The 53,677-nt window shown below is 73.0% G+C and carries 54 protein-coding genes and 1 riboswitch (2 of these 55 only partly in view); of the genes, 23 read left to right on the top strand and 31 right to left on the bottom strand.

The genetic code is table 11. From position 1 onward, the window contains the following. From ACFYXV_RS26570 to ACFYXV_RS26555, 4 genes are all read right to left on the bottom strand, one after another. Positions 1-495: the 5' portion of a hypothetical protein gene (locus tag ACFYXV_RS26570; RefSeq protein ID WP_383495768.1), read on the bottom strand. The gene continues 9 nt to the left of window position 1, outside the view; only the first 495 of its 504 coding nucleotides appear in the window; its start codon is at positions 493-495; its stop codon lies beyond the left edge, outside the window. A 72-nt stretch (positions 496-567) separates the two neighbouring features. Then, on the bottom strand, positions 568-1,683 hold the full coding sequence (locus tag ACFYXV_RS26565; RefSeq protein WP_389384217.1) for a M4 family metallopeptidase: 1,116 nt from the start codon (positions 1,681-1,683) through the stop codon (positions 568-570). Between the two features lie 211 nt (positions 1,684-1,894). Next, positions 1,895-2,536, bottom strand: coding sequence for a response regulator (locus tag ACFYXV_RS26560; protein ID WP_383342759.1), 642 nt, complete (start codon positions 2,534-2,536; stop codon positions 1,895-1,897). Then, a complete protein-coding gene (locus ACFYXV_RS26555; RefSeq protein ID WP_385474954.1) occupies positions 2,533-3,660 on the bottom strand; it encodes a sensor histidine kinase in 1,128 nt (375 codons plus the stop codon). Before ACFYXV_RS26555 ends, ACFYXV_RS26560 begins: the two co-directional genes overlap by 4 nt. A 364-nt stretch (positions 3,661-4,024) precedes the next feature. Here ACFYXV_RS26555 and ACFYXV_RS26550 point away from each other — a divergent pair, with 364 nt between their 5' ends. Together ACFYXV_RS26550 and ACFYXV_RS26545 are read left to right on the top strand one after the other, a co-directional pair. Next, entirely contained in the window at positions 4,025-4,591 is a 567-nt protein-coding gene (locus tag ACFYXV_RS26550) for a heme-binding protein (RefSeq protein WP_385474931.1), read from the top strand. Positions 4,592-4,632: 41 nt separating this feature from the next. After that, positions 4,633-6,057: a M1 family metallopeptidase gene (locus ACFYXV_RS26545; RefSeq protein ID WP_385474929.1), complete on the top strand. Its 1,425-nt coding sequence runs from the start codon at positions 4,633-4,635 to the stop codon at positions 6,055-6,057. Positions 6,058-6,123: 66 nt separating this feature from the next. On the opposite strand, the gene ACFYXV_RS26540 is transcribed toward ACFYXV_RS26545, so the two are convergent. Both ACFYXV_RS26540 and ACFYXV_RS26535 read right to left on the bottom strand, forming a co-directional pair. Continuing rightward, positions 6,124-6,639 (bottom strand): GNAT family N-acetyltransferase, encoded by a 516-nt coding sequence (locus ACFYXV_RS26540; protein WP_389384216.1) that lies wholly within the window; start codon positions 6,637-6,639, stop codon positions 6,124-6,126. Positions 6,640-6,735: 96 nt separating this feature from the next. Beyond that, positions 6,736-7,311, bottom strand: coding sequence for a TerD family protein (locus tag ACFYXV_RS26535; RefSeq protein ID WP_030156998.1), 576 nt, complete (start codon positions 7,309-7,311; stop codon positions 6,736-6,738). A 168-nt stretch (positions 7,312-7,479) separates the two neighbouring features. Here ACFYXV_RS26535 and arfB point away from each other — a divergent pair, with 168 nt between their 5' ends. Next, positions 7,480-7,905, top strand: coding sequence for an alternative ribosome rescue aminoacyl-tRNA hydrolase ArfB (gene arfB / locus ACFYXV_RS26530; RefSeq protein ID WP_385474924.1), 426 nt, complete (start codon positions 7,480-7,482; stop codon positions 7,903-7,905). Positions 7,906-7,943: 38 nt separating this feature from the next. Here arfB and ACFYXV_RS26525 read toward each other — a convergent pair whose 3' ends face one another. Then, positions 7,944-8,489: a flavin reductase family protein gene (locus ACFYXV_RS26525; RefSeq protein ID WP_385474952.1), complete on the bottom strand. Its 546-nt coding sequence runs from the start codon at positions 8,487-8,489 to the stop codon at positions 7,944-7,946. A 326-nt stretch (positions 8,490-8,815) separates the two neighbouring features. On the opposite strand from ACFYXV_RS26525, the gene cdgB reads away from it, so the two are divergent. Continuing rightward, on the top strand, positions 8,816-10,603 hold the full coding sequence (cdgB, locus tag ACFYXV_RS26520; RefSeq protein ID WP_389384215.1) for a diguanylate cyclase CdgB: 1,788 nt from the start codon (positions 8,816-8,818) through the stop codon (positions 10,601-10,603). Between the two features lie 68 nt (positions 10,604-10,671). After that, a complete protein-coding gene (locus tag ACFYXV_RS26515) occupies positions 10,672-11,706 on the top strand; it encodes a CBM35 domain-containing protein (RefSeq protein WP_385474920.1) in 1,035 nt (344 codons plus the stop codon). An 80-nt stretch (positions 11,707-11,786) separates the two neighbouring features. Here the strand turns inward: ACFYXV_RS26515 and ACFYXV_RS26510 are convergent, their stop codons facing one another. From ACFYXV_RS26510 to ACFYXV_RS26495, 4 genes are all read right to left on the bottom strand, one after another. Continuing rightward, positions 11,787-12,245 carry a spore-associated protein A gene (locus ACFYXV_RS26510; RefSeq protein WP_385474918.1) on the bottom strand — a complete coding sequence of 153 codons (459 nt, stop codon included), beginning with the start codon at positions 12,243-12,245 and terminating at the stop codon, positions 11,787-11,789. 54 nt (positions 12,246-12,299) lie between these two features. After that, entirely contained in the window at positions 12,300-13,220 is a 921-nt protein-coding gene (locus ACFYXV_RS26505; protein ID WP_389384214.1) for a 1-phosphofructokinase family hexose kinase, read from the bottom strand. A gap of 92 nt (positions 13,221-13,312) precedes the next feature. Continuing rightward, complete coding sequence (gene nagA, locus ACFYXV_RS26500; protein WP_389384213.1) at positions 13,313-14,464, bottom strand: N-acetylglucosamine-6-phosphate deacetylase; 1,152 nt, start codon at positions 14,462-14,464, stop codon at positions 13,313-13,315. Continuing rightward, positions 14,464-15,396, bottom strand: coding sequence for an ROK family protein (locus ACFYXV_RS26495; protein WP_385474950.1), 933 nt, complete (start codon positions 15,394-15,396; stop codon positions 14,464-14,466). Before ACFYXV_RS26495 ends, nagA begins: the two co-directional genes overlap by 1 nt. Positions 15,397-15,607: 211 nt before the next feature. Between ACFYXV_RS26495 and ACFYXV_RS26490 the strand changes: the two genes are divergently transcribed. From ACFYXV_RS26490 to otsB, 3 genes are all read left to right on the top strand, one after another. Next, on the top strand, positions 15,608-16,909 hold the full coding sequence (locus tag ACFYXV_RS26490) for an extracellular solute-binding protein (protein ID WP_389384212.1): 1,302 nt from the start codon (positions 15,608-15,610) through the stop codon (positions 16,907-16,909). Positions 16,910-17,033: 124 nt separating this feature from the next. Next, entirely contained in the window at positions 17,034-17,270 is a 237-nt protein-coding gene (locus ACFYXV_RS26485; RefSeq protein ID WP_048475765.1) for a DUF3263 domain-containing protein, read from the top strand. 154 nt (positions 17,271-17,424) lie between these two features. Next, a complete protein-coding gene (gene otsB / locus ACFYXV_RS26480; protein ID WP_383342789.1) occupies positions 17,425-18,273 on the top strand; it encodes a trehalose-phosphatase in 849 nt (282 codons plus the stop codon). A 129-nt stretch (positions 18,274-18,402) separates the two neighbouring features. On the opposite strand, the gene ACFYXV_RS26475 is transcribed toward otsB, so the two are convergent. After that, on the bottom strand, positions 18,403-19,869 hold the full coding sequence (locus tag ACFYXV_RS26475) for a trehalose-6-phosphate synthase (RefSeq protein WP_389384211.1): 1,467 nt from the start codon (positions 19,867-19,869) through the stop codon (positions 18,403-18,405). Between the two features lie 45 nt (positions 19,870-19,914). Beyond that, entirely contained in the window at positions 19,915-20,865 is a 951-nt protein-coding gene (locus ACFYXV_RS26470; protein ID WP_385474907.1) for a glucosyl-3-phosphoglycerate synthase, read from the bottom strand. A 206-nt stretch (positions 20,866-21,071) separates the two neighbouring features. Next, a riboswitch (SAM riboswitch) is annotated at positions 21,072-21,221 on the top strand. A gap of 17 nt (positions 21,222-21,238) precedes the next feature. On the opposite strand from ACFYXV_RS26470, the gene thrC reads away from it, so the two are divergent. The 5 genes from thrC (at position 21,239) to ACFYXV_RS26445 (ending at position 26,281) form a co-directional block, all read left to right on the top strand. Next, the gene (gene thrC, locus ACFYXV_RS26465) at positions 21,239-22,513 is read left to right on the top strand and encodes a threonine synthase (RefSeq protein WP_351778154.1); all 1,275 of its coding nucleotides are present in this window, start codon (positions 21,239-21,241) and stop codon (positions 22,511-22,513) included. Positions 22,514-22,558: 45 nt separating this feature from the next. Further along, positions 22,559-22,837 carry a MoaD/ThiS family protein gene (locus ACFYXV_RS26460; protein ID WP_048475769.1) on the top strand — a complete coding sequence of 93 codons (279 nt, stop codon included), beginning with the start codon at positions 22,559-22,561 and terminating at the stop codon, positions 22,835-22,837. Between the two features lie 384 nt (positions 22,838-23,221). After that, positions 23,222-23,425 carry a cold-shock protein gene (locus tag ACFYXV_RS26455; RefSeq protein ID WP_005315736.1) on the top strand — a complete coding sequence of 68 codons (204 nt, stop codon included), beginning with the start codon at positions 23,222-23,224 and terminating at the stop codon, positions 23,423-23,425. Between the two features lie 355 nt (positions 23,426-23,780). Further along, entirely contained in the window at positions 23,781-25,403 is a 1,623-nt protein-coding gene (gene groL, locus ACFYXV_RS26450; protein WP_327132593.1) for a chaperonin GroEL, read from the top strand. Between the two features lie 278 nt (positions 25,404-25,681). Next, entirely contained in the window at positions 25,682-26,281 is a 600-nt protein-coding gene (locus ACFYXV_RS26445) for a phosphoribosylanthranilate isomerase (RefSeq protein WP_385474904.1), read from the top strand. A 36-nt stretch (positions 26,282-26,317) separates the two neighbouring features. Here the strand turns inward: ACFYXV_RS26445 and ACFYXV_RS26440 are convergent, their stop codons facing one another. Continuing rightward, the gene (locus tag ACFYXV_RS26440; protein ID WP_389384210.1) at positions 26,318-27,952 is read right to left on the bottom strand and encodes a serine/threonine-protein kinase; all 1,635 of its coding nucleotides are present in this window, start codon (positions 27,950-27,952) and stop codon (positions 26,318-26,320) included. 89 nt (positions 27,953-28,041) lie between these two features. After that, on the bottom strand, positions 28,042-28,368 hold the full coding sequence (locus tag ACFYXV_RS26435; RefSeq protein WP_389384209.1) for a protease inhibitor I9 family protein: 327 nt from the start codon (positions 28,366-28,368) through the stop codon (positions 28,042-28,044). Between the two features lie 371 nt (positions 28,369-28,739). Here ACFYXV_RS26435 and ACFYXV_RS26430 point away from each other — a divergent pair, with 371 nt between their 5' ends. Both ACFYXV_RS26430 and ACFYXV_RS26425 read left to right on the top strand, forming a co-directional pair. After that, on the top strand, positions 28,740-29,921 hold the full coding sequence (locus ACFYXV_RS26430) for a S8 family peptidase (RefSeq protein WP_385467069.1): 1,182 nt from the start codon (positions 28,740-28,742) through the stop codon (positions 29,919-29,921). Positions 29,922-29,989: 68 nt separating this feature from the next. After that, positions 29,990-31,390: a PQQ-binding-like beta-propeller repeat protein gene (locus tag ACFYXV_RS26425; protein WP_389384208.1), complete on the top strand. Its 1,401-nt coding sequence runs from the start codon at positions 29,990-29,992 to the stop codon at positions 31,388-31,390. A 101-nt stretch (positions 31,391-31,491) separates the two neighbouring features. On the opposite strand, the gene ACFYXV_RS26420 is transcribed toward ACFYXV_RS26425, so the two are convergent. Continuing rightward, the gene (locus ACFYXV_RS26420; RefSeq protein ID WP_389384207.1) at positions 31,492-31,749 is read right to left on the bottom strand and encodes a DUF397 domain-containing protein; all 258 of its coding nucleotides are present in this window, start codon (positions 31,747-31,749) and stop codon (positions 31,492-31,494) included. Further along, positions 31,733-32,566 carry a Scr1 family TA system antitoxin-like transcriptional regulator gene (locus tag ACFYXV_RS26415; protein ID WP_385467078.1) on the bottom strand — a complete coding sequence of 278 codons (834 nt, stop codon included), beginning with the start codon at positions 32,564-32,566 and terminating at the stop codon, positions 31,733-31,735. Before ACFYXV_RS26415 ends, ACFYXV_RS26420 begins: the two co-directional genes overlap by 17 nt. A gap of 115 nt (positions 32,567-32,681) precedes the next feature. Between ACFYXV_RS26415 and ACFYXV_RS26410 the strand changes: the two genes are divergently transcribed. Then, positions 32,682-32,903 carry a hypothetical protein gene (locus ACFYXV_RS26410; protein WP_030858527.1) on the top strand — a complete coding sequence of 74 codons (222 nt, stop codon included), beginning with the start codon at positions 32,682-32,684 and terminating at the stop codon, positions 32,901-32,903. After that, positions 32,900-33,082 (top strand): hypothetical protein, encoded by a 183-nt coding sequence (locus ACFYXV_RS26405; RefSeq protein WP_389384206.1) that lies wholly within the window; start codon positions 32,900-32,902, stop codon positions 33,080-33,082. Before ACFYXV_RS26410 ends, ACFYXV_RS26405 begins: the two co-directional genes overlap by 4 nt. On the opposite strand, the gene ACFYXV_RS26400 is transcribed toward ACFYXV_RS26405, so the two are convergent. The 4 genes from ACFYXV_RS26400 to ACFYXV_RS26385 all read right to left on the bottom strand — a co-directional run bounded on the left by ACFYXV_RS26400 (position 33,072) and on the right by ACFYXV_RS26385 (position 35,271). Beyond that, positions 33,072-33,485, bottom strand: a complete 414-nt coding sequence (locus ACFYXV_RS26400) for a PIN domain-containing protein (RefSeq protein ID WP_385467085.1) — start codon at positions 33,483-33,485, stop codon at positions 33,072-33,074. The genes ACFYXV_RS26405 and ACFYXV_RS26400 overlap by 11 nt on opposite strands. Continuing rightward, positions 33,482-33,754 carry a CopG family transcriptional regulator gene (locus tag ACFYXV_RS26395; RefSeq protein ID WP_385467088.1) on the bottom strand — a complete coding sequence of 91 codons (273 nt, stop codon included), beginning with the start codon at positions 33,752-33,754 and terminating at the stop codon, positions 33,482-33,484. The genes ACFYXV_RS26400 and ACFYXV_RS26395 overlap by 4 nt, the downstream gene beginning before the upstream one ends. Positions 33,755-33,910: 156 nt before the next feature. Further along, entirely contained in the window at positions 33,911-34,486 is a 576-nt protein-coding gene (locus tag ACFYXV_RS26390; protein WP_389384205.1) for a GNAT family N-acetyltransferase, read from the bottom strand. A 26-nt stretch (positions 34,487-34,512) separates the two neighbouring features. Then, positions 34,513-35,271 (bottom strand): DUF4232 domain-containing protein, encoded by a 759-nt coding sequence (locus ACFYXV_RS26385; RefSeq protein ID WP_389384204.1) that lies wholly within the window; start codon positions 35,269-35,271, stop codon positions 34,513-34,515. A 214-nt stretch (positions 35,272-35,485) separates the two neighbouring features. On the opposite strand from ACFYXV_RS26385, the gene ACFYXV_RS26380 reads away from it, so the two are divergent. Continuing rightward, positions 35,486-36,787, top strand: a complete 1,302-nt coding sequence (locus ACFYXV_RS26380) for a helix-turn-helix domain-containing protein (protein ID WP_389384203.1) — start codon at positions 35,486-35,488, stop codon at positions 36,785-36,787. Positions 36,788-36,838: 51 nt separating this feature from the next. Here the strand turns inward: ACFYXV_RS26380 and ACFYXV_RS26375 are convergent, their stop codons facing one another. Genes ACFYXV_RS26375 through ACFYXV_RS26365 form a run of 3 tightly spaced genes read right to left on the bottom strand, consistent with a single transcriptional unit; the run spans position 36,839 to position 40,325 of the window. Further along, positions 36,839-38,323: a PTS transporter subunit EIIC gene (locus ACFYXV_RS26375; protein ID WP_389384202.1), complete on the bottom strand. Its 1,485-nt coding sequence runs from the start codon at positions 38,321-38,323 to the stop codon at positions 36,839-36,841. Between the two features lie 41 nt (positions 38,324-38,364). Then, on the bottom strand, positions 38,365-39,408 hold the full coding sequence (murQ, locus tag ACFYXV_RS26370) for an N-acetylmuramic acid 6-phosphate etherase (protein ID WP_389384201.1): 1,044 nt from the start codon (positions 39,406-39,408) through the stop codon (positions 38,365-38,367). Further along, on the bottom strand, positions 39,405-40,325 hold the full coding sequence (locus tag ACFYXV_RS26365) for a MurR/RpiR family transcriptional regulator (protein ID WP_389384200.1): 921 nt from the start codon (positions 40,323-40,325) through the stop codon (positions 39,405-39,407). The genes murQ and ACFYXV_RS26365 overlap by 4 nt, the downstream gene beginning before the upstream one ends. 103 nt (positions 40,326-40,428) lie before the next feature. On the opposite strand from ACFYXV_RS26365, the gene ACFYXV_RS26360 reads away from it, so the two are divergent. Together ACFYXV_RS26360 and ACFYXV_RS26355 are read left to right on the top strand one after the other, a co-directional pair. After that, positions 40,429-40,806 carry a hypothetical protein gene (locus tag ACFYXV_RS26360; RefSeq protein WP_099891255.1) on the top strand — a complete coding sequence of 126 codons (378 nt, stop codon included), beginning with the start codon at positions 40,429-40,431 and terminating at the stop codon, positions 40,804-40,806. A 7-nt stretch (positions 40,807-40,813) separates the two neighbouring features. After that, positions 40,814-41,083 (top strand): DUF4031 domain-containing protein, encoded by a 270-nt coding sequence (locus tag ACFYXV_RS26355; protein ID WP_030858500.1) that lies wholly within the window; start codon positions 40,814-40,816, stop codon positions 41,081-41,083. A 17-nt stretch (positions 41,084-41,100) separates the two neighbouring features. Here the strand turns inward: ACFYXV_RS26355 and ACFYXV_RS26350 are convergent, their stop codons facing one another. Further along, a complete protein-coding gene (locus ACFYXV_RS26350) occupies positions 41,101-42,387 on the bottom strand; it encodes a Cmx/CmrA family chloramphenicol efflux MFS transporter (RefSeq protein WP_389384247.1) in 1,287 nt (428 codons plus the stop codon). Positions 42,388-42,443: 56 nt separating this feature from the next. After that, on the bottom strand, positions 42,444-43,100 hold the full coding sequence (locus ACFYXV_RS26345; RefSeq protein ID WP_385467110.1) for a hypothetical protein: 657 nt from the start codon (positions 43,098-43,100) through the stop codon (positions 42,444-42,446). Between the two features lie 117 nt (positions 43,101-43,217). Between ACFYXV_RS26345 and ACFYXV_RS26340 the strand changes: the two genes are divergently transcribed. Continuing rightward, on the top strand, positions 43,218-43,922 hold the full coding sequence (locus tag ACFYXV_RS26340) for a copper homeostasis protein CutC (RefSeq protein WP_385467113.1): 705 nt from the start codon (positions 43,218-43,220) through the stop codon (positions 43,920-43,922). Between the two features lie 133 nt (positions 43,923-44,055). Here the strand turns inward: ACFYXV_RS26340 and ACFYXV_RS26335 are convergent, their stop codons facing one another. Beyond that, on the bottom strand, positions 44,056-46,038 hold the full coding sequence (locus ACFYXV_RS26335; protein ID WP_385467277.1) for a HelD family protein: 1,983 nt from the start codon (positions 46,036-46,038) through the stop codon (positions 44,056-44,058). A gap of 485 nt (positions 46,039-46,523) precedes the next feature. Between ACFYXV_RS26335 and ACFYXV_RS26330 the strand changes: the two genes are divergently transcribed. Next, on the top strand, positions 46,524-46,709 hold the full coding sequence (locus ACFYXV_RS26330) for a hypothetical protein (protein WP_030858490.1): 186 nt from the start codon (positions 46,524-46,526) through the stop codon (positions 46,707-46,709). 68 nt (positions 46,710-46,777) lie between these two features. Next, positions 46,778-47,707 carry a glycosyltransferase family 87 protein gene (locus ACFYXV_RS26325; RefSeq protein WP_389384199.1) on the top strand — a complete coding sequence of 310 codons (930 nt, stop codon included), beginning with the start codon at positions 46,778-46,780 and terminating at the stop codon, positions 47,705-47,707. On the opposite strand, the gene ACFYXV_RS26320 is transcribed toward ACFYXV_RS26325, so the two are convergent. The 4 genes from ACFYXV_RS26320 to ACFYXV_RS26305 all read right to left on the bottom strand — a co-directional run. Continuing rightward, the gene (locus tag ACFYXV_RS26320) at positions 47,661-49,316 is read right to left on the bottom strand and encodes a DNA repair helicase XPB (RefSeq protein WP_385467119.1); all 1,656 of its coding nucleotides are present in this window, start codon (positions 49,314-49,316) and stop codon (positions 47,661-47,663) included. The genes ACFYXV_RS26325 and ACFYXV_RS26320 overlap by 47 nt on opposite strands. Positions 49,317-49,717: 401 nt before the next feature. Continuing rightward, positions 49,718-50,995 (bottom strand): LPXTG cell wall anchor domain-containing protein, encoded by a 1,278-nt coding sequence (locus ACFYXV_RS26315; protein ID WP_389384198.1) that lies wholly within the window; start codon positions 50,993-50,995, stop codon positions 49,718-49,720. Positions 50,996-51,311: 316 nt separating this feature from the next. Further along, positions 51,312-51,905, bottom strand: coding sequence for a DUF4291 domain-containing protein (locus ACFYXV_RS26310; RefSeq protein WP_385467125.1), 594 nt, complete (start codon positions 51,903-51,905; stop codon positions 51,312-51,314). Between the two features lie 45 nt (positions 51,906-51,950). Next, positions 51,951-53,677, bottom strand: partial view of a helicase-associated domain-containing protein gene (locus ACFYXV_RS26305; RefSeq protein WP_385467280.1) — the 3' portion only. It continues 745 nt past the right edge of the window; the window shows 1,727 of its 2,472 coding nt (coding positions 746-2,472); its start codon lies beyond the right edge, outside the window; it ends in the stop codon at positions 51,951-51,953.

Raw genomic sequence — 53,677 nt, 5'->3', positions numbered from 1 at the left:
GACTCGGGGGAAGCGGGACTGGAGGGTCCAGATGACGGGGTTGTCGGCCAGGGTGTCGTGCATGTCGGTCAGGTCCGCGATCAGGTCGTGCAGGAAGTCGCGGGCCTCGCGGCGCAGCAGGCGGTGGCTGAAGGTCAGCGGTTCCTCCTCCGCCGGCATCCAGTCGGCCTCGATGTCCACCCAGCCGAAGCGGCGCTCGAAGAGCATGCGGTCGCTGGACTCGGTGAAGTCGAGTTCGGCGTACTGCCGGTTGGCGGAGCGGCTGCCGCGCGGGTCCTGGTCGAGCTGCTCGACGATGTCGCACAGCGCCCAGGCGAAGTCCAGTACGGGCACCCATCCCCAGGCTGTGGACACTTCCCGGTCCTTGACGGTGTCCGCGAGGTAGACGTCCCCGCAGAACAGGTCGTGGCGCAGGGAGTGGACGTCCGCCGAGCGGTAGTCGGTCTGCGGGGGGTCCGGGAAACGCCGGGAGAGGGAGTAGCCGATGTCGAGCACGTACCCGATGGTGTCACGGGTGCGGCCCGGTGGTGGTACCGGTGTGCGGCCCTCCCCGTCCCGGCGGTGGCGTCAGCGGACGTTGACGGCCGTCCAGGCCGCGGCGACGCGGGCGTATTCGACGCTCGACGGGCCGTAGAGGTCGGCGGCGGCCATGAGGGTGGCGCTGCGGGCGCGGGCGTAGTTGGTGGTGGAGGTCATGTACGTGCTCAGGGCCCGGTACCAGATGCGGACGGCCTTGTCCTGGCCGATGCCGAGCAGCTTCGAGCCGTCGTAGGTGGGGGAGTCGTAGGCGATCTTGTTGATCACCTTGGGGCCGCTGCCCTCGGCGAGGAGGTAGAAGAAGTGCCGGGCCGGCCCGGAGGCGGCGTACGCGTCCAGCGTGCCGATGTCACGTGACCAGTAGTCGCGGGAGTGGCCGTCGAGGCTGGGGTGGTCCATGCGGCGCAGGGGGCCGTCGGTGAAGACGCGCTCACCGATGAAGTAGTCGCCGACGTCGGTGGCGTTGTCGGCGAAGAACTCGATCGCGGTGCCGAGGATGTCGGCGGTGCCCTCGCCCAGGCCGCCGGGTTCGCCCGCGGAGCCGAGGCCCGCGGTGGAGGCGATCACGCCGTGCGTGAGCTCGTGGCCGACGATGTCGAGGGTGGCGAGGGTCTTGCCGGTGACGGGGTCGTCGCCGTAGTTGGCGCAGAAGCAGCTCGGGTCGAAGAAGGCGTTGGGGTAGTTGCTGCCGTAGTGCACGCGGGAGGTGACGCCGGTTCCGTCGCCGCGGATGCCGTTGCGGCCGAGGACGCCCTTGTAGAAGTCCCAGGTGACGGCGGTGGCGTAGTGGGCGTCCACTCCGGCGGACTGGCGGTTGGCGGGGGTGCCGGTGCCGCCCCAGTCGTTGTCGGGGTCGGTGAAGAGGGTGCCGCCGCCGGTCTGGTTCATGGCGTCGAGGGTGCGCTGGTTGCCGCGGGTGGTGTCGCGGAGCTGGTAGGCGCTGCCGGTGGAGTAGGTGGTGAGGGGGACGGTGCCGGAGTGCTGGCTGTGGCCCGTGCCGGTGGCGGCGGCTCCGTACGGGGTCTCGGCCGCGGCCGTCGCCGGGGCCGTCACCGCCGTGGCCGTCAGGGCGGTTGCCGTCAGGGCGGCGGCCGTCCCGAGGAGGACGGCGAGGCGGGTGCGGCGAGAGGACGTGGGGTGGGTCACTCGGGCTCCTTCGCGGTGGCCGGGGTGGCGGCGCGAGAGAGCGTGACAGGGCGGAGCCCGGCTTTGGCAGGTCTACGACAAGGATTCCCGGGGATCCCGCGCCGGTTGTCCGAACACGCCCCGCCCGTTGTCCGGATCCGGCCGCCGGCGGACCGCCCCGCCCCGCCCCCGCCCCGCCCCGGGCCCGCGGCGGCCGCCGCCGCGACGGCGTTCACGGGAGCAGGCGCTGCTCCTTGGCCACCGCGACCGCCCCCGCGCGGGTGTCCACGCCGAGCTTGTCGTAGATGCGGCCCAGGTGGGTCTTGACCGTGGCCTCGCTGATGAACAGGGCCCGGGCGATGTCGCGGTTGCCCAGACCCCGCGCCAGCTGCCCCAGGATGTCCAGCTCGCGGTCCGTCAGCGTCGGGCGCGAGCCCCGCATGTGGGCCATCACCCGGCTCGCCACCGGCGGGGAGAGCGTGGTGCGGCCCGCCGCCGCCGAGTGGATCGCCGCGAACAGCTCCTCCGGGCGCTCCGCCTTCAGCAGGTAGCCCGTGGCGCCCGCCGCGATGGCCCGGGTGACGTCCGCGTCCGTGTCGTACGTCGTCAGGACCAGCACGTGCGGCGGGTCGGTCACCGCCGTGATGCGGCGCGTCGCCTCGACCCCGTCGATGCCCTCGCCCAGCTGGAGGTCCATCAGCACCACGTCCGGGCGCAGCTTCGCCGCCAGGGCCACCGCCTCCTCGCCGCTGCCCGCCTCACCGAGCACCTCGATGTCCGGCGCGCTGCCCAGCAGCGCCAGCAGCCCGGCGCGCACCACCGCGTGGTCGTCGCAGAGCAGGATCGTCGTCATCGGTCCGGTTCCGGTCGTCATGCGGGGGGCTCCAAGGGGATGGCCGCGGAGAGGACGGTGCCCTCGCCGGGGGTGGATTCGATGGTGAGGGTGCCGCCGAGCTGGCGGACGCGGGCGCGCATCGCGGGCAGCCCGTGCCCCCGGTCCCCGGTCGCGGCGCGCGTACCCGGCCGGGGCTCGGCGAAGCCCTCGCCGTCGTCGGCGACGTCCAGGACCACCTGGTCGCCGAGGAAGCTCAGGGTCAGGGCCGCGGTACGGGCGTGCGCGTGCTCCCGTACGTTGGCCAGCGCGCCCTGCGCGATCCGCAGCAGAGCCGACTGGACGCGGTCCGGCAGCGGGGCCGGGGCGCCCTCCAGGTGGAAGCGGACCTCGATGTCCGGGCCCGCGTCGAGCGCGCGCAGCGCGTCGGCGAGCCCGCCGCCCCCTTCGAGCTCGGGAGGGGCGAGGTCGTGGACGAGGCGCCGCGCCTCCGCCAGCCCGCGCGCCGTGATCGCGGTGGCGGTACGGACGTGCGCGCGGGCGGTGGCCGGGTCGCTGTCCCAGGTGCGGTCCGCGGCCTGGAGCAGCATCTGCTGGCTGGACAGGTGCTGGGCGAGCGTGTCGTGGATCTCCATCGACAGCCGCTGCCGCTCGGCGAGGGTGCCCTCGCGCCGCTCGGTGGCGGCGAGCTCGCGCCGGGTGCGGATCAGGTCGTCGATCAGGGCGCGCTGGGACTCTGCCTGGCGCTCCATGTGGACGAAGACGGCGGTGGCCAGGGCGGCGATGGCGGGCGGGGCCAGCAGGAGGTTCGGGTCGAACTCGCGCGAGAGCTTGAGCTGGGCCGCGACCACGAACACGGTCAGCAGGGCCACCAGCACGATGGCCGCGCGGGGCGGCAGGGTGCGCAGCGCGGTGAAGAAGAGGGGGACGGCGCACCAGGCGAAGCTGGGCGCGAGGACCACCAGCACCACCCAGACCGCCACCACCAGCCCCAGCCAGAGCAGCCGGCGCACGGTGGGCGCGGCCCCGAGTGCGGGGCCGAGTACGTACAGCAGGGCCAGCGTGATGCTGAGGGCGATGATCCACGGGGTGCTGGGCGAGCCCGGGTGGCGCAGCAGGAAGCGGGCCACCGAGGCGCCGAGGAGCAGGAAGAACGCCGTGTGCATGACCGCCGCCAGGGCCCGCGTGTCCGCCTTCCCGGGCGTACCCGCGGCGCCCGCGGTCCCCGGCGCCGGCGGTGGTACGCGGCTCACGTGGCTCACGGCGGGCTCCCGGGTCGGTGTCTGGCTCCTCCATCGTGCCTGGTCGTACGCGATGGCGCCGACCATCCCAGCCGCAGCCGCACCCCGCCCGCATCCACCGATCGGTTGACCCCGGCGTCAACCGGTGCGGCAGCCGTCGCGAGCCGGTACGGGGACGGGCCGGCGCCGGGTGCGGCCCCAGGCTTGGAGCAGCAGGACGAGCCGACGTACCCGACGGCCGCGACGTACTCAGCCGACGCACCCACCGACGTACCCAGGAGCAGCAGACATGAACATCCGCACCCGCGTTCTCACCGGTACCGCCCTCGCCGTCGCGCTCGGCGCCGGGACCTTCGGCGCGGTCAGCGCCAGCGCCGCGCAGGCCGAGACCGCCCCGGCCGCCGCTGCCGCCGCCACCGCGAAGAAGGACGGCGGGGCGGACGAGAAGAACTTCACCACCACGACCCACCTCACCGTCGACGCCGCCACCCGCGCCGCCCAGGCCGCGCTGGACGCCGCGCAGAAGGAGAACCAGAAGGTGACGGTCGCGGTCGTGGACCGCAACGGCAACACCATCGTCACCCTGCGCGGCGACGGCGCGGGCCCGCAGTCCTACGAGTCGGCGCAGCGCAAGGCCTACACCGCCGTGTCCTGGAACGCCCCGACCTCGGTGCTCGCGGGCCGTCTCGCCCAGACCCCGAACCTGAAGGACATCCCCGGCACCCTGTTCCTCGGCGGCGGCACCCCGGTGCAGGCCAAGGGCGCCCCGGTCGCTGGCATCGGCGTGGCCGGCGCCCCGAGCGGGGACCTGGACGAGAAGTTCGCCAAGGCCGGCGCCGACTCCCTGGCGAAGTAACGCCCGGGAACACGCCGTCGGGCCCGCATAGGATCGGGAGCGTGTACCACCGCCGCGCTCTCTCCCGCCTCACCGCCGCCGCCCCCGCAGCCGCCGCTGCCGCCCTGCTCGCCCTCACCACGGGGTGCACGGCCGGCACGGTGCAGGGGCGGCCGGGCGCGTCGGGGCTGCGCGACCCGTACTTCCCCAAGGCCGGCAACGGCGGCTACCAGATCGAGCACTACGGACTGGACCTCGACTACGACCCCGCCGGCGGGGAGTTGAAGGCGACCGCCGTCATCACGGCCCGCGCCGGACAGGGGCTCAGCTCCTTCAACCTCGACCTCGCCGGCCTGAAGGTCGAGAGCGTCACCGTGCAGGGCGAGGAAGCCCGGTTCAACCGGACCGGCCGGGAGCTGACGGTGCGTCCCGCGAAGGACCTCAAGAAGGGCGAGGTCTTCCGTACGGAGATCGACTACCGCGGCGAGCCCCGGCCCATCGTGGACGCGGACGGCTCCAAGGAGGGCTGGATCGCCACCGCCGACGGGGCCGTGGGGGTCGGCGAGCCGATCGGTTCGATGGCCTGGTTCCCCGGGAACCACCACCCCAGCGACAAGGCGACGTACGACATCACCCTGACCGTGCCCAAGGGGTACGAGGCGGTCTCGAACGGCGAGTTGGCCTCCCGTACCGACACCGGCGACGGGAAGACCGAGTTCGTGTGGCACAGCCCGGAGCCGATGGCCAGCTACCTGGCCACCGCGGCGATCGGGAAGTTCAAGGTGACCACCGGCCGGACCCCTTCGGGGGTCGCCCTGTACGAGGCCGTCGCGCCCGCCGAGGCGGCCGCCAGTGCCCCGGCGCTCGCGAAGCTGCCGGAGATCGTGGACTGGGGCAGCCGCCGGTTCGGCCCGTACCCCTTCGGGACCGCCGGGGCGATCGTGCTGCCGGCCGACTCCCTCACGTACGCGCTGGAGACGCAGACCAAACCCGTCTTCTCCGGCGCGCCCGACGAGGATCTCCTGCTGCACGAGACGGCCCACCAGTGGTTCGGCGACTCGGTGTCGCCGAAGTCCTGGAAGGACATGTGGCTCAACGAGGGCTTCGCGACCTACGCCGAATGGCTGTGGTCCGAGGACCACGGCGGGACCACCGCCCAGCAGCACTTCGACGCCTACCTCAAGGGCGACACCACCGTGGACGACGACGCGGACAAGGACTGGGCCGCCTTCCCGCCGGCCGACCCGCCCGGCGCCGCGGACATCTCCGGGATGCCGGTGTACGTCCGGGGCGCGATGGTCCTCCAGCGGATCCGGCAGGAGGTCGGCGACGAGAAGTTCTTCGCCCTGCTGCGCGGCTGGGCCACGGACCACAAGTACGGGAACGCGAGCACGGCCGACTTCACCGCGTACGCGGAGCGGTCGACGGGCCACGACCTGAAGAAGGTCTGGGACGTGTGGCTGTACGGGGAAGGCCGGCCGAAGTAGCCCGTACGGGCCTCATCCGTACGGCCCGCGTCCGTACGGGACCGCCCGCCGCGTCCCCCGCGCCCGCTACAGGGCCTTGCGCATCACGGTGCAGTCGCGGCCGTGCTCGCGGTCCCGGGCGCGGCGCAGCGGGGTGTAGCCCCGGGACCGCCAGAACGCCAGGCCGGCCGCATTGTCGTCGAGTACGGCGATCCGTACGCCGCTCCGCCCCGCGGCGCGGAAGCGCTCCTCGACGAGGCCGGCGACGGCGCTCCCGTACCCCGTGTGGTGCGCGGTGGCGTCGATGAGCAGCAGGCCGATCCACGGGTCGGGGTCACCGGCGGCCGGATCGGGGTGGTGCGCGAGGGTGGCGGCCAGGCCGACCAGCCGGCCGGCGGAGCGGGCCAGGAGCACCTCGGCGCCTTCGTGGGCGAGTTCGTCGGCGAGGGCCGCGGCGACTTGTTCCACGGTGATGCGGCGTGGGTCGGGGAAGTCCCCGCTGAGCTCGAAGAAGGCGTGGTTGGTCGCGTAGAGCGCGGCGATCTCGGTGAGGACCGGGCCCGGCAGGGCGCCGTCCACGGGAACGAGCGATTGCAGGATCACCTGGCGAACCGTAGCGAAGCCCCCTCCCCGGACGGCCGGGAGGGGGCTTCGGCCACTGCTGCCGTCAGCCGCTGAGGCTCAGGCTCTGCTTCGGACTCAGACGTTGACGCCGAAGTCCTGGGCGATGCCGGTCAGGCCGGAGGCGTAACCCTGGCCGACCGCGCGGAACTTCCACTCGGCGCCGTTGCGGTAGAGCTCGCCGAAGACCATGGCGGTCTCGGTGGCCGCGTCCTCGGAGAGGTCGTAGCGGGCGATCTCGGCGCCGCCTGCCTGGTTCACGACGCGGATGTACGCGTTGCGGACCTGGCCGAAGTTCTGGCTGCGGGCGTCGGCGTCGTAGATCGAGACCGGGAAGACGATCTTGTCCACGTCGGCCGCGAGGGTGGCGAGGTTGACGTTGATGGACTCGTCGTCGCCGGAGCCCTCGCCGGTGCGGTTGTCACCGGTGTGGACGATGCTCTGGTCCGGGGTGGACTTGTTGTTGAAGAAGACGAAGTGACCGTCGGAGACGACCTTGCCCATCGCGTTGACCGCGATGGCGGAGGCGTCCAGGTCGAAGTCGACACCGGTCGTCGTACGGACGTCCCAGCCGAGGCCGACCGTGACGGCGCTGAGGCCGGGGGCCTCCTTCGTGAGCGAGACGTTGCCGCCCTTGGACAGGCTTACTGCCATTTTGACTGGTGTCCCTTCGTCTTCAGATGGCCGCGAGATCGTGGCCAAGGTACCGCTGACCTTCATAACGCGGGGAGGGGGCCGCGAGGTTCCGCCCGGGGGAATCCGGAACGGAATACGCCGTGAAATACGGGTGACGGGCGCTTGGCGGGGCGCGATCATAGGGGCATGCCTGGTCCCTATGTCATCCGCGGTACGGTCGCGCTCCCCGAGGCGGAGCTCGCCTGGCGCTTTTCGCGGTCCTCGGGGCCGGGCGGGCAGCACGTGAACACCTCGGATTCGCGCGTGGAGCTCCTCTTCGACGTGGCGGCCACCAAGGCCCTGCCGGACGTGTGGAGGGAGCGCGCCCTGGAGCGGCTCGCCGGCCGGCTCGTGGACGGGGTGCTGACCGTGAGGGCCTCGGAGCACCGGTCGCAGTTCCGCAATCGGGAGATGGCGCTGGTCCGGATGGCGTCCCTGCTCGCGGAGGCCACCGCTCCGCCGCCCAAGGCGCGCCGCGCGACGAAGATCCCCCGGGGGATCAACGAGCGGCGGCTGCGCGAGAAGAAGGCCCGAGCCGAGACGAAGCGCGGCCGCACCGGCCGCGACTGGTAGCGGCCTCGGCCGGTGGTGGCCGGGGTGTTCCCGGGTCGTCAGAGCGCCAGGTGGCGGTAGCGGCCGCGGAAGTACGCCAGCGGCGGGGAGTCGGGGGAGGGGAGCGCCGCGGTCAGGACGCGGCCGATCACCAGGGTGTGGTCGCCCGCCTCGACGCGGTTCTCCGTACGGCATTCGAGGGTGGCCAGGGCGCCCGTCAGCAGAGGGGCCCCCGAGGCCTCGCCGCGTCCGTGGGGCAGGTCCGCGAAGAGCAGCCGGTCGCTGATGCGGTTCTTCATGGAGAAGCGGCTCGCCACCTGCACCTGGTGGTCCGCGAGGACCGAGACCGCCCACAGCGGCTGCTCCGCCAGCAGGTCGTCCATCCGGGAGCCCTCGCGCAGGCTGACCAGCACCAGCGGGGGGTCCAGGGACACGGACATGAAGGCGGTCGCCGTCATGCCCACGTCCTCGCCGTCCGGGCCGGCCGGGGTCAGGGGCGGTTCGTGCGCGGTGATCAGGCACACGCCCGCCGCCAGCCGGGACATGGCGGCGCGGAACTCGTCGTTGCTCACGCCCTCAGGATGAGGGGTGGCGGGGATCGGCATGGGTACGGGGGTCGTCTTCGGCACGTTCGAAACGCTAGTCTCGCCCTTCCGCGCCGCGCATCGGGCCCGAGTCCGAGCCGCGTCCCCGCCCCTTGGCCTAGGCCCGGGCGTATCGTTTGCTCCCGGGAAGGCGGGGGAGCGCTCCCAGGCGACAGGGCCCCGTCCTCCACCTTTATTCATCTCATGTGACTTGAGTCACAGAGGGCAAGATTTGTTGACCCTGTGTACCTGCCGCACAGCTCACTGTGATTCAGTGGACGGGACACCGCAACGAAACGCCGATGACAAACCTGGAGTTGCTGTCGAGGTCTCGGGGAGAGCGAGCAATGGAGACCGAGTCGGAGCCGTACGTCCGTCTTGCGACCCTGCGGCAGCTTCACCAGGTGGTGGCCGAACTCAACACGGCCAGGAGCCTGGCGGACACCCTGCAGACCGTCGTGGACGGCATCGTCGTGGGCCTCGGCTACGAACTCGCCTGTGTCAACCTCGTACGCCCTGACGGGGATCTCGTCGTCGCCGCCTTCGCCGGAGACCCCGCCGCGGAGGCCCTCATCACGGGCCGCGTGGGCTCCCGCGCCTCCTGGGAGCGCCGTCTGACGATGGGTGAGAGCTGGGACGGGCTCCGCTTCATCCCGCACACCGAGGGCTGGGTCCTCCTGGAGGACGACGTGCCCCAGTGGCACACGGACGGCCCCGATCCGCGCTTCGCGGACGAGTGGCACCCCGAGGACCGGCTCTACGCCCCCATGCATGCGTCCGGCGGGGAACTTCTGGGTGTCATTTCGGTGGACAGGCCGCGCAACGGGCGGCGCCCCGGCGCGTGGGGGCGCGAAGCGCTCCAGATGTACGCCTTCCAAGCGGCGATTGCGATCAGCAACGCGCGGCTGCGCGCGAACATGCAGCGGGCCCTGGTCCGGCTGGAGCGGGAACAGCAGGCGCTGCGCGCCAGCGAGGAGTCGTTCCGCCAGGCCTTCGAGTACGCGCCCAGCGGCATGGCGATCGCCGAGATGGGCGGGGACCAGCACGGGCGGCTGCTGCGCACCAACGACGCGCTGTGCCGGCTGCTGGGCCGGCCCGCCTCCGTGCTGCGCCGGTACTCCTTCTCCGACCTGGTCCACCCGGAGGACATCGGGACCCTGCTGCGGACCTCCGCCGAGGGCGGCCGGGCCGAGCTGAGGCTCGGGCGGCGCGACGGCACCTACGTATGGGTCTCGCTGCGCAACTCCGTCGTCGCGGACGCCGCCGACGGACCGCGCTTCCTGCTCACCCACGTCGAGGACATCGAGGAGCGCAAGCGCCACGAGCTCCAGCTCGCCCACCGGGCCAGCCACGACTCGCTGACCGGCCTGCCCAACAGCGCGGAGCTGCGCTCGCGCCTCGGGGCGCGGCTGTGCCGCAGGCCGCAGTCGGTCCGCGCCACCGCCGTGGAAGCGCTCGACGCGGCGTACGAGGGGCACGGGGCGCACGGCGGTCACGGGGCTCACGCGGCGCAGGCCGGCCACGCGGCCTACGCGGGCGGCGCGGTCGAGGCGGGTGGTGCCGTCGGGGAGCACGGCTTTCGGCCCGACGCCTACCCGGAGCCCTTCGAGTACCCCGGCGCCCCGGCGGTGCCCGCACCCGGGGCCCCGGGCGTGCCCGGCCCCGGCGGGCCCGGCGCGGGCCCGTACGAGCACCACGTGCACGCGGTGGCGCCCGCGAGCGACGTCGACGACGGGACGAAGGGGCTGGCGGTCCTCTTCTGCGACCTCGACGGATTCAAGTCGATCAACGACCGGTTCGGGCACCACACGGGTGACGCGGTCCTGATCGAGGTGGCCCGGCGGCTGACGACGGGCGTCAGGGACGGTGACACCGTCGCCCGGCTGGGTGGTGACGAATTCGTCGTCCTCGCGGACGGACTGGGCGCGGCCGACGCCGCGGACCTGGCCGTCCGGCTGCGCAACGCGATCATCCCGCCGATCCGGGTGGACGGCCGCGCGGTGCGCGTGGGCGCGAGTTTCGGCATCGGCTGGGCCAGCTGCGGCATGTCGGCGGACGAGGTGCTGCGCTCCGCCGACCAGCGGATGTACATCGAGAAAAGGTCCCGCTCCAAGGCGCACCGCAGGGCCGGCTGAGGCGATCGGCCGCCCGTGGGTGCACCTGTTCGGGGTAGGCTCCCGTGGGTCGAAAGGAGTGACCTGCGATGACGACGCCCGCGAACCACGGCCCGAACAGTGGGGCGAACAAGCCCGAGGACGACGATCCGTTCGGCTATCTCTACGCGGACGGCCAGGCCGCCGGAGCCACCCCGCCCCCGCCGGGCGGTGGATACGGCTACCCCGGCCCGACGGTCGGTGGGCAGCCCGGCGTGCAGCCCGGTGTCCCCCGTACCTCGTACAACCAGGTGCGCACGGTCGGTGAGCGGACGTACGGCGGCCAGCGCGCCGCCCAGGTTCCGCCACAGCAGCAGCAGCCGGCCTACCAGGCCCAGTACCAGGCCCCGGAAGCCCTCCAGGCGGGCGGCTACGGGGTTCCGCCGCAGCAGGGGCAGGCCACCTCGGCGATGCCCGCGCCGGGCGGACACGGCGGCGGCAGCGGAGGCGGCGGTTCCAGCCGCAAGGGCATGCTCATCGCGGCCGTCGCGGTGGTCGCCGCCGTCGCGATCGGCATCGGTGCGGCCGTGGCCTTCGGCGACAAGGACGGCGACAAGAAGGACAAGGGCAACACGGCGGGCGGGCAGCAGTCCGCGCAGCCGCAGAACTCCTCGTCGGCCGGTCCGAGCCCCTCGCAGTCCTCGGAGGCCCCGCTGCCCAAGGCGGACGCCTCGGGCGCGGGCATGTCCCTGACGGGCGGCGCGCACCTGGAGGCCACGATCCCCGGCGCGAAGAGCGCGGGCGGCCAGTACGTGGGCGGATTCAACGCCACCGGTGCGGCGCTGACCTGGACGGTGGACGTTCCGGCGGCCGGGGACTACACGCTCTTCGTGAACTACGGAGTGCCCGGCAAGGACGCGAAGGCGACCCTCACGGTCAACGGGCAGAACCCCAACCAGTCCCTGAACCTGGCGAACTTCGCCAAGGCCGATCCCGGAGCCTGGGACAAGGGCTGGCAGCGCACGTACGCGTGGATCACCCTCAAGAAGGGCACCAACACGATGAAGATCTCGTGCGAGCCCGGAAACCAGTGCGAGGCGGTCTTCGACCAGCTCGACCTGGGCCGGGGCCACATCAAGCGCTGACCTCCCGCCACGGTTTCGAAACGGGTCCGGCCTCACCGCACACGCGGTGGGGCCGGACCCGTCTCGTGTCTGCCGGCCCGTCAGCCGCAGTGGACCCAGCCGGTGTTCTCCGAGTGCGTCTTGGGCAGGTACGCGGAGTTCTTCCAGGCGCCCGTGATGTGGGCGGTCATCCGGACGCACGCGCCGCGCGCGGAGACGTACACCGGGCCGGCGTAGGTGGTGTACGCCCGCTGGCCGTCGACGTCGGTGCCGCCGCTGCTGGAGTCGATGCTGATGTCCATGCCGTCCGAGACGAGGAAGTTGGCGTCACGGCGCAGGATCGCGCAGTTCTTGCCGGTGGAGCTGTTGTAGTAGAGGAAGATGACGCCGGCGCCGGTCGCGCCCTGGCTGTCCCCGAGCGGGTAGGCGTCCTGCTGGTAGTAGCCGGCGCCGCAGGAGCCGCCCGAGACGGTCTGGGCCTCGGCGGGAACCGCGGCCAGCGCGGAGACGGCCACCACCCCGGTGATGGTGGCGAGCGTGTTGCGGACGATGCGCTTCATGTGGTTCGGCCTTACGTATTGCAAGATCAACTGGCTGTGTGATCTTAGGGCCCGTCAGGTGTCACCGGTGACACGGACGTTGTGGCGCAGCTCCTCGTAGGTGCCGGGGTCGAAGTCCCCCGCCGTCGGGGCGTGGACCGTGGCCGCCGAGAGGGCGACCGCACGGATCAGGCGGGCCGGCCAGTCCAGGCCTTCGGCGAGGGCCGACAGCAGGCCCGCCACGGCGGAGTCGCCGGCTCCGGTCGGGTTGCCCGTCAGGGTGCGCGGCGGGGCGGCCCGCCAGGTGCCCTGGGGGGTGGCGGCCAGGAGTCCGCCCGGGCCGAGCGAGGTCACCACGGCGTGCGCGCCGCGGCGGCGGGCGTCGCGGGTGGCCTGGAGCGGCTCGCGGGAGCCGGTCAGTTCGGCGAGCTCGGCGGCGTTCGGCTTGATCATCTCGGGCCGGGCGGCGACCCCGCGCCGCAGCGCCTCGCCGCTGGTGTCCAGGAGCACCGGGACCCCGGCCGCGCGGGCCGCCCGTACGAGCACCGCGTACGCGCCCACCGGCACGCCCGGCGGGAGACTGCCGCACAGGGCCACCGCGGCCGCCCCGGCCAGCAGCTCCTCGTAGCGGCCCAGGAAGGCGGCCCATTCCGCGGAACCGATCTGCGGGCCCGGCTCGTTGAACTGCGTGGTGTCGCCCGAGGCCCCGTCGACCACGGCCAGGGTGCGCCGGGTGGTGCCCGCGCAGGGGACCAGGGCGTCCGTCAGCCGCGGTGTGCCGGCGAGCAGTTCGCGTACGGCGGCGCCCGTGCGCCCGCCGGCGAAGCCGGTCGCGGTGACCTCGTGTCCGAGCGCGGCCAGGACGCGGGCGACGTTGAGGCCCTTGCCGCCGGGCCGCTCGCTCACGGCGGCGACCCGGTGCGAGGTGTGCGGAATCAGCTTCGGTACGCGGTGGGTGACGTCGAGTGCGGTGTTGAGCGTCACGGTGAGGATCATGGCAGGCCCCGGTCTCGGTGTGTGCCGGGATCATGCCAAACAGCAGTGCGGGCGGCCCAGTCCCCGGGCCGCCCGCCGCTTCCGATACCCGCTCAGACCAGCGGATTCACGATCCATTCGCCGCGCCGCATGACGCCCTTGACGTCGAACTTGGCGTCCAGGACGACCAGGTCGGCGTACTTGCCCGGCTCCAGCGAGCCGACCTCGTCGTACAGGCCGATCAGCTTGGCGGGATTGGCCGAGATCGCCTGCACCACGGACTCGACGGGCAGCTTGTCCAGGGTCACCGACCGCTTGAAGGCGGTGTCCAGGGTCAGCGTGGAGCCGGCGATCGAACCGCCTTCGACGAGGCGGGCCACGCCCTCCTTGACCTCGACCTCCAGCGGCCCGAGGTGGTAGATCCCGTCGCCGAAGCCGGCCGCGTCCATCGCGTCGGTGATCAGCGCCACGCGGTGCGCGCCCGCGTGGTGGAAGGCCAGCTCCAGCATCGCCGGGTGCAGGTGGGTGCCGTCGTTGATCAGCTCGACGGTGACCCGCTCGTCCTCCAGCAGGGCGGCGATCGGGCCGGGGGCGCGGTGCTCCATGCCCGGCATCGCGTTGTAGAGGTGGGTGGCCACGGTCGCGCCCGCGTCGATGGCCTGGCGGGTCTGCTCGTACGTGGAGTCGGTGTGGCCGATCGCGGCGATGACCCCGTGCTCGGCCAGCAGCCGTACGGAGTCCAGCCCGCCCGGGAGCTCGGTCGCGAGGGTGAACATGCGGGCGGCGCCGTGGGCGGCGTCGATCAGCTTGCGGACCTCGGCCGGGTCGGGGTCGCGGAGCAGGTCCTCCTTGTGGGCGCCCTTGCGGCAGGGGTTGATGAACGGGCCCTCGAAGTGGATGCCGGCGATCTCGCCCGCCTGCGTCAGCTCGGCCAGCAGCCCCGCGCGGCGGGCCAGTTCGTCCAGGTCGCCGGTGACGGTGGAGGCCACGAGCGTGGTGGTGCCGTGCTCGCGGTGGGTCCGTACGCCCTTGAGGACCTCCTCGGCGGTGCCGGAGGTGAAGGAGGCGCCGCCGCCGCCGTGGTTGTGCATGTCCACGAAGCCGGGGACGAGCCAGTGCCCGGACAGGTCGACGACCCGCGCGCCCTCGCCGGCGCTGCCTGCGATGCGCTCGCCGTCGACGATGACGCGGCCGCCCGCCACGGTCCCGGTGGGCAGGACCACCCTGGCGCCGGAGAGAACGGTGCTGTGTGCGCTTCCGGACATCAGGCAGGTACCTCCGTGGCGAGTAGGTCCCAGGCGAGCAGCCCTGCGCCCAGGCAACCGGCGGTGTCCCCGAGGGCCGCCGGAACGATGTCGGGCAGCCGCTGGAACGTCACGCGCTCCTCGACGGCCGTCCGTAGTGGTGTGAACAAGGTTTCCCCCGCCTCCGCGAGCCCGCCACCGATGATCAGCGTGCGCGGGTCCAGCAGGGTGATCGCCGTGACCAGGCCGTCGGCGAGGGCGCCGACCGCGGCCAGCCACACCTCCCGGGCGCGCGCGTCGCCGGACTCCACGGCCTTGGCGCAGTCGGCGGCGTCCGCGGCCGGGTCGCCGGAGGCGGCCGCCCAGGCACGGCTGACGGCGGAGGCGGAGGCGAGGGTCTCCAGGCAGCCGTACTGGCCGCAGCCGCAGGCGGGTCCGCCGGGGCGGACCACGATGTGGCCGATCTCGCCGGCGTAGCCGTGGGCGCCGGCCTCGATGCGGCCGGCGATGCCGATGGCGCCGGCGATGCCGGTGCCGAGGGGGACGAACAGGAAGCGGTCCGCGCCCCGGCCGGCGCCGATGCGGCCTTCGGCGAGTCCGCCCGTGCGGACGTCGTGGCCCAGGGCCACCGGGATGCCGCCGAGCCGTCTGCTGAGCAGCTCGCGCATGGGTACGTCGCGCCAGCCCAGGTTCGCCGCGTAGACGGCGATCCCGTTCTCGGCGTCGACGATGCCGGGGACCGCGACGCCGGCCGCGGCGGCGGGCACGCCGAAGCGCTCGCGGCCGAGGGCGGACAGCTCGGCGGCGAACTCCAGGATCGTCTCGACGACGGCGTCCGGGCCCCGGTCGCGGCCGGTGGCACGGCGTGCTTCGTGGAGCAGTGTGCCGTCGTCGGCGATGAGGGCGGCCTTCATCCCGGTGCCGCCCACATCGAGGGCGATGACGTGCTTCACGGCGTGTTTCACGGGTTTCACAGGTGACAGTCTCGCGTGCTCGACGGGGAAAGGTCTAGTCCATTGAAGGGGATTGTTGAGCGGCCATACAAAATCGAACGCCTCGGTCGGGCGGCGGAGCGCACACCGTGCGCTCCGGATGTGGACGAGCCGCCAAAGTGGTGTAGACCTTACGTGGATCGTACGTACAACAAGGGGTGGATCGAGAACTGTGAAGGGCCGTTACCTGCGCCTGGCCGCGACCGGCGCCGCGCTGAGCCTGACCGCCGCGGCACTGACCGGCTGCGGAACCGTGGCGAGTCTCACCGGGGACAACGAGGTGACCCTGCGGGTCGTGGCGGCCGACTACGGGGACAATCCGCAGAACTCCTCGGCGGGCTACTGGAAGGACCTCGCCGCGGGCTTCCAGAAGGACCACCCCGGCGTCAAGGTCGAGGTCAGCGTCTACTCCTGGTCCGAGGTCGACGCCAAGGTCGCGGAGATGGTCAAGGCCGGCAAGGCCCCCGACATCGCGCAGATCGGCGCGTACGCCGACTACGCGGCCGCCGGCAAGCTGTACACGGCGGAGGAGCTGCTCTCCGTCAGCACCGAGGCCGACTTCCTGGCGCCGCTCGCGGACGCCGGCAAGGTCCGGCGGGTCCAGTACGGGATGCCCTTCGTGGCCAGCACCCGCCTGCTCTTCTACAACGAGAAGCTGCTGACGGACGCCGGGGTCGTGCCGAAGGACGCCAAGGGCGGCTGGCAGCCGAAGAGCTGGGCCGACCTGGAGGCCGCCTCGAAGAAGCTCAAGGCCGCGGGCGTGGCGACGCCGTTCGCGCTGCCTCTGGGCCGCGAGGAGGCGCAGGCCGAGACGATGATGTGGATGCTCGCGGGCGGTGGCGGCTACACCGACAACGAAGAGGCGTACGCGATCGACTCCCCCGACAACGTCAAGACGTTCGAGTTCCTGCGCGACAAGATGGTCGGCCAGGGGCTGACCGGAGCGCTGGAACCGGCGAAGACGGACCGGCAGACCGCGTTCGACGCCTTCACGCGGGGCGAGGTCGGCATGCTCAACGGCCACCCCACGCTGCTGAAGCAGGCGGCCGAGAAGGGCGTGAAGTTCGGCATGGTGGCCATGCCGACCGAGGACGGCACCGAGCACCCGACGATGGGCGTCGCGGACTGGGTGATGGCCTTCAAGAACGGCCACCGCAAGGAGTCCGGGAAGTTCCTGGACTACCTGTACGAGGCCAAGAACGTGACGGCGTTCACCAATAAGTACGACCTGCTGCCGGTCACGACCACCGGCTACCGCGCCATGGACGCCAGCACGGGCGGCCCGGCCACGCAGCTCAAGACGTTCCTGCAGGCGCTGCCGAACGCGCGGCTCTACCCGGTCGGCAAGAAGTCCTGGGCCGGGGTCAGCGAGGACGTCAAGCAGAACATCGGCAAGACCGTGCAGCCGGGCGGGCAGCCCGCGAAGGTCCTGGAGGACATCGCGGACGCGGCGCGCAAGGCGGACGTGCGGTAGCGGCGGGCGCGGGCGCCGGGGCGCCGGGGCACGGGGCGCCGGGGCGCGGGCCGGGGGCGCGGGCCGGGCGGGCGCCGCAGGGCGCGGCCCGGCCGCTGTCACCGGGCGGCGTTAATCTGGCCGTATGACGGACGACGTGGGGCTGACGGCCACCGAGGCCGCGGTGCTCGCGTACGAGGGACGCACCTGGCCCGGGCCCGGAGCCAAGGAGCGGGCGATACGGGAAGGGCTGGGGATGACCCCGGTCCGCTACTACCAGCTGCTCAACGCGCTGATGGACGACCCGCGGGCGCTGGCCCACGCCCCCGGCACGGTCAACCGGCTCCGCCGCATCCGCGAGGCGCAGCGGGCCCGGCGCTGACGGTGCGGCGACGCTGTGACGACGGGCGGGGGCGGCGGAGGCACGCTGGCAGAGGCGGGCAGAGGCGGGCAGAGGCGGGCAGAGGCCCCGGGCGGGCGCCCGGGCGCGTCCCGCGCCGTAGCCGTGGCCCGGCGGGGCCGTTAGGGTCGTCCCCATGGGGAGCCATCCGCACAGCATGCCGATGCCCGTCACCGCCGCCGGACGGGAGGGACTCGAAGCCCTCCTCAGGGTGCCCCGCCGCAGCGTGGTCGCGCTCGACTTCGACGGCACCCTCGCCGAGATCGTCCCGGACCCGGACCAGGCGAGGGCCCACCCGGGAGCGGTCCCGGCTCTGTCGGCCCTGGCCCCGGAGGTAGCCTCGGTGGCCGTGATCACCGGCCGCCCGGCCGGGGTCGCGGTCCGCTACGGGGGCTTCGCGGGCGCCGAGGGCCTGGAGCACCTGGTGGTCCTGGGCCACTACGGGGCCGAGCGCTGGGACGCCGTGACCGGCATCGTGCACACTCCGGCCGAGCATCCGGGGGTCGCCGCCGTACGGGCGGAGCTGCCCGGGTTCCTGGACTCCATCGGCGCCTGGCGCGGTACCTGGATCGAGGAGAAGGGCCGGGCCCTGGCCGTGCACACCCGGCGGGCCGCGGACCCGGACGCGGCCTTCGCCGCGCTGCGCGAGCCGCTGGCCGAGCTGGCGGCGCGGCACGGGCTGATGGTCGAGCCGGGGCGGGCGGTGCTGGAACTGCGGCCGCCGGGGATGGACAAGGGCGTGGCCCTGACCGAGTACCTCGCGGAGACGGGCGCCGAGGCCGTCCTGTACGCGGGGGACGACCTGGGCGACCTCGCGGCGTACGCGGCCGTCGAGAAGCTGCGCACCGACGGCATGCCGGGACTCCTGGTGGCCAGCGGATCGGCGGAGGTACCCGAACTCGCCGCCCGCGCCGACCTGGTCCTGAACGGCCCGGCGGACGTGGTGTCCTTCCTGGCCGCGCTGGCCGGGGCCATCCGCGGCTGACGCGCGCGGTACCGGTACCCGGCCGGTCTTGACCGCCGAGGCCGCCGAGGCCGCCGAGGCCGCCGAGGCCGCCGAGGCCGCAGAGCCCGCCGAGGCCGCCGAGAGCGGCAAGACCACCCGCGAGCTCTCCTACCCCTCGCGCAGCGCGTCCAGCTGGGCCGTGAACCAGGCCGCCGGGGGGAGGGCCGTGGCGGCGGCGGCCAGGCGCTTCGTGCGCTCCAGCCGTTCGTCCGCCGGCATGGACAGCGCCTCGTGCAGGGCCTCGGCCGTCGCCGTCACGTCGTACGGGTTCACCGTCAGCGCGTCCTCGCGCAGCTCCTCGTACGCCCCCGCCCCGGTGGACAGCACGAGCGCGCACCCCGCCTCGGACACCACCGGGATCTCCTTCGCGACCAGGTTCATCCCGTCCCGGACCGGGTTGACCAGCGCCACGTCGGCCATCCGGTACGCCGCGAGCGAGCGCGCGAAGTCGTCCTCGACGGAGACCAGCACCGGCTGCCAGTCCGGCGTGCCGAACTCCTCGTTGATCTCCGTCGCCAGGTCCCGCACCGACTGGGTGTAGGCCCGGTAGACCGCGAGGTCCTGGCGCGAGGGGTAGGCCGAGGCCAGGTGGACCACCCGCTCCCGCCATTCGGGATGCGCGGTCAGCAGCTCCCGGTACGCCAGCAGCCCGCGCAGGATGTTCTTCGACAGCTCCGTGCGGTCCACGCGGACGATCGCCGCCCGGTCGCCGACCTCCGCCCGCAGCGCGGCCAGCTTGTCGTCGACGACCGGCCGGTGGGCGAGCGCGCGCAGGTCGTCGGCGTCGACGCCCAACGGGTACTGCCGGACCTCCGTGAAGCGCCGCGGCCCGTACCCGGATCCGTCGGCGGCCGTCGTGCGGTGCCACACCCCGCGCTCCGCCGTGCCGGCGGGCAGGTGCGGCCAGGTCGCGCCGGTCCGGTCGTCCATGTCCGCCCCGGTGATGAACTGCAGCGACCAGCGCCAGGAGTGGAAGCCCAGCTGGTCGGCCCCGAGCATCCCCCACATCAGCTGTGAGCGGATGTCGTCGGGGAGCATCTCCAGGAACTCGCGCGAGGCCCACGGGGTGTGCGTGAAGTGCCCGATCCGCAGGTCCGGGCGCAGTGCGCGCAGCTCACCGGGGACCAGCGCCAGGTGGTAGTCCTGGACGAGCACGGCCGCGCCCTCGCCCGCCTCCTCGGCCAGCGCCGCCGCGAAGGCGCGGTTGTAGGCGACGTACGAGTCCCACCGCCGCCGGAACTCCGCGTCGAAGACCGGCTCGCGCGGGACGTCGTACAGGTGGTGGTGGGTGAACCACAGCACCGAGTTCGCGATGCCGTTGTACGCGTCGTCGTACGTGGCGGGATCGATGTCCAGCATCCGGACGCCAGGCTCGGAAACGCCCCGGCGGACCGCCTCCCGGTCCGCGTCCGAGAGCGCCGCGCAGATCCACAGCGCCTCCGGCTGGCGGGCGAGGGCGGCGGAGAGGCCGGAGACGAGTCCGCCCCCGCCGCGCCGCGCCGTGAGGGCGCCGTCGTCGTCGAGTACGTAGGAGAGCGGGCCGCGGTTCGCTGCGACGAGTACCTGGGAAGCCATGCGGCGAACCTAGCCCGGGGCCCGCCCGCTCAAACGTCAGTTCCCTCACGCCACCCGGCGGCCGGAGTACTCCTTGACCCCGGCCATCGGCGGCCGCTCCTCGGTGTCCACGGGGTACGTCCGCGGCACGAACCCGTCCGGGCCGCGCTCGAACTGCGTCAGCTCGGGCCGTACGAGGTGCCCGCGCGAGAGCCGCAGCTGCGCCGTCCGGTAGATCGCCGCGGCCATGCGGCCCAGCGCCTGGCCGTCCTGGTGGCGGTGGAGCCGTACGCCCACGTCCACCTGGGCCAGCGCGTCCAGGCCGACCGTGTGCAGGGCGTCCACCAGCAGGCCGAGCTCCACCCCGTACCCGACGGGGAAGGGCAGGCGTTCCAGCAGGGACCGGCGCACGGCGTACTCGCCGCCCAGCGGCTGGACGAAGCCGGCCAACTGCGGCCAGTGCAGATTGAGGAGGGGACGGGCGACGAGCTCGGTGACCCGGCCGCCCTGGCCGGGGGCGTCCCCCAGCGGGCGCTCGTACATGGCCTTGACGAACTGCACGTCCGGCTCGGTCAGCAGCGGGCCGACGATCCCGGACACGAAGGCGGAGGAGAAGTCCCGCAGGTCCGCGTCCACGAAGCAGACGACGTCCCCGGTGGTCGCCAGCAGCGAGCGCCACAGCACCTCGCCCTTGCCGTGCACGGCCGGGATCCGCGGCAGGATGTCGTCGCGGTGCACCACCCGGGCGCCCGCCTTCGCGGCCACCTCGGCGGTCCGGTCGGTGGAGCCCGAGTCGATCACGACCAGTTCGTCGACCAGCGGCAGCGGCAGCCCGTCGATCAGATCGCGCCGGATCACCTCGACGATCGCGCCGACCGTCTCCTCCTCGTCGAGCGCGGGCAGCACCACGCTGACCGTGGTGCCCGCCGCCCGCTTGGCGCAGAGCAGCTGGTCGAGCGGTCGGTCGGCCGCGGACCAGGAGCGGTCCGCGAACCAGCGCTCCACCTCTTCCAGCACGTTCAGCACTCCCTGGTCGTCCGTCGGCGGTCCGTCGCCCCTCGGCGGTTTCGGCCGAAATAGGATCCATCTCGCGGTTCGGACGGCCGTCTCAACCATCCGCACCTTCGGTTACAGTCTTGAACAACGCGAAGGACCACCGCATGCCGGGGGTCCCCGCGCACAAACGCCCGGACGCGCATCCTGCGCGCAACCCGGTGCCATACCGCTCATCCAGAGGGGCAGAGGGACACGGCCCGTTGAAGCCCCGGCAACCCTCCAGTCGGTTCTCGCGCCTGCTTGCGGCAGCGAGGTCCCCGGCTAGGGAAGGTGCCAATTCCGTCTCATGGCGAAGTGCGCCATGGGGAAGATGAGGAGAAAGGGCCTCGCCATCATGGCTGCACAGACTGTTGCCACCTCTGTCGATCTCGGACCTGCCACCGGCCTCTCGTGTCGTGAGTGCGGTACCCGTTTCGAGCTCGGACCCATCTTCGCCTGCGTCGAGTGCTTCGGTCCGCTGGAAGTCGCCTACGACCTGCCGACCGGCGACCCGGAAGCGCTGCGCGCGGCGATCGAGGCCGGCCCGAACAACATCTGGCGCTACGCCCCGCTGCTGCCCGTCCCCGCGGACGTGGCCTCCAAGCCCAGCCTGAACCCCGGCTTCACCAAGCTCGTGGACGCGGCCAACCTGGCCAAGGAGCTCGGCTTCACCGGCAAGCTGTACGTCAAGGACGACTCCGGCAACCCGACGCACTCCTTCAAGGACCGCGTCGTCGCCATCGCCGTCGAGGCCGCCCGCGCCTTCGGCTTCACCACCCTGTCCTGCTCCTCCACCGGCAACCTGGCCGGCGCCGTCGGCGCCGCGGCCGCCCGGGCCGGCTTCCGCTCCTGCGTGTTCATCCCGCACGACCTGGAGCAGGGCAAGGTCGTCATGGCCGGTGTGTACGGCGGCGACCTCGTCGGCATCGAGGGCAACTACGACGACGTCAACCGCTTCTGCTCCGAGCTCATCGGCGACCCGCTGGGCGAGGGCTGGGGCTTCGTCAACGTCAACCTGCGCCCGTACTACGGCGAGGGCTCGAAGACCCTCGCCTACGAGATCTGCGAGCAGCTCGGCTGGCAGCTGCCCGACCAGATCGTGATCCCGATCGCGTCCGGCTCGCAGCTGACGAAGATCGACAAGGGTCTGCAGGAGCTGATCAAGCTCGGGCTCGTCGAGGACAAGCCGTACAAGATCTTCGGCGCGCAGGCCGAGGGCTGCTCCCCGGTCTCCACCGCGTTCAAGGCCGGCCACGACGTGGTCCGCCCGCAGAAGCCGAACACCATCGCCAAGTCGCTCGCCATCGGCAACCCGGCCGACGGCCCGTACGTCCTGGACATCGCCCGCCGTACGGGCGGCTACGTCGAGGACGTCACCGACGAGCAGGTCGTCGAGGCCATCAAGATCCTCGCGCAGACCGAGGGCATCTTCGCCGAGACCGCGGGCGGCGTGACCGTCGGCGTGACCAAGAAGCTCATCGAGAACGGGCAGCTCGACCCGGCGCTGACCACGGTGGTCCTCAACACCGGTGACGGTCTCAAGACCCTGGAGGCGGTGGCCGCGGACAGCGGGCAGACCGCCACCATCCGCCCGAGCCTGGACGCGTTCCGCGCCGCCGGCCTGGCCTGAGCCCGACCCGACCCATACCTGCAAACCCGGAAAGGCAGTAGCGCCATGAGCGTCAACGTCCGCATCCCCACCATCCTGCGCACCTACACCGGCGGCCAGGCCGAGGTCTCCGCCGAGGGCGCGACCCTCTCCGAGGTCATCGCCTCCCTGGAGGCGAACCACCCGGGCATCGCCGCCCGCGTCCTGGACGACCAGGGCAAGCTGCGCCGCTTCGTGAACGTCTACGTCAACGACGACGACGTGCGCTTCGAGGGTGGTCTGGACGCGGTGACGCCGGACGGCGCGGGCGTCTCGATCATCCCCGCCGTCGCGGGCGGCTGCTGACCGGCGAAAGCCTCAGAATTACCCCCTCCGGTAAAAGCGGAGGGGGTAATTCTGCTTGATTGGGCGCGGTAGGGTTGGGGAAGTCCCCTCCGCTGTTCTTGCCCGCCGCATATGAGCGGGTCGAGTGATGGTTGACATTGAGTCAATGTCCGAGTGCGGTATGGGGCTTTGGCGAGATATGCCGGGTCCGAGTTGCCCGAGAATATGCCAACTTTTCACTGTATTTCAATGTATCCCCGTGTCCAGAATTCTCGTCGGATTGACCTGTTGCAGACAGCAGCGGTGCGGATACATTCAGCCCCGGTCGAGGCGTTCCGGCGCAAGTTCTGACCCGGGACCGCGAAGTGCGGTCCTGCGCAAGGGCCAGTAATAGGGGAGTTAGGCATGGCTCAGGGCACCGTCAAGTGGTTCAACGCGGAGAAGGGCTACGGCTTCATCGCGGTCGACGGTGGTGCGGATGTGTTCGTCCACTACAGCGCCATCCAGATGGACGGGTACCGCACCCTTGAAGAGGGTCAGCGGGTCGAGTTCGAGATCTCGCAGGGCCAGAAGGGTCCGCAGGCGGACATGGTCAAGCTCGCCGTCTAGTCCCGGCGCGATCGACCACCGACGCATACACACGAAGGGCCCGCACCTCGGAGGAGGGGTGCGGGCCCTTCGTGCTGCCCGGAGGCGGGTGGGGGCCGGCCGGGCACGTGCCGGTCGGCGTTCACCCAAGCCGCTTGCACTCGGAGGGGTCGAGTGCTAATCATTGGCGTTAGCACTCTCTGCTTGAGAGTGCTACTACACAGGACCGGGTCGGTGAGGCCCGCAGGGTCCGGCGGGAAGGAACCGCCGGGCACGCAGGCCGTCCGTCGCGGGCGCGGGCGCGGTCCGGAGCAATCCAAGCCTCCCCTCGTACCGACGGTGCAGGGGGAACCCCAGTCCTGGAGGACCACTTCAGATGGCCAAGATCATTGCGTTCGACGAGGAGGCCCGGCGCGGTCTCGAGCGCGGGATGAACCAGCTCGCCGACGCCGTCAAGGTCACCCTTGGCCCCAAGGGTCGCAACGTCGTCCTTGAGAAGAAGTGGGGCGCCCCCACGATCACCAACGATGGTGTCTCCATCGCCAAGGAGATCGAGCTCGAGGACCCGTACGAGAAGATCGGCGCCGAGCTGGTCAAGGAAGTCGCCAAGAAGACGGACGACGTCGCGGGCGACGGTACGACCACCGCCACCGTGCTCGCCCAGGCGCTCGTCCGCGAGGGCCTGCGCAACGTGGCCGCCGGCGCCAACCCGATGGCCCTCAAGCGCGGCATCGAGAAGGCCGTCGAGGCCGTTTCCGGCGCCCTGCTGGAGCAGGCCAAGGATGTCGAGACCAAGGAGCAGATCGCTTCCACGGCCTCCATCTCCGCCGCCGACACCCAGATCGGCGAGCTCATCGCCGAGGCCATGGACAAGGTCGGCAAGGAAGGCGTCATCACGGTCGAGGAGTCCCAGACCTTCGGTCTGGAGCTTGAGCTCACCGAGGGCATGCGCTTCGACAAGGGCTACATCTCGGCGTACTTCGCCACCGACATGGAGCGTATGGAGGCGTCGCTCGACGACCCGTACATCCTGATCGTCAACTCGAAGATCGGCTCGGTCAAGGACCTGCTGCCGCTCCTCGAGAAGGTCATGCAGTCCGGCAAGCCGCTGCTGATCATCGCCGAGGACGTCGAGGGCGAGGCCCTGTCGACCCTGGTCGTCAACAAGATCCGCGGCACCTTCAAGTCCGTCGCCGTCAAGGCCCCGGGCTTCGGCGACCGCCGCAAGGCCATGCTCGGCGACATCGCCATCCTCACGGGCGGCACGGTCATCTCCGAGGAGGTCGGCCTCAAGCTCGAGAACGCGGGCCTGGACCTGCTCGGCCGCGCCCGCAAGGTCGTCATCACCAAGGACGAGACCACGATCGTCGACGGTGCCGGTGACAGCGACCAGGTTCAGGGTCGCGTCAACCAGATCCGCGCCGAGATCGAGAACTCCGACTCGGACTACGACCGCGAGAAGCTCCAGGAGCGCCTCGCGAAGCTGGCCGGCGGCGTGGCCGTCATCAAGGCCGGCGCCGCGACCGAGGTGGAGCTCAAGGAGCGCAAGCACCGCATCGAGGACGCCGTTCGCAACGCGAAGGCGGCCGTCGAGGAGGGCATCGTCGCCGGTGGTGGCGTGGCCCTGCTCCAGGCCTCCGCGGTCTTCGAGAAGCTCGACCTGTCGGGTGACGAGGCGACCGGCGCCAACGCCGTGAAGCTCGCCCTGGAGGCCCCGCTCAAGCAGATCGCCGTCAACGGTGGTCTTGAGGGTGGCGTCGTCGTGGAGAAGGTCCGCAACCTGACCGTCGGCTGGGGCCTCAACGCCGCCACCGGCGAGTACGTGGACATGATCGCCGAGGGCATCATCGACCCGGCGAAGGTCACCCGCTCCGCGCTGCAGAACGCGGCGTCGATCGCGGCCCTCTTCCTCACCACCGAGGCCGTCATCGCCGACAAGCCCGAGAAGGCCGGCGCGCCGGCCGGCGGCGGCATGCCGGGCGGTGACATGGACTTCTGATCGGCCTCTGGCTGATCGGCTGTTCTTCGACCGAGGGCGGCACTCCCCACACGGGGGGTGCCGCCCTCGGGCGTTTCAGGGGCTCCTAGAAGCCGGTGGCGGCGGTGCCGCCTGCTCCATCGGCGTGGCCCGTTCAACCATGATCGTCACCGTTGTCCTCCGCGTGGCCTGCCGTGCACGGGGTGTGAGCCCCGTTCCAGGCTGGCGGCGCGGGGGCGGCCGTGCCCGGTCCCCGGGACGGATCACCACCCGACAGGGCGGTTTGGTTGACTGGGGGGATGAGCGAGCTGTTCGTGAAGATCTGCGGGCTGAAGACCGGGCCCGACGTCGACGTGGCCGTGGCGGCCGGGGCCGATGCCGTCGGCTTCGTCTTCGCCGCCGCGAGCCCCCGTACGATCGGCGCCGCCGAGGCACGGGAGCTCGCGGCCCGGGTACCGGAATCGGTGCTGACCGTCGGGGTGTTCCGGGGGCAGCCGGTCGACGAGGTGCGGCGGCTGACCGAGGAGAGCGGCGTACGGGGCGTGCAGCTCCACGGCGACGAGGGCCCGGAGTTCTACGAGGCGCTGCGCGCCGGGGGCCGGACCCTGCTGCGGGCCACCGCCGAGCACGTGGAGCGCTGCGGGGAGTACGGGGAGGACCTGCTGCTGCTCGACGCGCCCGACCCCGGCTCCGGCAAGCCGTGGAACTGGGGCTCGGCGGAGTTCACCGCGCCGGAGGGCCGCTGGCTGCTGGCCGGCGGGCTGACGCCCGGGAACGTGCGGGAGGCCGTGGAGACCACCGGCGCCTGGGGTGTGGACGTGTCCAGCGGGGTGGAGCGGGAGCGCGGCGTGAAGGACCCCGCCCTGATCCGCGCCTTCATCGAGGCCGCCCGGGGCTGACCGCCCGGCGGGCGGTCAGCCCCGGGCGGGCCGCCGTCAGGACGCGCGCCAGACCGTCATGTCCGCGGTGATCCAGCCGGGCAGGTCGGGCAGCCGCACGACCGGCTTGGTCTGGATCACGAGCAGTGCGATGTCTCCCGACGGGTGCCTGACACAGATTTCGGTGCCCGGCGCCGATGCGGCCAGTGGCAGCTTGTGCTGCGTGGCGGGCTTCGTGAGGAGGCCGCACGTGTCTAGGTTGCCGGTGCCGGGATCGGCGAACAGTTGGACGATCACGCTCGTGTCGCTCACCAGCTCACAGCTGTTCTTCTCGCATTCCAGGCGGATGTCTCCCGTGCGGTCCTGCCGCTCGACCGGGTCCTTGATGCCGATCGAGTTCTTCTCGTCCAGCCAGACCTGGGGGTGGGGGAAGGGCGCGGGCGGCTTGGAAGCCTTGGGCGCACCCGACGCGGCTCCGCCGGCGCCGCCCGATCCGCCGGCTCCCGCTGCCCCGGCGGATCCCGTGGCCTTGCCGCCACTCGCCGGGCCGGAGGACGTGGCCGCGGCCGCGCTCCGGTCGCGTGCCCGGTCCGCCGCGTCCATGACCTTCCAGGCCAGCCCGGTCAGCAGGACGGCGGACACCGTCACCACCGCGCCGACGATCAGAGCGGTACGCCGCCTGCGCACCCGCTGCTCCTCCGGCGTCAGCGGCGGCGTGGCCGGCGGCTGCCAGGCCATCGGCGCCACCGCCGGTGTCAGGGCTCGCGTGTGTACGGAGGTGGGGTGCGGCACCGGGGCCGGGACCACCGGCTCCGGCCCCGCCACCTCCCGCCAGACGGCCGGACCGCCGCCCGCGTCCGCGTCCTTGCCCAGCCGCTGCCTGCACCACGCCACGATCTCCGCCGGGGTGGCGCGGTCGTCCGGATCGGCTGCCAGGCACCGGGCGATCAGCGGGCGCAGCGACTCCGGCAGCCGGGACAGGTCGGGGTCGGAGTGGACGATCCGGAACAGCACGCTGACGGAGGGGCCGTCTCCGTACAACGGCTCGCCCAGCGCGGCGAACGCCGCCGTCTGGCCGAGCGCGAAGACGTCGGTGGCCGTCGTGGTCTCGCCGGCCAGCGCCTGTTCGGGGGCCATGTACTGGGGCGTGCCGATGGCGCTGCCCGTGGCGGTGGGCGAGGTGGTGCCGGACGCCAGTGAGATGCCGAAGTCGATGACCCGCGGCCCGTCGGCGGCCAGCAGCACGTTCGACGGCTTCAGATCGCGGTGCACGATCCTCGCCCCGTGGATGACCTCCAGGGCCTCGGCCACCCCCGCCACCAGCCACAGCACGGCGGGGACCGGCAGCGGTCCGCGCCGGGCCACGGCCTCCGACAGCGAGGGCCCCGGCACGTACACGGTGGCCAGCCAGGGCGGCACCCCGGCCGCGTCGGCGTCGATCAGCTCGGCCGTGTACGCGCCCCGGACCCGCCGGGCCGCCTCGACCTCGCGGCGGAACCGCCGCAGGAACGTCGGGTCCTCGGCCAGTTCCGGCCGTACCACCTTGATGGCCACCGGCCGGCCGCCCGGGGTGTGCGACAGGTAGACCCGGCCCATGCCGCCCGCGCCCAGCCGGGCCGCGAGGCGGTAGCCGGCGACGGTCTGCGGATCGTCCTCCCGCAAGGGCTGGAACACCTCGGTCGCGCTGTTCATCGGTCTCCCCCCGACTCCCCCGATCAACAGCCGAGTTGATCGCCTTCACCCTAAGTGGCGGGCGGGGAGGGGGAACGGCCGGGCGCCCGTCAGCCGGCCGAGGCCGTGCCGTCCTCCTCGACGGTCTCGACCCCCGGCACTGCGCGCAGGGCCGTGACCTGGGCGGGGCTGAGAGGCGCGGCGAAGCCGTGCAGGGTGTGGTCGTAGACGTGGACCGGGGTGGCACCGACCCGCCGCGCCACGTCGGCCGGGTCGAGCTCCCGGCTCACGGTGACGATGTACGTGCGGTGGTCGGCGGGGGCGGCGTACGGGACCGGTGCGCGCACGGCGGCCGTGGCCGTCGACGCGGGCAGTGCGGAGAAGGCGGCCAGTACGACGACGGCTGCGGGCAGGGCCCGGCTCAGACGGGTGCGCATGGAGTGAGGCCATCACGTACGACGCCGCAGGTCAACGACGTGCGTGGGGGTGGCGGAGGCACCGGGGGCGCACCGGCCGTGCGCTCGCCGGTGTGGGGGCGGCCCGTACGGGTGATCTTGCCGGAGGGTCCCGGGCCGGGACGGTGGGCGCCACAGCCGTGACGGCACAGGGGGATAACCCTTTCTGCAGCTTGTGCGACAGCGCGTGTCGACGCGGGCGGCGGGCGATCGGCCGGGCGGGCGGCGGTGGTTCATGACGCGCCCGCGTGGCACCGATGGAAGGGAAGGCCGCACCCGCAGAGGCATCCGCCCTGGTCGGGGCGGCTCCTTCATGCCCGTCTTCCGTCCCGCCCCCTCAGGGAGTTCCTTCCATGCGCCTGCTCGCACGCCTGGCCGCCGCCACCCTGCTCACCGTGCCCCCGATCGCGGCCGGTACGGCCGCCGCCGACACCCCGGAGCCGACCCCGGTACCGCTGCACACCGCCGCGAACGCGGTGCCCGGCAAGTACATCGTGACGCTGGAGAAGGGGGTGGACGCGGCGAAGGCCGCGACGAAGCTGGGCCTGAAGCCGACGTTCGTCTACACGAAGGCGATGAACGGCTTCGCGGTCCCGCTGACCCCGCTCCAGCTGCAGATCGTGCGGGTGAGCCTCGGGGTGAAGTCGGTCGAGGAGGACGCCGCGGTCCAGTCGGTGCCGCAGCCGACCCGGACGCCGGGTACGCGTGCGCCGTCCTCCTCGTGGGGCCTGGACCGGATCGACCAGAAGGAGCTGCCGCTCGACGGGAACTTCACCACCGAGGGCAACGGCGCCGGGGTGACCGCTTACATCCTCGACACGGGCATCGACTACGCGCACGACGAGTTCGGCGGGCGCGCCACCTTCGGCTTCGACGCCATCGGCGACGGGCGGCTCGGCGCGGACTGCCAGGGCCACGGCACGCACGTCGCGGGCACGGTCGCGGGCAAGACGTACGGGGTGGCGCGCAAGGCGAACCTGGTCAGCGTCCGCGTCCTCGGGTGTGACGGCATGGGCACCTGGTCGGGGATCATCGCGGGCATGGACTGGGTGGCGAAGAACGCCAAGCAGCCGGCCGTCATGAACGGCTCCCTGGGCGGGGACAAGTCGACCGCCGTCAACGAGGCCGCGGACGCGGTCACCAACGCCGGTGTGCTGCCGGTCGTCGCCGCGGGCAACTCCGCGAAGGACGCCTGCGGCGTCTCGCCCGCGTCCGCCTCGCTCGTGGTGACGGTGGCGGCGACCAACCAGTACGACGAGGAGACCGACTTCTCCAACTGGGGCCAGTGCGTCACCCTCTACGCGCCCGGGCAGGCCATCGTCTCCGCGAAGCTGGGCGGCGGCAGCGTGGCCCTGGACGGCACCTCGATGGCCGCGCCGCACGTCGCCGGTGTGGCCGTCCTCTACAAGCAGGCGCACCCGACCGCCGCTCCGGAGGAGGTCGCCGAGTACCTGGAGCAGGAGTCCACGAAGGACGTCCTGAAGAGCCTCAGCCCGGCCTCCCCGAACAAGCTGCTGTACACCGCCGGTCTCTGACCGCCGGAGGGTCCTGACCCACCGGGCCCGCAGCCCGCTCGGGGATAGGCTGCGGGCCGAGGGGGATCATGGACACGACACCGCCGCCGGTGAAGCGGCTCCGGGACCACGTACGGCTGGCCGCGGCCTGCGCCTTCAGCGCGGTCGCGGTGCTGTACGCCGTCCTGTGCGCGAAGCTGACCGCCGTCGACATGACCGACGGCGTGTGCGACTACGGCGGCTGCCCGCGCGGGCTGGACTCGCTGCTGTGGTGGACGCTGCTCGCCGGTCTGGCGGCGGGCGGGCTTTGGTGGTCGGTGGTGAAGGGCCGCGCGTACCGCTCCGGCATCGGCTGGACCCTGGCCGTCGCCGTCGGGTTCGTCGCGCTGTGGCCCGGCTGGCTCGGCTTCTCCTGGCTGCGCGGCCCGCACATGGACCTCTTCTCGTACCAGGCCCCGGGGAGTTCGGCCGTCGGGAAGCCGCTCGGCTCCTGGGCGGGGCCCCCGGCCACCGGGTTCGTTGTCCGGGCCGGCGCGGACGGCGTGACCGGCTACGACGGGGAGGGCCGCCGCGGCTGGAGCCTGCGCGTTCCGGCAGGCGGGGCGGTGTGCGCGATGAGCGCGGACAGCCCTTCCGGTACCGGTCTGCTGACCTTCGCCACCGTGCTGGACGGCTGCGGAGGCCGACTGGTGGCGGTGGACGTCACCTCCGGCAAGCAGATCTGGACCATGAACATCCCGCACCTCGTGGGCCGGCCGGCCGCAGGAGGCTCCCTGGCCGTGACCGCGACCGCGGACGCCGTTCTCGCATACGACCTGGCCACCGGCGCCGAGCGGTGGCGCTCCCCGCTGCCGGCGGGCGCCGTTGCCGTGGAGGTGGCCGCCGGCCCGGAGCGGGTCCTGCTCCTGGCCCGGACCGACGCGGGAGTCGAGCTGTTCGCGCTCGGGGCGCGCACCGGCGCCGTCGCCTGGCGGTACCCGATGCCGGTCGGGTACGAGTCCCCGCGCATCGCGTCGGCGTCCCCGGCCGCGGCCGTCGGTGACGGGCGCCTGCTGGTGTTCGACGAGGCGGGCCGCGTGCGGGCGGAGTCGCAGGAGCCGTACGTTCCGACCACGGGTGAGACGGAGTGGCTGGTCGCCGGCGACGTGCTGTACGCGTCGGTCCCGGAGCGGGAGAAGCGGGAGCTGCTGGCGGCGTTCTCCCTGACGGACGGCCGTCACCTGTGGACCCGCGCCTTCGAGAACGACTGGCGGGTCCGGGCCCTGGCCGCCGACGGCCGGTCCGGGCGGATCGCCGTGGTCACGGAGGGCGCGTACCACCACCTCTGGCACCTCGACCCGCGAACCGGGAGGCCGGACGGCGAGTCGACGGTCCTGCGGGGCCTGCGGCTGGGCGAGTCGTTCGCCCTCCACGGGAGGACGTTCGTCAACCTCGACGCCGACGGCAGCCTCCCCCCGATCTTCGACGTGGCCCCGACGATCGGCTGGTGAGGGGCCGGGTGTCGAGGGCGATGCCCATGGGGGCGGGGATCTCGGCGGTCGCCCGGTACGGGAAGGATCCCGCTCGACCACCAGCCTCATGTACGGCTCGTTCAGCCGAGGCTGGTGACGAACGCCGTCCAGGCCGGGCCGTTGAAGGTGAGGTGGGGGCCGTCAGGGACCTTGGAGTCCCGGACGGGGACGAGGTCGGGGTGGCCGTCGGCGGCTTCGAGGCATTCGCTTCCGTCGCCGCCGCTGTGAGTGGACTTGCGCCAGGTGGCCATCTCCAGGCAGTTGCCGCCGTCTCCGCCGCTGTAGCTCGACTTGTGCCATGTGGCCGCCGACAGGTCGTACTCAGGTGTACTGATCATGTGCGTACTCCTCCGCCGCGGACTCGATCAGGGCCAGCGAATCGCACGGTGACAGTGCACTGGCCGTGAGGAGATCGTAGGTCAGCGTGTGGCGGGCAACTGTGGCCGGATCGTCCAGTAGTTGACCTGTTCCGATGCCTTCAACGTAGGCGAGTGGGGGCGCTTCTGCGAAGGACATCAACTTGAGAGATCCATGTAGGCCTGCGTGGGCACCCGTGCCGAACGGGATTACCTGAGCAATGATCCGGCACCCTCGGATCAAGGTTGCAAGGTGATGCAGGGCGTCCGCCATCACCGCTCGGCCGCCCACAACACGCCGGAGTGCCGCCTCGTCGAGCACGCACCACAACAAGGGCGTTGATGGGTCGGTGAGGAGCTTGGCCCGGTCCAGTCGGGCTTCCGTCAGCTCGTCGATGACGGCTTCCGGAGCCGTCGGCTGGTACGCGCGGAAGATCTCCCGGGCGTAGGCCTCCCGCTGGAGCAGCCCCGGAATGACCAGGGGCGCGTACTCCCGGATGGCCAGGGCCTCCGCTTCGGCCTCGGCGGCTTCCACGAAGTGGTCGGGGTACTTGGACTTGCCCTGGTTCGCGGTGTTGCGCGCGAAGAAGCCGCCGGTCCCGAGGATTTCGTCTATCGACTGGGCGAGTTCGGGAGTGATGCGGCGCGTGCCCGCTTCCATCTGGCCCACGTACGAGCCGCTCACGAACAGCCTCTCGCCCAGTGCGGCCTGGCTCATCGCGGCGCGTTCGCGGGCCACGCGGAGTTCCGCGCCGAGGAGGGCGCGGGGGGAGGTGGGATCGAGGTTCTTTCCTGGCATGACAACTCCCGGTCCAACAGGTGCGGTTGATGCGGGGGCCCTCCTTGAAGGCTAGCGGGGGCCTCGCCACGCTGTGTAGGGAAGCTGAACACTCAGAGTGGAAAGGTGACATGTCATGGTGCTCACAGCCAAGGAGCGGATGCAGGCGGCGGAGGAGGCCGTCCGGCAGCTGAAGGAGTCCCTCGCCGGAGTCGGGGTCACACTTCCCTCGCTGGACGTGGACGGGGTCTCGGCGGCGGGGACGTACGGGCTGCCGTTGATCGACCTCGGCCGCTGCAACGTCACCACCGCGCTCCGGCTGGCCGTCGTCCTGCACGAGCGGGCCCGTCCCGCGTGAGCGAGGCCGCCCTGGAGGGGTGCCTCGCGGCCGCGCGGGCCTGGGAGTTCGAGCTGGCCTGGAAGCTGCTCCTGATGGCCGCCGAGCGGGGCCCGAGCCTCGGTTACAGCACCGATGACCTGGTCCGCTTCCTGCGGACCGCAGCTGGGTCGGGCCCCGCGGGGGTGGTCAGACCTTGACCGTGGCGAGGCGTGTGCCGCAGAGGGCCGTCAGGTCTTCCGGGTCGGAGGTCAGCACGGTGACCGGCCCGGGCGCCGCCAGAGCGGTGGCGGCGAGCATTGCGTCGATGGCGTGCTTGTGCCCGTGCAGTCCCGCTTCGCGGAGCAGGTCGGTGGCCCGGTGGGCGATCTCCTCCGTGACGGGTTCGACCACCACGCGGGACAGCGCCCACTTCAGTGCCGGCACGTTGATCTGAGGGTGGACCACTTCGACGAGGGTGGCCGTGCTGGTGATGACACGGACGTCCCGGGCGTGGGCTGCCGCCAGCCAGCCCACGGTTTCACGGTCGCGGGAGATGTACTTCGCGAGTCCCTCGCTGTCGAGGACGAGGGTGCCGGCGGGGGCGGCCTTCCGGGGTGTCATGCGGCGCTCCGCCCGTCTTCGGCAATGGCCGACTCTTCCTTGTGCGCACGCACGAGGAAGTCGCCCTTCTCGCGGATTTCCTCGGCTGTGATCGGGCCGATCTCTGCCTCCGCGACGGCGATGAGCTCGGCGAGGTTGTCGCGCTCGATCTGGCGGGCCACGGCGGCGGTGACGTAGGCGGACAGGCCCGAGGGGCCGCTGCGGGCGCGAGCGGCCTCGGCGACGTCGCGGGGCATCGAGATCGAGTACTTCTGGGTGGGCTCGCTCATGCCACCCATGCTACTTCTGATGCCACCGCCGTGTCCGGCATGTGGGGTGAGGGAATACATGTGCATAGGCTGCTGGCATATGCGACCCACGGAGCGTTCTTCGCCGCGCGTTAGCTCGATGGTGTGATCATGCGGCGAGTTCCAGGCGGCGACCCGTCAGTCCGTGCGCAGGCGGGCGTGGAGGTGTTCGTCGTGCCAGCCGTCCGCGTGGAGGAGGGCCCCTCGCATGGTGCCCTCCAGGGGGAAACCGGCCTTCTCCGCGATGCGGCAGGACGCCGGGTTGGCCACGGAGTGGGTGATCCGCAGGCGGTGCAGGCCGAGCTCCTCGAAGGCCCAGCGGCTGACCCGGTCCGTGGCCCCGACCATGGTCCCGCTGCCACGGCCGGCGGGCAGCAGCCAGTACAGGATCTCCCCGCTCCCGCCCGCCAGATCGAGGTCGGCCAGGCCGATCAGGCCCACGGGCAGGCCGCCTGCCTTCGGGGCGATCGCCCAGATCGCGGCCTTCTCCGCCTCCCAGTTGGCGCGGTAACGCGCGATGCGCTCCTCGGCCCGGGCCTCGGTGAACCGGCCGGTGCGGTTCCAGTGCTGGATGTCCGGGTCCGTGCCGGAGGCGACCAGCACGGGGGCGTCGTACGGCTCCCAGGGCCGCAGGAGCCACCCGCCCGGGAGGTCGAGCACGGTCTGGGGCAGCGCGCTCATCCGGCCGGGCGGGACGACGGGGGGTATCTCCATGCCGGAGAGTATGCCGAGGCTCCGGCTCAAGAGCCCAGCGCGTCCTCGATGTTCTGCTGCCAGTACGTGACCGTCAGCGAGCTGTCGTAGTAGACGCCCTTGGCCGGCAGGGACGGGATGGCGGACGCGCCGCCGCTGCTGTTGGGCGTGCGGCCCTGGAAGGCGATCGTGAGCTTCTGTCCGGTCGTTCCGCCCTCGCCGCTGCCGTCGGCCGCCGCCAGCATGGCCGCCGCGTGGCCCGACTGGCCGGGCGCGAGGGACACCACGGCCTGGGGGCGGGTCTCCTGCCGCGGGGCCGGGGCCCACTGCATCTCGTCGAAGCGGAGGACCGGGTAGTACGTCAGGTCGCAGGACTTCGAGCCGGTGTTCTTCACCGAGATCAGCATGTGGTTGAGCGGTCGGGCGACCGGCTGGACGGTCACCTCGGTGTTGGAGCCGTTGCACAGGACGCGGTTGCCCGCGGCGGCGGCCGGGTCCGACGAGCCGCCCTTCGCCTCTCCGGAGCCGGAGCCGGAGCCGGTGCCGGATCCGGTGCCCGAGCTGGTGCCCTTGCCCGTGCCGGTACCGGTACCGGTCTTCGTGGAGCCCGGGGCGGGGGTGCTCGGGGCGGGGCTCGTGGCGCCCGTCGGCGAGGGGGTCGCCGTGGTCGAGTCCGAGGCGGTCGCGGCTCCTCCGTCCTTGAGGCCCGTGCCGTTCTGGCACGCGGTGAGGGCGAGCGCGGCGAGGGCGACGGCGGCGGCACCGGCGAGACGTCGGGTCGTACGGGTGGTGCGGAGCGCGGTCATGGCTGATCGCCTTTCATATGGCCCGGCAGGGGAGGCGGTTCGTCGGAACCGGAGCCGGGAGCCTTGTGCTTGGATGACCTCAGCCTGTGCGGTGATCCGTCCCAGCCGCGGCACCCGAGGGGCAGTCAGGGACGCTGGGATGCTGAAGCAGGCTCTGAGCTGCTGAAACAGCCTGTTGCTGGGATGCGTGACGGGACACGGGGTGGGAGGAACGGTGTCGGAAGACACTGCTGATGCCGGGTTCGCCCGGCTGCTGCGAGAGCTGAAGGACCGGTCCGGGCTCAGCTACGGAACGCTCGCCAAACGGCTCCACATGAGTACGTCGACCTTGCACCGGTACTGCATCGGCGACGTGGTCCCCGCGGACTACGCACCGGTCGAACGGCTCGCCCGCCTCTGCAAGGCATCGCCCGGGGAACTCGTCGAACTGCACCGGGCCTGGGTGCTGGCGGACGCCAACCGCCCGCGCAAGGGCGGTGAGCCGGGCGCCAGGACACCGAGCGCGGAGGCGCCTGCGGAGGCGCCCGCAGAGACGCTTCCGGCCGACCCGGCCGACCCGGCCGAGCCGCTTGCCGAGCCTGCCGGTCCGCCCGCGCCGAACGGGCGCCGCCGGATCCGCACGGCCGTCCTCGCGGGGATCGCCGTGGCCGTCGTGGCCGGGGCGGTGGCGCTCACCGCGTACCTGCCGGCACGAGACGGCGACGTCCGGGAGCGCCCCGCCGGTGCCGTGTCCCTCGCGGACGGCGCGGGACAGCGTACGGACGGCGGGACGACGGGAGCGCCCGAGGCGGCACGGTCGGGAGCCTCGCCCTCGCCCTCGGACTCCGCGCCGGCGGCCGACGCCGCCCCCGCCGCCCCCACCGCGAGCCCTTCCCCCGCCGGTCGCGGCGGCGACACGGCGTCCGGTACGCCGGTGAAGGTGACCACCCAGCCCTACACCTGGGAAACACCGTGCAACCAGCACTACCTGATCGAGAGGCCTCCGGCCCAGGTGGCCCCGCCGCCCCTGGGACGGGACGCGCCCGCGTGGGTGGGGGCGGTCGGAGCCGTGTCCGCGGGCGAGCAGTACGTCACGCTGACCCTCCAGGGCACCGGCAAGGAGACGGTGGTCCTGGACAGCCTGACCGTCCGTATGGCGGGCAAGCGTGCGCCGCTCGCCTGGAACGACTACGCCATGGGCTACCCGGGCGTCGGCTGCGGCGCCGGGGTGCCGACGCGCTCCTTCACCGTCGCCCTCGACGCCGTGCGCCCGGCCGTCGTACCCGAGGCGGGGCAGCCGAACTTCCCGTTCAAGGTGAGCGAGTCCGAGCCGGAGGTGTTCTACGTCAAGGCCGACGCCTCCGCGTACGACGTGAGCTGGTACCTGGAGCTCGCCTGGTCGAGCGGGTCCCGCCACGGCACCGTCACGATCGACAACAACGGAAAGCCCTTCCGTACCAGCGGTCACAACGGGCGGCCCGGCTACGAGTTCCCCCTCGGCGGCGACGGCTGGGTCCCGGCGGGAACGACTTCCTGACCGGCCGGACCGCCACGCCGGACGATGGCGCAGGTGTAGGCGGCGGCGCCGTCAGGTCATCGCCGGTTCCTTGTCGGAGTCCGCGGTCGGGGCCGCGTCCGCCACGGGCTGCGGGTCGGTGTTGAGGTCCGTCAGCATCTGGCGGGTGAAGCCGAAGAACCAGGTGGCGGCGAAGCCCACCAGGTAGCCGACCGCGAGGCCGCCCGCGTAGACGGCGATGGTGACGCCCGCGCCGGATTCGCCGTCCAGCAGGGGGAACAGGGCCCAGCCCGAGGGGCCGATGGCGGTCGAGCCGAAGGCGACGCCCAGCTGGTTGAACAGCCCGACGAACGCCCCGCCCGCCGCGCCGCCCGCGCATGCGGTGACGAAGGGGCGCCCGAGCGGCAGTGAGACCCCGTAGATCAGCGGCTCGCCGACGCCCAGGAAACCGGCCGGGAGCGCGGACTTGATGGTGGTGCGCAGGGACCGGTTGCGCGGCAGCCGGCAGTAGACCGCCAGCGCCGCGCCGACCTGGCCCGCGCCCGCCATGGCGAGGATCGGCAGGAGGGCGGTGTGGCCGGTCTGCTCGATGAGGGTGGTGTGGATCGGGATCAGGGCCTGGTGCAGGCCCAGCATCACCAGCGGCAGGAACAGCCCGCCGAGGACCAGCCCCGCGAAGGCGCCGCCGCCGGCGAGCATCCAGGTGGCGAAGGAGCCGATGGCGGTGGCGACCTCACCGGCGAGGAACATCAGGCCGTAGATCGTCACCAGCCCGGAGGTCAGGACGGTGAGGGTGGGGGTGACCAGCGCGTCCACCGACTCCGGGACCCACCTGCGGCACAGCCGCTCCACGTGGACGGCGAGGAAGGCGGCGGCCAGGGCCCCGAGGACCCCGCCCTGCCCGGGGGAGAGGTGCTGGCCGAAGGCGTCGATCTTCGCGACGCCGGGGAAGACGATGACGGCGGCGACGGCGCCGCCCAGGATCGGCGTGCCGCCGAACTCCTTGGCCGTGTTGTAGCCGACGAAGACCGCGATCAGCGACATGAACCCGGAGGCGATCGCGGCGAGCGCGGGGACGACGGCCGGCAGCCAGCCGGTGTTGAGCAGTACGCCGTTCAGGCCCGCGATGATGCCGCAGCCGATGAGCGCGGGGATCAGCGGGACGAAGACGTTCGCGATCCGGCGCAGGAACAGCTTCACCGGGGTGCTGTTGCGGGCCTTCTGCGCCTGCTTCAACGCGGCGCCCCGGTCGGCCAGTTCCCCGGCGGTGACCGGAGCCCCCGCGGTCCGGGGGGACCGGCCCTCCTCGACCAGCGCCTCGAACTCCGGGGTCACCCGGGCGACCGCCCCCGGCCCGAGCACGATCTGGTACGTGTCGTCCTCGACGACGCCCAGCACCGCGGGCAGCGCCCGCAGTGCCGCGTCGTCGACCAGCGAGCGGTCGTGGAGCGCGATGCGCAGCCGGGTCATGCAGTGGGCGACGGAGCCGATGTTGTCCGGGCCGCCGACCAGGGGGAGGATCGCGGCGGCGGTGGCGCGGTTCTTGTCAGTGGACATGTGGTGATCGCCTTGCGTCGGGGAACGGGGCAGTCAGCGGGTCAGGAGGCCGAGGCCGAGGCCGAGGTCGAGGTCGAGGCCGAAGTCGTGGCCGTGGCCGTGGCCGTGGCCGAGGTAGTGGTCATGGCCAGTGCCTCGCGGAGGTGGCCGTGCGCGGCCGTGAGCAGTTCGGCGGCCGCCGGGCCGTCCACGCCGCCGAGCAGGACGAGCACGGCCTGCTTGACCTCGCCGCCCGCGGCGTCGAGCGCGGCCTCGATCTCCTCGTCCGGCGCGCCGGTGGCCAGCGCCACGATCCGGCGGGAGCGGGCGCGCAGCTTCTCGTTGGAGGCGCGCAGGTCGACCATCAGGTTCCCGTACGTCTTGCCGAGCCGGATCATGGTGATCGTCGAGATCAGGTTCAGTACGAGCTTCTGCGCGGTGCCGGCCTTCAGGCGGGTGGACCCGGTCAGCAGCTCGGGCCCGGTGACCGCCTCGATGCCGTGTTCGGCGGCGGCGGCCAGCGCCGAGCCGGCGTTGCAGGACAGCCCGACCGTGAGCGCGCCGCGCGTACGGGCGTACTCGACGGCGCCGATCGCGTACGGGGTGCGGCCGGAGGCGGAGATGCCGACGACCGTGTCGTCCGGTCCGATGTCCAGCGCGGCGAGGTCCGCGGCGGCCAGCTCCTTCGAGTCCTCGGCGCCCTCGACGGACCGGACCATGGCGCCGGGCCCGCCCGCGATCAGGCCGACGACCTGCGCCGGGTCGGTGTTGAAGGTGGGCGGGCACTCGCTGGCGTCCAGGACGCCCATCCGGCCGGCCGTGCCGGCGCCCGCGTAGACGAGCCGCCCGCCGCGGGCCATCCGCGGCGCGATGGCGTCGATCGCGGCCGCGATCCGCGGCAGCTGCGCGGCGACGGCGGCCGGGACGCCGGCGTCCTCGGCGTTCATGGTGCGGGCGATGTCCAGGGTGGACAGCCGGTCGATCTCGGCGAGTTCGGGGCGGAAGGCCTCGGTGGTCAGGGTGTCGAGCTGGGCGCGGAGTACGGCGTACGAGCCGTCGGCGTGCGAGCCGTCGGCGTACGGGCTGTCGGCGTGCGGGCCGGTCATGGGCGGGGGCTCCTGGCGGATCGGCGGGGGGCGAGTGCCTCGTACGAGGCGGCGAGCGCGGGCGCGGCGGTCTCGTACGTCCGCTGCGCGACGGCGACGAACAGGCAGTCGACGACGAGGAGCTGGCTGGTCCGGCTGGACATGGCGGCCGGGCGCAGCCGGGTCTCGCGGGCGGCGGAGGTGGCCAGTACGAGGTCGGCGTAGTGGGTGACGGGGGCGTTCGGGCGGCCGGTGAGCGCGATGGTGGTGGCGCCGCGCTCGAAGGCCGTGCGGAGGGGGTCGATCACGTCGCCGGTCGCGCCGGAGTGGGTGATCGCGACGGCGGCGTCGCCGGGGCGCAGCTGGACGGCGCCGGTGACGGCCAGGTGGGGGTCGCCGTGGGCGTGGGCGACGAGGCCGATGCGCAGCAGCTTCTGGGCGAGGTCCTGGCCCACGAGGGCGGAGGCGCCGACGCCGTAGACGTCGATCCGGCGGGCGGTCGCGAGCGCGGTGACGGCGGCGGCGAGCGCGGTCAGATCGAGTCCGGCGGCGGTGTCGGCGAGGGTCTGGGCCTCCTCGTGGGCCAGTTTGGCGACGACGTCGGCGATCGGGTCGTCGACGGCTATGTCGGCGGTGACGGCGGGGGCCGCGCCGGTCTCCTGCTGCGCGGCGAGCGCGGCGAGGGCCAGGCGCAGATCGCGGTAGCCGGGGTAGCCGAGGAGGCGGGCGGTGCGGACGACGGTGGCCTCGCTGGTGCCGGTGCGGGCGGCGAGGGCGCTGACGGTGAGGCGGGAGCAGCCGGCGGGGTCGGCGGCGACGGTTTCGGCGACGGCCTGGACGGAGCGGGTCATGGAGGGGCCGAGGCTGCGGACCCGGGCCCGCAGCGGGACGGTCTCCGGGTGCGCTCCGCTGAAAGTTACTTTCGGGTCGTCGCTCATCTTTGAAATCTATTTTCGGCCGCGGCGGCGGTCAAGGCACCATTCGGGCACCGGTACGGGAACGACCTTCACCACTTGGGCCGTACGGGTTCACAATGGGCGCATGGACCACGCGACCCCCCTGGAACAGGCGCTTCACGTCGCCCGCGCCCTCGTCCTCGCCGATCTCGCCGCGGGCGAGGTCGCGGACGCCGATGTCGTCTCCCTCGTCGAGGACTCGGTCACGCACCGCCGGTGGTGGGTGGAGCAGTGGCCGGAGGGGGTCGACTACCTCGCCGGACTCGTCGCCCAGGACGTACAGGACGCGCTGCTGGAGAAGTACGGGCGCTGGCCGCTGTGCCCGGTCTGCTCGCACGGCGATCCGCACGCGCTGGACGTGGAGCCGGAGTTGGGACCCGATCCGCACTGGGTCTGTGCGAAGGCCGGTGTGAAGGTCGCCGCGGTCGGCGGCCTCGCGCCCGTGTTCGGCGCCGGCCGGTGAGCGGCCGGTGACGCTCTACATCGACCCGCCGACCTGGCCGGGCCACGGCCGCATGTGGTCGCACCTGGTCAGCGACGTCTCGTACGAGGAACTGCACGCCTTCGCGGCGTCGATCGGCTGCCCGGCGAAGGCGTTCGAGCGGGACCACTACGACGTGCCCTCGCACCGCTACGCGGACGCGGTCGGCGCGGGCGCGGTGGAGGTCGGCAGCAAGGAACTGGTCCGCCGCCTGACGGCCGCGGGCCTGCGCCGCCCGAAGGGCCGTCCGGCGGCGTAGCGGCGGGAGGGCGCCGGTCAGTGGGCGGCCGGGGCCGTGGTGGCCGGGGCGGCGGTGGCCGGGTCCGCAGTGGTCGAGCCGGCGGTGGTCGAGTCCGCGGTGGCCGGGGCGGCGGGCCGTGGTGCGGAGGACGCGATCAGCCGGGTCGGGGGCTGCGGGTCGCGGGTGTGCAGGCGCAGGGCGATCGCGCCCAGGGCGATGGCCGTCACCGTCATCGCGGCGCCCGCCCAGGCGGTGGCGGCGAAGCCGCGGCCGGCGTCGATGACCGCGCCGCCGAGCCAGGGTCCGCCCGTGTTGCCCAGGTTGAACGCGGCCGTCGTGGTGGCTCCGGCCAGGGTCGGGGCCGCGCCCGCCACGTTGAACATGCGGGCGTTGAGCGCCGGCGCCGTGGCGAACGCCGAGACGCCGATCAGGAACGACAGGCCGATGGCCGCCACCGCCGAGGAGGCGAAGAGGGCCAGCGCGAGCAGGAAGACCGTGGACGCGGTGATCCCCCACAGCATCACGCCGAACAGGTGCGCGTCCGCGATCCGCCCGCCGATCGTCGTACCGACGAGCGCGCCGATCCCGAACAGCGCGAGCACCCACGGCACCCAGCCGGCGTCCAGTCCGGCGACCTCCGTCAGCAGCGGCGACAGGTAGCTGAAGGCGCAGAAGACACCGCCCGCGGCCAGTGCCGTGACGCCGATCGACAGCCACACCTGGCGGTCGCGGTAGATGCGCAGCTCGCGCGTGAGGGTGGGCCGTACGGCGGGCCGCGGGATGTCCGGGATCAGCGCCAGGATGCCGGCGAGGGCGACCGCCGAGGCCGCGCCGACCGACCAGAACGCGGACCGCCAGCCCAGGTTCTCCCCGAGGAAGGCGCCGGCGGGGACGCCGAGGACGTTGGCGATGGAGAGGCCGCCGATCATGACGGCCATGGCGCGGGCCCGCTGGTCCTTGTCCACCATCGCGATGGCGACGGCCGCGCCGACCGCCCAGAAGCCGGCGCAGGCGAGCGCGGAGACGACGCGGGAGGCGAAGAGGAGCTCGTACGAGGGGGCCAGCGCGCCCGCCACCTGCCCGAGGCCGAAGAGGCTGATGAGGGCGATGAGGGTGGTGCGGCGCGGGAGCCGCAGGGTGGCCACCGCCAGCAGCGGCGCCCCGATGACCATGCCGATCGCGAAGGCGGATATGAGCAGGCCGGCCTGCGGGATGGTGACGTCCATGTCCCGGGCGATGGGCGGCAGCAGCCCCGAGAGCATGAACTCGCTGGTCCCGAGCGCGAACACGGACAGGCCGAGGACGTGGACGGCGACGGGCATGCGGGAGCGTGCTGCGGCGGAGGGCATGCTCTGCACGAACCGCCGCGAAGCGGATCTCATTCCCCAGCGGCCAGAAGGGCCAGCTCGGCGGCGAGGTTGCGGCGGGCCGGGGCCTCCCAGTGCGCGGCGCCGTACGGGGTGCGGAAGAGGCGGGGCAGGCCGAGCAGCTGGCGCAGTACGGCGGCCCGGCCGGCGCGGAAGGCGTCCTCGGGGACGAAGCCGTACTCGGCCCGGACGGCGGCCGCGTACGCCGCGTACGCCTCGGGCGCGCCCGCGAGCACCGCCAGGTCGGCGTCGCAGAGCACCTCGCCGTTGGTGTCGCCGGGGGCGGGGTCGTGGGTGACGGTGAGCCGGACCAGGCGGGCGACCTCGGCGGTGCGGGCCGCGCCGATGCCGAGCTCGGGCAGGGCGCGCTCGGCGAGGGCGGCGCTGCGCTCCTCGTTCTCGGAGCGGTCGGGGCGGTAGACGGCGTCGTGGAACCAGGCGGCGAGCTCGACGGCGGCGGGGTCGGCGGCGTGCGCGGCGAGTTCGTCGATGCGCGCGAGCACGTCGGCCAGGTGCGCGGTGGTGTGGTACCTGCGCTGGGGCTCCGCCCAGGCGGCGAGGAGGCGGTCGGCGTACGGGCCGGGGTCGCGGCCGGCGGCGGCGCCGGCCGCGGCGGCGGTCGCGTGCCAGCGGGCGCGGAGCGGGGCGGTGTCGGGCTCGGTGTCCATGCGCACATTGTGCGGGTGGCGTGATTGTGCTGGTGGAGGGTGGGCGGAGGCCCGTACTCTAGATATTGGACTAGACCTATTTTCCATACCAGCAGCTTTCCGGAGGAGTGGGGCCCAATGAGCAACCGTGCAGTCCTGGAGGTGATCGCCCTCGACGCGGAGGACGCGGTCGCGGCCCAGGAGGGTGGGGCGGACCGCCTCGAACTGGTCACCGACATGGCCGCCGACGGGCTCACCCCGCCGCGCGAGACCTTCGCGGCGATCAGGGCGGCGGTCGACATCCCGCTGCGCGTGATGCTCCGTACGGCCGACGGTTTCTCGGCGGGCTCGGCCGCGGACGTGGAACTGCTGGCCGCGCGGGCGCGGGCGCTGCGGGCGGAGGGGGCGGACGAGTTCGTCCTCGGGTTCCTGGACGCGGACGGCGGTCCGGACCTGGCCGCGATCGAGGCGGTCGTGGCGGAGCTGGGCGGCTGCAAGTGGACCTTCCACCGGGCCATCGACCGGGCCGCGGACCGGGACCAGCTGCGCAAGGCGCTCGCGGAGCTGCCGGAGTCCGCGGCGCCGGACACGTACCTGACGGCCGGGGCGGCGGCCGGCGTCGACGCCGGGCTGCCGGTCCTGCTCGCCGAGGCGGCGCGCCGCGGCGAGCCGGGCTACACCGCGCAGATCCTGGTGGGCGGCGGGCTGGCGCTGTCCCACCTGCCGGCGCTGCTCGCGGCGGGGATCGACGCGTTCCACATCGGCGGCGCGGCCCGCCCCGACGGCTGGACGCGGCCGGTGTCGGCGGCGGCCGTGGCCGACTGGCGCGCGGCCCTGTCCTGAGGCCGGGCCGGAGGACGTACCGTCCTCCGGCCCGATCCGTGATCCGTGATCCGTGGCCCGTGATCCGTGATCCGTGATCCGTGATCCGTGATCCGTGATCCGTGGCCCGTGGCCCGTGATCCGGGAGACGGCCTCAGACCAGCTCCGCCGGCAGCGCGGCCGCGTGGAGCAGGGTCAGGCCCGACACCGCTCGGGTGAGGCAGACGTACAGCCGGCGCAGCCCGGTCCGCTCGTCCGGCTCGCCCGACACGATCGCCGCCGGCTCGTCCAGGACCACGTAGTCGTACTCCAGGCCCTTCGCCAGCGAGGCCGGAACGAGGGTCAGGCGCGAGACCGCCGTCGTCTCCTCACCCGGCGACAGGTACGCCATCCCCGCCTCCTCCAGCGCCCGCGCCAGCTCCGGGATCCGGGCGTCCGCCGCGATCAGGCCGATCGAGCCCTCGTGGCCCAGCGAGGCGCGGCACGCCTCGATCACCGAGGCGGTCAGCTCGGCGGGGTCCACCGCGGGCGCCACGACCAGCGAACCCGGCGTCTCACGCACCGAGGAGACCGGTGACAGCCCCGGCGAGATCGACGGCAGCAGCCGCGAGGCGTACGCGATCACCTCGCGCGGTACGCGGAAGCCCGCCGTCAGCTCCTCCAGCACCGCCTCCGCCTTGCCCAGGTGGGAGAGGGCCTCGTCCCAGCTGCGCGTGGCCCACGGGGTCGTGCCCTGTGCGAGGTCGCCGAGCACCGTCGCCGAGCCGGTCGTACAGCGCCGCCCCACCGCCCGGTACTGCATCGGCGACAGGTCCTGCGCCTCGTCGAGGACGACATGGCCCAGCGAGTGCGTGCGCTCCACCAGGTCGGCCGCCTCGTCGATCAGGACCAGGTCGGCCGCCGACCACTTCGCCGACTTCACGCTGCGGAACGGCTTCGCCCACAGCAGCAGCTCCTGCTCCTCGTCCGAGAGCACCCCTGCCGCGTGCTCCGCCAGGAACCCCGCGTCCGACAGCAGGCGCAGCACCAGCTTCGCCGGCTCCACGGCCGGCCAGATCGCCTTGACCGCCGCCTTCACGGCGGGGCCCCGGGCCACCGAGTCCTGGACGCGGTCGTCGGGGGCCTCGCCCGCCTGCTCCATCCGTACGAGCACCGTGTGCGCGATCCGCTGCGGCAGCGCGTCGCGGGCGGCGCCGTAGCGGATGTCGCGGCCCTGGAGCTCCGCGACGATCTCCTCCAGCTCGTACGCCGGCACCCGCCACCGGCGCGATCCGCGCACCACCATCAGCGGCTCGGCGGGCGGGGTGACGTGCGAGCGGACCGCGCGGCGCAGCACCTCCGCCATGCGGGCGTCGCCCTTGACGACGGCGGTGGCGGCGGCGTCGGCGCCGCGGATCTCCAGGCCTTCGCGGGCCACGAGGTCCTCGACGGTGGCCTGCTTGACCTCCAGCTCGCCCAGCGCCGGCAGGACCTGCTCGATGTAGTGCAGGAACGAGCGGTTCGGTCCGATGACGAGCGTGCCGGTGCGGGCGAGCCGCTCGCGGTGCGCGTACAGCAGGTACGCGACGCGGTGCAGGCCGACGGCCGTCTTCCCGGTGCCGGGGCCGCCCTGCACGCAGACGGAACCGGACAGACCGGAGCGGACGATCTCGTCCTGCTCGGGCTGGATGGTCGCGACGATGTCGCGCATGGGGCCGACGCGCGGCCGCTCGATCTCCTGCTGGAGCAGCTTGCTGACGGCGGCCGCCTCCGAAGGGTCGGAGAGGTGCTCGTCCTCGTAGGCGGTGAGCTCGCCGCCGGTGTAGCCGAAGCGGCGGCGCAGGGCGATGTCCTGCGGGTCGTTCTTGGAGGCCCGGTAGAAGGGCTGGGAGACGGGTGCGCGCCAGTCGATGACCATGGGGTCGCCGTCGGCGTCGTGGACGTGGCGGCGGCCGATGTAGAACTGCTCGCCCTCCGCGCCCTCGGCGAGCTCGGCGCCGGGTGCGTGCAGGTAGTTGAGGCGGCCGAAGAAGAGCGGGGTGTGCGCGAGGTCGGCGAGGGCCTTGATCCGGTCGTCGATCTGGGCCTGGAGGACGATCGCGTTGACCCAGTTCGCGGTGACGTCGCGGATGTCGAGGGCCTCGACGTCCTCGCGCATGGCGCGGAGCGCGGCGCGGGAGGCGGTGAGGTGGGCCTGCTCGCGGGCGAGGGGATGGGCGGAGCCGGAGCCGGAGCCGGAGCCGGAGCCGGAGTCGGAACGGGAGCCGGAGTCGGAACGGGAGTCGTTGTCGCTGTTGTCGTCGATGCCGGTCTCGGGGGCGTGCGCGGACACGGAAATGCCTCCAGCTGCTGATCGGTACGGAACGGAGCCCGCCGGTTTCCGGCCGGCGGGCGGCTCTCCCCGAAACGGCGGCGGGAGGCGGCAAGACCGGAAATTCTAGTCAGTGCGCGGACGCGGCGCGAACGGATTCGAGGGCCGAAAGTCCCCCGGAGGGGTGGGGCCGTCCGGGTGCCGTACCGGCGGTGTCAGACCTCGGACAGATCCACTAGGGGGTGGCATGGGCCGCGAGGAGTAGGCGGGAGGGCCCGGGGTTCCACCTGCAGACCGATGTGATATCCGGGAAGGGGACGCACCATGGATACATGAGCACCGCAACCTTCACTCCGATCCGGGGCGGCCGCCCTAGCGGCGCCACCGCCACCTCCGACTCCCGCCCCCGCCACCTGGTGGGCAACGCCCTGCGCGCCGCGAAGGTCTTCGCGTCCGCCGCGGTGAGCGTGGTCGTCCTGGGCGAGTACGCCGAGGACGCAGGCGTCATACGCCGCTGACCGCGGCCCCTGCTCCGCCTGGCCGGATAGCGGCGGGGCGGCCGCGGTGATCCACTAGGGTCACGCGCGTGACCCGGAGTCTCCCTTCCAGCCCGCCGACGTCGCCCCTGGTCGGCGTACTGGTCACGGGCCCGCTCCTCGTGCTGGGCGTGCTCTGCATCGTGGTGCGGATCCCGATCGCCGACGGCCTCGCCGCCGGTTTCAGCGCCGACGAGTGGCGGCCTCCCGCCGCGTACCCGCCGTTCGCGGCGATCTTGTTCACCCCGGCCGCCTGGCTGCCCTCCGGGGTGCTGAAGGCCGTCTTCGTGCTCGGCAACGCGGGCCTGCTCGCGCTGCTGATCCTGATGTCCTGCCGCCTCGCGGGACTGCGGGCCCGGCCCGGGCCCGTCCTGGCCGCCACGATCGCCGGGCTGTGGGTGGAGCCGCTGTTCCAGAGCCTGCTCGCCGGGCAGATCAACCTGGCGCTGGCCTGCCTGGTCCTGTGGGACCTGCGCCGGCCCCGCGGCGCCCTCGGCAAGGGCTTCGCGCTGGGCACGGCCGCTGGGATCACCCTGACTCCGGCGCTGCTGATCCCGTACCTGCTGCTGACGGGCCGGGTCCGGGCCGCGCTGACGGCTTCGGGCGCCCTCGCCGGCACCGCCCTGCTGGGGCTGCTGGTCCTCCCGCAGGACTCCGCCGCCTTCTGGGCCCGGCACCTGCCCGCCCCGGGCCGGGCCCTGCTGCCGGACTGGCCGCACCTGTGGGTCTGGGCCGTCCCGCTGCTCGCCCTCCTGGCCCGGGCGGCGGCCCGCCGCCGCCCGAAGCCGCGGCCGGACCTCGTCCTGATCCCGCTCCCGGTCCGCAGATCACCCCTCGGGCAGCAGGACGTCCGCGTCGTCGAAGATCCTCGGCACCACGAGCAAGGGCCCGGGCCCGGGCACTTGCCGGTCAGTCCGTCGGTCAGTCCGTCGGTCAGTCCGTCGGGCCGTCGGCCGTCAGGAGGTCGTCGGCGTCCATGATGCGGTAGGCGTAGCCCTGTTCGGCCAGGAAGCGCTGGCGGTGGGCGGCGAAGTCCTGGTCGATCGTGTCGCGGGCGACGACCGAGTAGAACCGCGCCTCGTGGCCGTCGGCCTTCGGGCGCAGGACGCGGCCGAGGCGCTGGGCCTCCTCCTGGCGGGAGCCGAACGTACCGGACACCTGGATCGCGACCGTGGCCTCGGGCAGGTCGATCGAGAAGTTCGCGACCTTCGACACCACCAGCACGCTGATCTCGCCCTCGCGGAACGCGTCGAAGAGCTTCTCGCGCTGCGCGTTGGACGTCTCGCCCTTGATGACGGGCGCGTCCAGGTGCTCGCCGAGTTCGTCGAGCTGGTCGATGTACTGACCGATGACCAGCGTCTGCTCGCCCTTGTGCTTGGCGACGAGCGCCTCCGTGACCTTCCGCTTCGTCGCCGTCGTCGCGCAGAAGCGGTACTTCTCCTCCGTCTCGGCGGTCGCGTACGCCAGCCGCTCGCTCTCGGTCAGGTTCACCCGGACCTCGACGCAGTCCGCCGGCGCGATGTAGCCCTGCGCCTCGATCTCCTTCCACGGCGCGTCGAACCGCTTGGGGCCGATCAGCGAGAACACGTCCGACTCGCGGCCGTCCTCGCGCACCAGCGTCGCGGTCAGGCCCAGGCGGCGCCGCGCCTGGAGGTCGGCGGTGAACTTGAACACCGGCGCCGGCAGCAGGTGCACCTCGTCGTACAGGATCAGGCCCCAGTCCCGGGAGTCGAACAGCTCCAGGTGCGGGTAGACGCCCTTCCGCTTCGTCGTCAGGACCTGGTACGTGGCGATGGTGACCGGCCGGATCTCCTTGCGGGTGCCGGAGTACTCGCCGATCTCCTCCTCCGTCAGCGAGGTCCGCTTGACCAGCTCGTGCTTCCACTGGCGGGCCGAGACGGTGTTCGTGACCAGGATCAGGGTCGTGGCCTTGGCCTTCGCCATGGCCCCGGCCCCGACCAGCGTCTTTCCGGCGCCGCAGGGCAGGACGACCACGCCCGAGCCGCCGTGCCAGAAGCCCTCGACGGCCTGCTGCTGGTACGGGCGCAGCGCCCAGCCGTTCTCCTCCAGCTCGATCGGGTGCGCCTCGCCGTCGACGTACCCGGCGAGGTCCTCGGCCGGCCAGCCCAGCTTCAGCAGCGTCTGCTTGATCTGCCCGCGCTCGGAGGGGTGCACGGCGACGGTGTCGGGGTCGAGCCGGGCCCCGACGAGCGGGGCGACCTTCTTCGAACGCAGGATCTCCTCCAGCACGGGCCGGTCGGTGCTGGTCAGGACCAGCCCGTGCACGGGGTGCTTGGAGAGGGTGAGGCGGCCGTAGCGCGCCATGGTCTCGGCGACGTCGACGAGCAGCGCGTGCGGGACGGGGTAGCGGGAGAACTCGACGAGCGCGTCGACGACCTGCTCGGCGTCGTGCCCGGCGGCCCGCGCGTTCCACAGGCCGAGCGGGGTGATCCGGTACGTGTGGATGTGCTCGGGGGCCCGCTCCAGCTCGGCGAAGGGGGCGATGGCCCGCCGCGCCGCGCCGGCGAGCTCGTGGTCGACCTCGAGAAGCAGTGTCTTGTCGCTCTGGACGATGAGAGGCCCGTTCACAAACGTCCCTTTCCTGCGTGGGGTGGCCGCCCGAACGCGGACGGCCAAACCTCCAGTCTGCCGCATCCGCCCGGTGGGGGGACAGCCATCGCCGCCGCCCGACACGAGCCGCCCGGCCCCACCCTCACCGCACGACGGGTCCGCCCCCCGACCGCCGGTCGTCGAGCCGCTTGCGGATGGCGGCAACCATGGGCAGCGCCTCCGCCGTCTCCGGCGTGGAGGGCCGGCCATCCACAGGCCGTGGCCGAACTGGACGCGCGTCTGCTTGGTCACCCGCACGGGCAGGCCCGGGGAGGCAGCCCCGGCAACAGTCAGCGGGACGATGCGCAGGGCGGGCCGGGCCCGGGGAACGGCGGAGGGGCCCGGCACGTGGTGTGCCGGGCCCCTCCGGGGTGCGGTGGTCAGGCGCGGGTCGCGCGGCGGCGGCGGGCGCCGAGCCAGGCCGCGCCGCCACCGAGGGCGACGAGGACGGCGGCCAGGCCGGAGTACAGGCCGGTGTTGGAGTCGGCGCCGGTGTGGGCCAGGGAGCCCGTGGCACCGGTGGCCTTGGTGTTGGTGGTGGTGGTGGCGGCCGCGGCCGTCGTGGTGGAGGACGACGGGGACGGGCTCGCGGAGGGCTGCGTGGTGGCGGACTTGCTCGGGGTCGGCGAGGGCGACGTGGTCGCGGTGGCCGGGGCGAGCTGGAACTTGGTCTCGGCGCCGGAGAACTCGGTGGTGTTGCCCTCGGCGAGGGCGACGCCCGCGTTCAGGGTGACGTCGGTGGCCTTCTTGAAGTCCGTGTTCGGGCCGAACGAGGTCCGCAGGTGCACGACGCGCTCGCCGGAGGCGGCGCTGAAGCCCGCCGGGATCGTCGGCAGCATGAAGTTGTACGGGTCGGCGGTGCTCACGCCCTGCCACTTGCCGTTGACCAGCATCTCCAGCTGGAGGTTGGGGACCTTGGCGTCGGTGCCGAAGTACGCGCCCAGCGAGGTGTACAGCGCCGTCTTGAACTCGCCGTCGCCGGTGAGCCGGTAGGTCACGTCCATCTCGCGGCACTGGAGCGCGGGGACGCCCTTGCAGTCTCCGACGTTCTTGAACGCGGTCTCCAGCTTGCCCGTCTTGACCGACGGGTCCGTCTTGAAGGTCAGGGAGGCGGTGTTGCCCTCCGCCACCTCGCCCGAGTAGCTCGTGGCCGTCAGCTTGAAGTCGCCGTTGGTGCTCGGGTAGCTCTTGCCGAGGCCGATCGTGACCTTCCAGGTCATCTTGGCGCCCGCCGGGATCTCGAAGCCCTCGCCGCCCGACTTGCCCGCGGGGCGGAACAGGCCCTGCCACTCGCCGTCCTGCTGCCCGATGGAGGACTCGGTCGCCGGGGCGTTCAGGCCCCCCTCGACCTTGAAGACGACGTCGCTCTGCGTGAGCGGGCTCGCGCCGGCGTCCTGGAGGAGCAGCCACGGGTGGAAGGAGCTGGGCTTGTCCGTGGTGTTGGTGGCGGTCAGCTCGAAGGTCTCCGTCGCACCGCCGCGGGTCAGCGGGCCGCTCGGCGCCGGGGCGCCCATGGTCATCTTCAGCGCGCCGTGGTTGTCGGCGGCCGGCGCGGCGTACGCCGACAGCGGCAGCAGGACGGTACCGGCGACGGTGGCGACGACGGCGGTGGCGGCCGCGGTGCGGAAGGAACGGCGGGTGGCGGTGCGAGCGGACATGGTGGACTCCCCCCAAGGAATCACGAAGGCAGGCGAGCAGCGCAGAGCGGTGGCGGCCGGCGGAACAGACGGAAGATGACGTGCGAGGTGCCGCGGCGGAGCGCCGGTGGCGGGTGGTGCGAGTGGTGCGGGGTTCTCGCTCCGGCGCCGGTTCGACTTCCTCGGCCGCTTGCTGCGATGAACTGATCTTCACACATTGTGGATCACCAATCCATCGCCCGTCTGTCACTGCTCTGCAACAGGGAACGGAGGGCCTTCCACCCCATCTGAGCTGCGAAAACGATGCACCGCATTCCGCTTGAGGATCGCCGTCCGGCTACGCGCCCAGGTGCTCCAGCGGCCCCGCCGGGTACGGGGTCTCCACCGGCAGCAGCGCCCGCGCCGCCGCCTCGTCGCCCGAGCGGACCAGGCCGTGGATCTCCCGGGCCAGCGCCGTCACGTCACGGATGGAGACCGTCCACTCGTCGGCGTACGCACGCGAGGTGGGACCGGACAGTCCCAGCTGGAGCGAGCGGTGGGACAGGGGGTTCAGGTGCAGATCGCGCTCCGGGTCCCACTGGACGCGGGCGCTGCTCCCGCGCAGGGCGCGCCGCCAGGACTCCCGGTCGGGGTGCGTGCGGGGTTCGTAGTGCGACAGGCAGGCGTCGCGCAGCGCGTGGTCGAAGCCCTCGCGGGTGATCTCGACGGCCAGCACGGTCTCCTGGCCTTCCTTGGCGGCCCAGCCGCAGCGGTACATCATCCACAGGAACGACGGCTTGATCCACGTCATGCGCTCCCGCTTCCAGGCGGGCGGGAACCGGCCGTCGCGGGCCGCCGGCAGGCCGAGCGCGGGTGAGTACGCCTGGTAGACGGTCACCGTGGTGTCGGTGTGGGCGGCCCTGATCTGCCGTTCGGCTCGTACTTCTTGCATGGGCACAAGGGTGCTCGGCGCCGGCCCGGGGCCGCCAGCCGTTTTCTACAGGTGCTCCTCCGCCAGTTCCGCGACCCCCGTGATCCGGTGCAGCGCGTACGTCCGCACCTCGTCCGCCGTGTGGTCGTAGCCCGTGACGAAGCCGCCCTCCACCCGGACCGGGGCGATGACCCGCTGGCTCGCCGCGCCGTCCGCGTTCACGTACCCGATCCACACCGCCGACCCGGTCAGCGCGGCCGCCTGCACCGTGGCGAGGGTCTCCGCCGCGCTCGTGCGCGGGAGTTCGCCCGCCACCACGGGCGCCGTCGCCGGTTCCTTGCGGACCGCCGTCGCCGCCAGGTCACCCGCGCGGATCGCCCGTACCGCCGCTCCCAGCAGCGTCGTGTCCGGTACCGGCGGGCCGTCCGGCACCGGGACCGGCGCCGAACGGGCCGGCGTCCGGTGGGCGTCGGCCCGCGCCACGACCACGTCCCCGGTCTGTGATTCCGCCGCGGGCGCGTACCCCATCGCCCGCAACCCGTCGAGCAGCGCGCCCGGTTCGGCCTGCGCCGCCAGCACCGTCGGGGCGAGCCGCCGCAGGCCCAGCCCGGCGGAGCGCCGGTCGGCCAGGATCTCGTTCAGCATGCCGTCGTCGTCGCAGCGCACGTACGAGGAGGCAGCGCCGACCCGCAGGTGCCCGTGCCGGCGCGCCACGTCGTCGATCAGGTACGCCAGCGGCTGCGGAACCGGCGTGATGCTGTGCTCGGCGAGGAAGGCGTGCAGGTCGGAGGCGGTCCGTCCGGAGTCCAGCGCCCGCCGCACGGAACCGGGCGTGAACCGGTACACCGTCGCCCCGCCCTTGGACTCCACGTCCGCGAGGACGGCCAGCACCTCGCCGACGTCCCGGCGCAGCGGCCCCGGGGCCACCGCCGTCAGGTCGGCCTGCAGCAGTACGTGGTCCACCGGCTCGGGAAACAGCGGCGCGAGCTGCGGCGCCGGATCGCGGTGCTCCAGCAGGGCCCGGCCGTGCGCCGCGAGCGCGCCGCGCCCGGTCACGCCGAGCACCTCGGCCTCGGTCAGCGTCCAGCGCGCGAGGCGGGCGCGCAGCACGCTCGTCCCCCGTACGGGCCGCTCCCAGTCCAGCCGCGCCAGCAGGGCCTCGGGGGCGGCGGAGGCGCCCTCGGGCAGGGCGGCGAGGAGTTCGAGCACGCGCCGGCGCACCTCGGGGGCGGCCGAGCGGTCGAGGTCGGGGCCCAGCGGGGACAGGGTGCGGCCCTTGGCGTCCTGATCGCCGACCAGCCCGGAGGTCCGGGTGGCCGGCAGCCAGGCCCCGGCGAGGGCCGACCACCGCTCGGCGGGCGGGAGTTCCAGCCAGTCGTCGAAGGCGGGGGTGGGCGCGTACCGCTCGTCCGCCTCCCCGTCGCTGGCCAGCAGCCCGGCCGCGTAGGCGAGTTCCATCCAGAACGCGGCCGTCGGCTCGGTGGCGTCCAGCGTGGCCGCCGTCCGCTTCAGGTCCCGTACGGACAGCCCGCCGGCCCTCAGTACCGGCGGCCCGGCGTGCTCCCAGGACTTCACCAGCTCCTCGACGGTGGCCAGCGCGGCCAGCGCCTGCCCCGCCGCGTTCGCGTCCACAAGCTGTGGACGGTGCTCGTGGTCGGCGGGCACCGCCGGAGGCACCGGCGCCGTCTCCCGGTGGGCGAGCCCGCCGCGCAGGTGCAGCGCCACCTCGCGGGGCAGTACGACGGTCCGCGCCGAAGCCGGCAGCAGCAGCCCGCGGTCGCGCAGCCAGCGCA

Origin of the sequence: Streptomyces sp. NPDC002181 (assembly GCF_042890485.1) — a bacterium.
GTDB lineage: Bacteria > Actinomycetota > Actinomycetes > Streptomycetales > Streptomycetaceae > Streptomyces.
The sequence above is the reverse complement of the archived record's forward strand: the minus strand, read 5'-3'. Positions and strand labels throughout refer to the sequence as shown.

What these genes read in the sequence shown, in the direction of transcription:
- ACFYXV_RS26560 (WP_383342759.1), bottom strand. Translation starts at nt 2,536, where the DNA reads ATGACGACCGGAACCGGACCGATGACGACGATCCTGCTCTGCGACGAC.
- ACFYXV_RS26555 (WP_385474954.1), bottom strand. Translation starts at nt 3,660, where the DNA reads ATGCACACGGCGTTCTTCCTGCTCCTCGGCGCCTCGGTGGCCCGCTTC.
- ACFYXV_RS26550 (WP_385474931.1), top strand. Translation starts at nt 4,025, where the DNA reads ATGAACATCCGCACCCGCGTTCTCACCGGTACCGCCCTCGCCGTCGCG.
- ACFYXV_RS26535 (WP_030156998.1), bottom strand. Translation starts at nt 7,311, where the DNA reads ATGGCAGTAAGCCTGTCCAAGGGCGGCAACGTCTCGCTCACGAAGGAG.
- arfB (WP_385474924.1), top strand. Translation starts at nt 7,480, where the DNA reads ATGCCTGGTCCCTATGTCATCCGCGGTACGGTCGCGCTCCCCGAGGCG.
- ACFYXV_RS26525 (WP_385474952.1), bottom strand. Translation starts at nt 8,489, where the DNA reads ATGCCGATCCCCGCCACCCCTCATCCTGAGGGCGTGAGCAACGACGAG.
- cdgB (WP_389384215.1), top strand. Translation starts at nt 8,816, where the DNA reads ATGGAGACCGAGTCGGAGCCGTACGTCCGTCTTGCGACCCTGCGGCAG.
- ACFYXV_RS26515 (WP_385474920.1), top strand. Translation starts at nt 10,672, where the DNA reads ATGACGACGCCCGCGAACCACGGCCCGAACAGTGGGGCGAACAAGCCC.
- ACFYXV_RS26510 (WP_385474918.1), bottom strand. Translation starts at nt 12,245, where the DNA reads ATGAAGCGCATCGTCCGCAACACGCTCGCCACCATCACCGGGGTGGTG.
- ACFYXV_RS26505 (WP_389384214.1), bottom strand. Translation starts at nt 13,220, where the DNA reads ATGATCCTCACCGTGACGCTCAACACCGCACTCGACGTCACCCACCGC.
- nagA (WP_389384213.1), bottom strand. Translation starts at nt 14,464, where the DNA reads ATGTCCGGAAGCGCACACAGCACCGTTCTCTCCGGCGCCAGGGTGGTC.
- ACFYXV_RS26485 (WP_048475765.1), top strand. Translation starts at nt 17,034, where the DNA reads ATGACGGACGACGTGGGGCTGACGGCCACCGAGGCCGCGGTGCTCGCG.
- otsB (WP_383342789.1), top strand. Translation starts at nt 17,425, where the DNA reads ATGGGGAGCCATCCGCACAGCATGCCGATGCCCGTCACCGCCGCCGGA.
- ACFYXV_RS26475 (WP_389384211.1), bottom strand. Translation starts at nt 19,869, where the DNA reads ATGGCTTCCCAGGTACTCGTCGCAGCGAACCGCGGCCCGCTCTCCTAC.
- thrC (WP_351778154.1), top strand. Translation starts at nt 21,239, where the DNA reads ATGGCTGCACAGACTGTTGCCACCTCTGTCGATCTCGGACCTGCCACC.
- ACFYXV_RS26460 (WP_048475769.1), top strand. Translation starts at nt 22,559, where the DNA reads ATGAGCGTCAACGTCCGCATCCCCACCATCCTGCGCACCTACACCGGC.
- ACFYXV_RS26455 (WP_005315736.1), top strand. Translation starts at nt 23,222, where the DNA reads ATGGCTCAGGGCACCGTCAAGTGGTTCAACGCGGAGAAGGGCTACGGC.
- groL (WP_327132593.1), top strand. Translation starts at nt 23,781, where the DNA reads ATGGCCAAGATCATTGCGTTCGACGAGGAGGCCCGGCGCGGTCTCGAG.
- ACFYXV_RS26445 (WP_385474904.1), top strand. Translation starts at nt 25,682, where the DNA reads ATGAGCGAGCTGTTCGTGAAGATCTGCGGGCTGAAGACCGGGCCCGAC.
- ACFYXV_RS26440 (WP_389384210.1), bottom strand. Translation starts at nt 27,952, where the DNA reads ATGAACAGCGCGACCGAGGTGTTCCAGCCCTTGCGGGAGGACGATCCG.
- ACFYXV_RS26435 (WP_389384209.1), bottom strand. Translation starts at nt 28,368, where the DNA reads ATGCGCACCCGTCTGAGCCGGGCCCTGCCCGCAGCCGTCGTCGTACTG.
- ACFYXV_RS26430 (WP_385467069.1), top strand. Translation starts at nt 28,740, where the DNA reads ATGCGCCTGCTCGCACGCCTGGCCGCCGCCACCCTGCTCACCGTGCCC.
- ACFYXV_RS26425 (WP_389384208.1), top strand. Translation starts at nt 29,990, where the DNA reads ATGGACACGACACCGCCGCCGGTGAAGCGGCTCCGGGACCACGTACGG.
- ACFYXV_RS26420 (WP_389384207.1), bottom strand. Translation starts at nt 31,749, where the DNA reads ATGATCAGTACACCTGAGTACGACCTGTCGGCGGCCACATGGCACAAG.
- ACFYXV_RS26415 (WP_385467078.1), bottom strand. Translation starts at nt 32,566, where the DNA reads ATGCCAGGAAAGAACCTCGATCCCACCTCCCCCCGCGCCCTCCTCGGC.
- ACFYXV_RS26410 (WP_030858527.1), top strand. Translation starts at nt 32,682, where the DNA reads ATGGTGCTCACAGCCAAGGAGCGGATGCAGGCGGCGGAGGAGGCCGTC.
- ACFYXV_RS26400 (WP_385467085.1), bottom strand. Translation starts at nt 33,485, where the DNA reads ATGACACCCCGGAAGGCCGCCCCCGCCGGCACCCTCGTCCTCGACAGC.
- ACFYXV_RS26395 (WP_385467088.1), bottom strand. Translation starts at nt 33,754, where the DNA reads ATGAGCGAGCCCACCCAGAAGTACTCGATCTCGATGCCCCGCGACGTC.
- ACFYXV_RS26390 (WP_389384205.1), bottom strand. Translation starts at nt 34,486, where the DNA reads ATGGAGATACCCCCCGTCGTCCCGCCCGGCCGGATGAGCGCGCTGCCC.
- ACFYXV_RS26385 (WP_389384204.1), bottom strand. Translation starts at nt 35,271, where the DNA reads ATGACCGCGCTCCGCACCACCCGTACGACCCGACGTCTCGCCGGTGCC.
- ACFYXV_RS26375 (WP_389384202.1), bottom strand. Translation starts at nt 38,323, where the DNA reads ATGTCCACTGACAAGAACCGCGCCACCGCCGCCGCGATCCTCCCCCTG.
- murQ (WP_389384201.1), bottom strand. Translation starts at nt 39,408, where the DNA reads ATGACCGGCCCGCACGCCGACAGCCCGTACGCCGACGGCTCGCACGCC.
- ACFYXV_RS26365 (WP_389384200.1), bottom strand. Translation starts at nt 40,325, where the DNA reads ATGAGCGACGACCCGAAAGTAACTTTCAGCGGAGCGCACCCGGAGACC.
- ACFYXV_RS26360 (WP_099891255.1), top strand. Translation starts at nt 40,429, where the DNA reads ATGGACCACGCGACCCCCCTGGAACAGGCGCTTCACGTCGCCCGCGCC.
- ACFYXV_RS26350 (WP_389384247.1), bottom strand. Translation starts at nt 42,387, where the DNA reads ATGCCCGTCGCCGTCCACGTCCTCGGCCTGTCCGTGTTCGCGCTCGGG.
- ACFYXV_RS26345 (WP_385467110.1), bottom strand. Translation starts at nt 43,100, where the DNA reads ATGGACACCGAGCCCGACACCGCCCCGCTCCGCGCCCGCTGGCACGCG.
- ACFYXV_RS26340 (WP_385467113.1), top strand. Translation starts at nt 43,218, where the DNA reads ATGAGCAACCGTGCAGTCCTGGAGGTGATCGCCCTCGACGCGGAGGAC.
- ACFYXV_RS26335 (WP_385467277.1), bottom strand. Translation starts at nt 46,038, where the DNA reads ATGCGCGAGGACGTCGAGGCCCTCGACATCCGCGACGTCACCGCGAAC.
- ACFYXV_RS26330 (WP_030858490.1), top strand. Translation starts at nt 46,524, where the DNA reads ATGAGCACCGCAACCTTCACTCCGATCCGGGGCGGCCGCCCTAGCGGC.
- ACFYXV_RS26315 (WP_389384198.1), bottom strand. Translation starts at nt 50,995, where the DNA reads ATGTCCGCTCGCACCGCCACCCGCCGTTCCTTCCGCACCGCGGCCGCC.
- ACFYXV_RS26310 (WP_385467125.1), bottom strand. Translation starts at nt 51,905, where the DNA reads ATGCAAGAAGTACGAGCCGAACGGCAGATCAGGGCCGCCCACACCGAC.